This is a genomic window from Butyricimonas sp. Marseille-P3923, assembly GCF_900184685.1.
Taxonomy (GTDB): Bacteria; Bacteroidota; Bacteroidia; order Bacteroidales; family Marinifilaceae; genus Butyricimonas; species Butyricimonas muris.
In genome coordinates, this window is the sequence record NZ_FXXL01000004.1 from 57,672 (window position 1) to 115,342 (window position 57,671).

49 protein-coding genes (2 of these 49 cut by a window edge) are annotated in these 57,671 nt (G+C 43.3%); 36 read left to right on the forward strand and 13 right to left on the reverse strand.

Features of this window, described 5'->3' with window-relative positions:
• From CS948_RS01995 to CS948_RS02050, 13 genes are all read left to right on the forward strand, one after another.
• On the forward strand, positions 1-677 hold the 3' portion of the coding sequence (locus CS948_RS01995) for a GH92 family glycosyl hydrolase (RefSeq protein WP_099290084.1). 2,209 nt of this gene lie to the left of the window's left edge; 677 of the gene's 2,886 nt are visible here — the last part of the coding sequence; its start codon lies beyond the left edge, outside the window; its stop codon occupies positions 675-677.
• A gap of 45 nt (positions 678-722) precedes the next feature.
• A complete protein-coding gene (locus CS948_RS02000; protein ID WP_099290085.1) occupies positions 723-2,132 on the forward strand; it encodes a TlpA disulfide reductase family protein in 1,410 nt (469 codons plus the stop codon).
• 148 nt (positions 2,133-2,280) lie between these two features.
• Positions 2,281-3,186 (forward strand): serine protease, encoded by a 906-nt coding sequence (locus CS948_RS02005; RefSeq protein ID WP_099290086.1) that lies wholly within the window; start codon positions 2,281-2,283, stop codon positions 3,184-3,186.
• Between the two features lie 85 nt (positions 3,187-3,271).
• Complete coding sequence (locus tag CS948_RS02010; protein WP_099290087.1) at positions 3,272-3,811, forward strand: RNA polymerase sigma factor; 540 nt, start codon at positions 3,272-3,274, stop codon at positions 3,809-3,811.
• Positions 3,812-3,904: 93 nt separating this feature from the next.
• A complete protein-coding gene (locus tag CS948_RS02015) occupies positions 3,905-5,074 on the forward strand; it encodes a FecR domain-containing protein (RefSeq protein WP_099290088.1) in 1,170 nt (389 codons plus the stop codon).
• 145 nt (positions 5,075-5,219) lie between these two features.
• The gene (locus CS948_RS02020; protein WP_099290089.1) at positions 5,220-8,744 is read left to right on the forward strand and encodes a SusC/RagA family TonB-linked outer membrane protein; all 3,525 of its coding nucleotides are present in this window, start codon (positions 5,220-5,222) and stop codon (positions 8,742-8,744) included.
• Positions 8,745-8,765: 21 nt separating this feature from the next.
• Positions 8,766-10,244, forward strand: a complete 1,479-nt coding sequence (locus CS948_RS02025; RefSeq protein WP_176554868.1) for a RagB/SusD family nutrient uptake outer membrane protein — start codon at positions 8,766-8,768, stop codon at positions 10,242-10,244.
• Positions 10,245-10,255: 11 nt separating this feature from the next.
• Complete coding sequence (locus tag CS948_RS02030) at positions 10,256-11,179, forward strand: hypothetical protein (protein ID WP_099290091.1); 924 nt, start codon at positions 10,256-10,258, stop codon at positions 11,177-11,179.
• A 25-nt stretch (positions 11,180-11,204) separates the two neighbouring features.
• A complete protein-coding gene (locus CS948_RS02035) occupies positions 11,205-13,211 on the forward strand; it encodes a TlpA disulfide reductase family protein (protein WP_099290092.1) in 2,007 nt (668 codons plus the stop codon).
• The gene (locus tag CS948_RS02040) at positions 13,211-14,386 is read left to right on the forward strand and encodes a TlpA disulfide reductase family protein (RefSeq protein ID WP_099290093.1); all 1,176 of its coding nucleotides are present in this window, start codon (positions 13,211-13,213) and stop codon (positions 14,384-14,386) included. Before CS948_RS02035 ends, CS948_RS02040 begins: the two co-directional genes overlap by 1 nt.
• 306 nt (positions 14,387-14,692) lie before the next feature.
• Positions 14,693-14,860, forward strand: a complete 168-nt coding sequence (locus tag CS948_RS21535; protein ID WP_176554869.1) for a hypothetical protein — start codon at positions 14,693-14,695, stop codon at positions 14,858-14,860.
• Positions 14,861-14,981: 121 nt separating this feature from the next.
• Positions 14,982-15,362 (forward strand): hypothetical protein, encoded by a 381-nt coding sequence (locus tag CS948_RS02045; protein ID WP_099290094.1) that lies wholly within the window; start codon positions 14,982-14,984, stop codon positions 15,360-15,362.
• A 105-nt stretch (positions 15,363-15,467) separates the two neighbouring features.
• Entirely contained in the window at positions 15,468-15,998 is a 531-nt protein-coding gene (locus CS948_RS02050) for a hypothetical protein (RefSeq protein ID WP_099290095.1), read from the forward strand.
• Positions 15,999-16,102: 104 nt separating this feature from the next.
• Here CS948_RS02050 and CS948_RS02055 read toward each other — a convergent pair whose 3' ends face one another.
• On the reverse strand, positions 16,103-17,503 hold the full coding sequence (locus CS948_RS02055) for a CCA tRNA nucleotidyltransferase (RefSeq protein WP_099290096.1): 1,401 nt from the start codon (positions 17,501-17,503) through the stop codon (positions 16,103-16,105).
• Between the two features lie 135 nt (positions 17,504-17,638).
• Between CS948_RS02055 and CS948_RS02060 the strand changes: the two genes are divergently transcribed.
• Together CS948_RS02060 and CS948_RS02065 are read left to right on the forward strand one after the other, a co-directional pair.
• Positions 17,639-18,310, forward strand: coding sequence for an HAD family phosphatase (locus tag CS948_RS02060; protein ID WP_255301829.1), 672 nt, complete (start codon positions 17,639-17,641; stop codon positions 18,308-18,310).
• A gap of 108 nt (positions 18,311-18,418) precedes the next feature.
• On the forward strand, positions 18,419-19,309 hold the full coding sequence (locus tag CS948_RS02065) for a hypothetical protein (RefSeq protein ID WP_141560860.1): 891 nt from the start codon (positions 18,419-18,421) through the stop codon (positions 19,307-19,309).
• A 72-nt stretch (positions 19,310-19,381) separates the two neighbouring features.
• On the opposite strand, the gene rsxA is transcribed toward CS948_RS02065, so the two are convergent.
• From rsxA to CS948_RS02115, 10 genes are all read right to left on the reverse strand, one after another.
• Complete coding sequence (gene rsxA / locus CS948_RS02070; RefSeq protein ID WP_099290099.1) at positions 19,382-19,957, reverse strand: electron transport complex subunit RsxA; 576 nt, start codon at positions 19,955-19,957, stop codon at positions 19,382-19,384.
• A gap of 75 nt (positions 19,958-20,032) precedes the next feature.
• Positions 20,033-20,620, reverse strand: coding sequence for an RnfABCDGE type electron transport complex subunit E (locus CS948_RS02075; RefSeq protein WP_099290100.1), 588 nt, complete (start codon positions 20,618-20,620; stop codon positions 20,033-20,035).
• 21 nt (positions 20,621-20,641) lie between these two features.
• On the reverse strand, positions 20,642-21,235 hold the full coding sequence (locus CS948_RS02080; protein WP_176554870.1) for an RnfABCDGE type electron transport complex subunit G: 594 nt from the start codon (positions 21,233-21,235) through the stop codon (positions 20,642-20,644).
• A 73-nt stretch (positions 21,236-21,308) separates the two neighbouring features.
• On the reverse strand, positions 21,309-22,286 hold the full coding sequence (locus CS948_RS02085) for an RnfABCDGE type electron transport complex subunit D (RefSeq protein ID WP_099290101.1): 978 nt from the start codon (positions 22,284-22,286) through the stop codon (positions 21,309-21,311).
• 77 nt (positions 22,287-22,363) lie between these two features.
• The gene (rsxC, locus tag CS948_RS02090) at positions 22,364-23,695 is read right to left on the reverse strand and encodes an electron transport complex subunit RsxC (RefSeq protein ID WP_099290102.1); all 1,332 of its coding nucleotides are present in this window, start codon (positions 23,693-23,695) and stop codon (positions 22,364-22,366) included.
• A 50-nt stretch (positions 23,696-23,745) separates the two neighbouring features.
• Entirely contained in the window at positions 23,746-24,621 is an 876-nt protein-coding gene (locus CS948_RS02095; RefSeq protein WP_099290103.1) for a Fe-S cluster domain-containing protein, read from the reverse strand.
• A 66-nt stretch (positions 24,622-24,687) separates the two neighbouring features.
• Positions 24,688-25,107: a SoxR reducing system RseC family protein gene (locus CS948_RS02100; RefSeq protein ID WP_099290104.1), complete on the reverse strand. Its 420-nt coding sequence runs from the start codon at positions 25,105-25,107 to the stop codon at positions 24,688-24,690.
• Between the two features lie 137 nt (positions 25,108-25,244).
• Positions 25,245-26,552, reverse strand: coding sequence for a ribosome biogenesis GTPase Der (gene der / locus CS948_RS02105; RefSeq protein WP_099290105.1), 1,308 nt, complete (start codon positions 26,550-26,552; stop codon positions 25,245-25,247).
• Positions 26,553-26,622: 70 nt separating this feature from the next.
• A complete protein-coding gene (gene era, locus CS948_RS02110; protein WP_099290106.1) occupies positions 26,623-27,507 on the reverse strand; it encodes a GTPase Era in 885 nt (294 codons plus the stop codon).
• 271 nt (positions 27,508-27,778) lie between these two features.
• Complete coding sequence (locus tag CS948_RS02115) at positions 27,779-29,518, reverse strand: hypothetical protein (protein ID WP_099290107.1); 1,740 nt, start codon at positions 29,516-29,518, stop codon at positions 27,779-27,781.
• Positions 29,519-29,808: 290 nt separating this feature from the next.
• On the opposite strand from CS948_RS02115, the gene CS948_RS02120 reads away from it, so the two are divergent.
• From CS948_RS02120 to CS948_RS02160, 9 genes are all read left to right on the forward strand, one after another.
• Positions 29,809-30,258, forward strand: a complete 450-nt coding sequence (locus CS948_RS02120) for a YhcH/YjgK/YiaL family protein (RefSeq protein ID WP_099290108.1) — start codon at positions 29,809-29,811, stop codon at positions 30,256-30,258.
• A gap of 65 nt (positions 30,259-30,323) precedes the next feature.
• Positions 30,324-31,472 carry a serine hydrolase gene (locus CS948_RS02125; protein WP_099290393.1) on the forward strand — a complete coding sequence of 383 codons (1,149 nt, stop codon included), beginning with the start codon at positions 30,324-30,326 and terminating at the stop codon, positions 31,470-31,472.
• Positions 31,473-31,560: 88 nt separating this feature from the next.
• Positions 31,561-32,148 (forward strand): sigma-70 family RNA polymerase sigma factor, encoded by a 588-nt coding sequence (locus tag CS948_RS02130; RefSeq protein WP_099290109.1) that lies wholly within the window; start codon positions 31,561-31,563, stop codon positions 32,146-32,148.
• Positions 32,149-32,190: 42 nt separating this feature from the next.
• Positions 32,191-33,321: a FecR family protein gene (locus CS948_RS02135; protein WP_099290110.1), complete on the forward strand. Its 1,131-nt coding sequence runs from the start codon at positions 32,191-32,193 to the stop codon at positions 33,319-33,321.
• A 249-nt stretch (positions 33,322-33,570) separates the two neighbouring features.
• Positions 33,571-37,059, forward strand: a complete 3,489-nt coding sequence (locus CS948_RS02140) for a SusC/RagA family TonB-linked outer membrane protein (protein ID WP_176554871.1) — start codon at positions 33,571-33,573, stop codon at positions 37,057-37,059.
• Between the two features lie 21 nt (positions 37,060-37,080).
• A complete protein-coding gene (locus CS948_RS02145) occupies positions 37,081-38,532 on the forward strand; it encodes a RagB/SusD family nutrient uptake outer membrane protein (protein ID WP_099290112.1) in 1,452 nt (483 codons plus the stop codon).
• A 19-nt stretch (positions 38,533-38,551) separates the two neighbouring features.
• Positions 38,552-39,469: a hypothetical protein gene (locus CS948_RS02150; protein WP_099290113.1), complete on the forward strand. Its 918-nt coding sequence runs from the start codon at positions 38,552-38,554 to the stop codon at positions 39,467-39,469.
• 62 nt (positions 39,470-39,531) lie between these two features.
• Positions 39,532-41,553 (forward strand): TlpA disulfide reductase family protein, encoded by a 2,022-nt coding sequence (locus CS948_RS02155; protein ID WP_099290114.1) that lies wholly within the window; start codon positions 39,532-39,534, stop codon positions 41,551-41,553.
• The gene (locus CS948_RS02160) at positions 41,550-42,734 is read left to right on the forward strand and encodes a TlpA disulfide reductase family protein (RefSeq protein ID WP_099290115.1); all 1,185 of its coding nucleotides are present in this window, start codon (positions 41,550-41,552) and stop codon (positions 42,732-42,734) included. Before CS948_RS02155 ends, CS948_RS02160 begins: the two co-directional genes overlap by 4 nt.
• Positions 42,735-42,812: 78 nt before the next feature.
• Here the strand turns inward: CS948_RS02160 and CS948_RS02165 are convergent, their stop codons facing one another.
• The gene (locus tag CS948_RS02165) at positions 42,813-43,307 is read right to left on the reverse strand and encodes a hypothetical protein (RefSeq protein ID WP_141560862.1); all 495 of its coding nucleotides are present in this window, start codon (positions 43,305-43,307) and stop codon (positions 42,813-42,815) included.
• A gap of 169 nt (positions 43,308-43,476) precedes the next feature.
• On the opposite strand from CS948_RS02165, the gene CS948_RS02170 reads away from it, so the two are divergent.
• From CS948_RS02170 to CS948_RS02225, 12 genes are all read left to right on the forward strand, one after another.
• Positions 43,477-44,070, forward strand: coding sequence for a type 1 glutamine amidotransferase family protein (locus CS948_RS02170; RefSeq protein ID WP_099290117.1), 594 nt, complete (start codon positions 43,477-43,479; stop codon positions 44,068-44,070).
• A gap of 296 nt (positions 44,071-44,366) precedes the next feature.
• Positions 44,367-44,726 (forward strand): MmcQ/YjbR family DNA-binding protein, encoded by a 360-nt coding sequence (locus tag CS948_RS02175; protein ID WP_099290118.1) that lies wholly within the window; start codon positions 44,367-44,369, stop codon positions 44,724-44,726.
• Positions 44,710-45,477: an alpha/beta fold hydrolase gene (locus tag CS948_RS02180; RefSeq protein WP_099290119.1), complete on the forward strand. Its 768-nt coding sequence runs from the start codon at positions 44,710-44,712 to the stop codon at positions 45,475-45,477. Before CS948_RS02175 ends, CS948_RS02180 begins: the two co-directional genes overlap by 17 nt.
• A gap of 63 nt (positions 45,478-45,540) precedes the next feature.
• Positions 45,541-46,098, forward strand: a complete 558-nt coding sequence (locus CS948_RS02185; RefSeq protein ID WP_099290120.1) for an RNA polymerase sigma-70 factor — start codon at positions 45,541-45,543, stop codon at positions 46,096-46,098.
• A 286-nt stretch (positions 46,099-46,384) separates the two neighbouring features.
• On the forward strand, positions 46,385-47,626 hold the full coding sequence (locus CS948_RS02190) for a FecR family protein (RefSeq protein ID WP_099290121.1): 1,242 nt from the start codon (positions 46,385-46,387) through the stop codon (positions 47,624-47,626).
• A gap of 98 nt (positions 47,627-47,724) precedes the next feature.
• Complete coding sequence (locus CS948_RS02195; RefSeq protein ID WP_099290122.1) at positions 47,725-51,432, forward strand: SusC/RagA family TonB-linked outer membrane protein; 3,708 nt, start codon at positions 47,725-47,727, stop codon at positions 51,430-51,432.
• A 33-nt stretch (positions 51,433-51,465) separates the two neighbouring features.
• Positions 51,466-53,070: a RagB/SusD family nutrient uptake outer membrane protein gene (locus tag CS948_RS02200; protein WP_099290123.1), complete on the forward strand. Its 1,605-nt coding sequence runs from the start codon at positions 51,466-51,468 to the stop codon at positions 53,068-53,070.
• A gap of 20 nt (positions 53,071-53,090) precedes the next feature.
• Complete coding sequence (locus CS948_RS02205; RefSeq protein WP_099290124.1) at positions 53,091-54,278, forward strand: TlpA disulfide reductase family protein; 1,188 nt, start codon at positions 53,091-53,093, stop codon at positions 54,276-54,278.
• A gap of 21 nt (positions 54,279-54,299) precedes the next feature.
• The gene (locus CS948_RS02210) at positions 54,300-55,457 is read left to right on the forward strand and encodes a TlpA disulfide reductase family protein (protein WP_099290125.1); all 1,158 of its coding nucleotides are present in this window, start codon (positions 54,300-54,302) and stop codon (positions 55,455-55,457) included.
• Positions 55,458-55,655: 198 nt separating this feature from the next.
• Positions 55,656-55,874 (forward strand): DUF3791 domain-containing protein, encoded by a 219-nt coding sequence (locus CS948_RS02215; protein WP_099290126.1) that lies wholly within the window; start codon positions 55,656-55,658, stop codon positions 55,872-55,874.
• Positions 55,871-56,344 carry a DUF3990 domain-containing protein gene (locus tag CS948_RS02220; RefSeq protein WP_099290127.1) on the forward strand — a complete coding sequence of 158 codons (474 nt, stop codon included), beginning with the start codon at positions 55,871-55,873 and terminating at the stop codon, positions 56,342-56,344. Before CS948_RS02215 ends, CS948_RS02220 begins: the two co-directional genes overlap by 4 nt.
• Positions 56,344-56,568 (forward strand): hypothetical protein, encoded by a 225-nt coding sequence (locus CS948_RS02225; RefSeq protein WP_099290128.1) that lies wholly within the window; start codon positions 56,344-56,346, stop codon positions 56,566-56,568. The genes CS948_RS02220 and CS948_RS02225 overlap by 1 nt, the downstream gene beginning before the upstream one ends.
• Before the next feature lie 17 nt (positions 56,569-56,585).
• Here CS948_RS02225 and CS948_RS02230 read toward each other — a convergent pair whose 3' ends face one another.
• Positions 56,586-57,671, reverse strand: the 3' portion of a protein-coding gene (locus CS948_RS02230; protein WP_099290394.1) for a glycoside hydrolase family 10 protein. It continues 396 nt past the right edge of the window; only the last 1,086 of its 1,482 coding nucleotides appear in the window; the start codon falls outside the window, past its right edge; it ends in the stop codon at positions 56,586-56,588.

The window sequence follows — 57,671 nt, forward strand, 5'->3', positions numbered from 1 at the left end:
ATTCTATGACTCGTGATAAGCAGGTTGCCATTCCCTATGTTGCGCGAGACCTTTATCTTTTCGAGGATGGCGTTGTTTTTGAAATAGGATGTACGACTTCCGGTGCCGAATTGCATTACACGCTGGACGGTAGTGAGCCTACCCCCTTTTCTCCCTTGTATCACGAGGCGATTCGTTTGGATTCTTCCGCGATTCTTCGTGTGCGGGGTTTCAAGGAGGGGTATCTCCCCAGTCGATTGCTGGAATTGCCCGCGGTAAAAGCCGTCTATCGTCCTGCTGAAAGACCGCACGCCCTGAATAAAGGTTTTCGCTATCGCTATTACGAGGGTAAATTTACCGGCGTGGAGGATATGGAAAAGATTCAGCCCGCGGATTCCGGTTATATGCCCGTGATTCGCATCGACCAAGCTCCTCGTGAGGACCACTATGGTTACATTTGGGAAGGCTGGATTCGGGTGCCGTCACGGGGTGTTTACGAGTTCGAGTTGAAGTCTGACGATGGTAGCGTACTTTACGTCGGTGACCGGAAAGTGGTTGATAATGACGGTTCTCATGCAGCCGTGTCGGCGTTCGGGCGCATTGCCCTGCAACAGGGTTATCATCCCTTTCGACTTCTCTATTTCGAGGATTACGAGGGGCAGTTTTTGGAATGGAAATGGAAAAAAGTGACTCGCTAGAGTGAGTGTAAGGATAAATAAATTATTAACAGTATATTTTAGAATATGAAAAAAGTAGTACTATTGTTGGTTTGCGTGATGTTTGCTTCTCTATCGGTTGAGGCGCAAGGTGTGAAGTTCGAGTCGGGTACTTGGGATAAAGTCTTGGCTCAAGCAAAGAAGAAAAATAAAGTAGTCTTCGTGGATGTCTATACCACTTGGTGTGGTCCCTGTAAGCAAGTGGCAACTAAAGTTTTCCCCCAAGAAAAGGTGGGTGCGTTTTATAACTCGAATTTTATCAATTATAAAATAGATGCCGAGAGTCCGGAAGGTAAGAAATTCACGGAGAAATATCCGGCGGATGCTTACCCGACATTCTATTTTATCAATGGTAAAGGGGATGTGGTGCATAAAATGACGGGAGCCGGAAACGCGGAGCATTTTATTTCCGAAGGGAGAATGATTGCCCTGTACGAGCGTCACGGGGGAAAAGATAATTTTGTGGCAGCCGTGAAAAACGGAACAGCCGATAGGGATATGCTGTATGAATATTATCAATCTGCCAATGAGCGTAATAAGCCGGCAGCCGTGAATCTTTGTTTGAAAGCTATGCCGACCGAGGAATTGATTAGCAAAAATAATAAGTTACTCGAAGAGATGTCTGTGTATGACAAGGAACTGATGACTCGTTTGGTGGATGAAACGATGAAGGTTAGCAATGACGGGCGGATTTTGGATGAGAAGTTTTACGGGGATTTTATTTATTACACGGTGTTTCCCGTGCAGTATCATATTTCCAGATTTTTGAAACAGAGTATTCAAACGGCAAACTGGGAATGGTTGAACGAATTGTTGGTTTTGAAAGCGAAGTTCGCCGATTATGGAGGGAAGATATACCCGAACGGTAACGTGTTGGATGGAGATTTGGATATCTCTCGAGGGCGTGACTTGTTTTTTGCTACGCCTCAGTATATTAAGCTTTGCTATTGGGCGGAAAATCGTGTTGGGGAAGAGGAGTTCAAGGTGGAATTTCCCCGTTTTATGGAACGGCTGATGCAAGAATATCCCCTCGATACTTTGATGAAGGCGGAGAAGGATCGTGTGATAGATGAGATTCGTAAGGAAGGGCAGACGGAGTTTTTGAAATCGTTTGCCAGTGGTATTTTGAAGCGCGGGGAACTCACGACACCCCGTATCGTGGAGTGGACGGATTATTTCTGGAAACTTTCACCTTCGGATGAAAAGACTAAGGAGTCGTGTAGAGAGTGGGTTCTTTATGCTTTTAATGCGAATCGCTTGTATGGTGAAACGGCTTTTTATGTAGCTGATTTTTTGGCTCGAATCGGGTATTTCGAGGATGCCAAGACAGTGCTGGAACAAGCGATTTATTTACAGAAAGATATTAGGAGTGACAATAAAGCACTTATGAAAGAGTTGGAATGGAAATTGAGGGATGTGAATAACCGGAAGTTGTAAGTAGAAGATAATGCATTTTTGTGGTTACCGCCACTTCTGTTTCATTGATACATGAAAACGGGAGTGGCGGAATTTTTTTTCGCGGCGGATACCTCTTTTGCCTTTCTGAATTGTTATATGGGTGTATATTAAATTAAAAAAAATGATTATGGAATTTTGTAGTAAGTTATCGTGTATTTTGTTGTGTTGTTTTTTAGTAGGGAACGGGAGAGGCATGGCGCAAGAGGTGGTTTACCGGGATTATACCCGGCAGGAAGCCGCTTTGCTTGATTCGTTGAAGAAGGAAGGGGTGTTGCCTTTATTCAAGGGAATGCGGGCGTTGCGGCAGCAAGCGCGAGGGGTGAAGGAGAGTACCCCGGTGAATATTGTGCCTCGGCGTGCGGGGAAACGGGAGATGACACCGGAGAATATAATCAAGGAAAGGCGGGCGAGCGTGTTGACGGTAAATAAATACCAAGGAGTGACGACACGTCCGGATATGGTTTACGGGTGGGCAACAGCCGTCGTGTTGACAGCGGACGGTGTTTGCGTGACCAACTTTCACGTGTTTTGGGAATTACTTGATCCGGCAGCGAAGTTGAACCCGGCGGATAGCGTGATATTCGTGGCGACAGAGGACGGTCGGGCTTACCCTATCACGGAAATTCTCAGTTTTAACAAAGCGGCGGATATGGCTTTCTTCAAAATTGATACCCGGGGGGATGTGCTTACCCCGATGCCCTTGGGCGATGATCTTTCGGCGGGGGCGAACGTGCATTTGTTGAGTAACCCGGAAGGCTACCCGTACGCGTACACGCACGGCAGGGTGTCACGGACGATTGCCTTGAACCCGGGTGATCCTTTTTCCCGCAGGATGGAGATGACCGCTGATTTCGCGAAAGGTTCAAGTGGCGGTCCGATCATGGATGACCGGGGAAATATGGTGTCGATGGTATCGAGTATCCGTGCGATATACTTTTCCAATCAACCGCCTTATCATTTGCAAATGAACGTGAAGTTGACCATTCCGGTGAGTTCGTTGCGGCGGGTGATAAAATCACCAAAACAAAAGTGAAAAAATTTTGGATGAGATATTAATGTATTTCCAAATGGAATTTCAGTATTGGATTAATTGAATAAATCATTACTTTTGCAACATCATGGGTGTTGTTATTAAGTCAGATAAAGAGTTTGAGAAATTCTTTCGGGAGAATTTTCCAGCCGTGCAGGCGTTTATGCGACGTTACACGGGTGACGATGAATTGGCGGCAGATTTGGCGCAGGAGGCATTCATGCGAGTGTTTGAGCGGCGGGAGGAGATTATTTCCGTGGAGTACGGGAAGGCCTTTTTATACACGGTGGCGAGGCATTTGTACTGGAATCATTGTAAACATCAACGTGCGGCGGAGCATTATTTCGCACAGTTGGATGAAGATGATGCGGATGATTATAATTTTCTGGAAGAGGCGACACGTCAGGAAACCATACGGATTTTGTACGCGGCAATAGAGCAATTGCCACCCCGGACTCGTGAGATTATTCGATTGAATTTGGAAGGTATGAACAACACGGAGGTTGCCGAAGAGTTACAGATTTCCGTGAACACGGTGAAAGATTTGAAGAAATCGGCTTACGTGACATTAAGAGGTTTATTATCAAAAAATTATTTCCTTATTTTGACGTTCCTTTTGAGCGATTAAATGTTAAAATCGTCTTTCTTTGAATTTTTTTTGCTGTTTTACCCACCCACTTGGGTTTTGAAGTAATCTCTAGGGTAAAACAATAATAATTATATGGATTTATTAGAACGACGGATGATGATTGCCCGGCTGATAGCGAAAGAACTGACGGGAACAATGGACGAGAGGGAACGGGAGGAATTATCCCGTTGGCTCGCGGAAGACGGGCGACATCAAGAGGAGTACGAGCGGTTGAAAATATCGTTGGAAACAAACGATAAAGTGTGGGAAGAACAAGCCGCGGGACGACGGATGACAGATGCCCGTTGGGAACTCACGAAACAACGGATAAGGAAACAACGGCGTATCGTGTGGAGCAGATACGCGGCGGCGATTGTACTGCCGCTGGCAATAGCGGCTTTCTGGCTTATGAGCCGGGATACATCACGGGAGCAAATACCCGTGCAGACTGTTGCCATTACTCATGGTGTGGTGAAGGCCCAATTACAATTGGCTGACGGGCGCAAGGTCGAGTTGAACGATACGACACGATTACGCATAAATGAGGTGGGAGGAACAGAAATCCAAACATCGGACAAAATGGTAAAGTACACGGGGAGTGATTCCGTGGAGATACCGTTAGCGGGCGAGAGGTATAACACGTTGAGAGTACCCCGCGACGGAGAGTTTGCCTTGGAGTTGGCAGACGGAACACGTGTTTGGTTAAATTCCGAGTCAACCTTAAAATATCCCGTTCATTTTACCGGAGACCTGCGGAAAGTGGAGATGACGGGAGAGGGATATTTCGAGGTGGCGAAGAATGCCGGGAAACCCTTTGTCGTGGCGGTAAATGGTGTGAATGTTAGGGTGCTGGGTACAAGTTTCAATGTTTCGGCGTACAGCGAAAGGGTGGTCACGACGTTGGTCGAGGGGAAAGTACAATTGCAAAGAGGAGCAGATAGCGTGACCTTGATACCTAATCAGCAAGGTATATGGCGGAACGGGAAACTCGGGTTCGAGGTGAAACAGGTTGAGGCTAGGAATTATTCGTTGTGGCGTGAGGGAATTTTTTATTTCGAGGATACGGATTTGGAAACGATTTTGGATGTCATGGCTCGCTGGTATAACGTGAATATTTTTTACGTGAACCCGGGGGTGAAGTCCATGAAGTTTTCCGTGGAAGTTAAACGCTACGAAAATATAGAGCAAATATTAAGAAGAATAGAACAGACAAAACGAGTGAAATTTGATATAAAAGATAGAACTATAAATGTGTGTGAATGAAAAAAAGACAGGTAACGCCCCCACGCTACCTGTCAGAATACATTCAATAAATTAATTCAATGTAAAATTCAGAAACAAAGTTATGAAAAAAAAGTGTAACTCGAGTGGTCTTATGAAAATAAGACTACATAAAAAGTTGTTGACTATGAAATTTTTTGTGCTTTTTTTCTTGTTATCCGTGTCTGTGTCGGCAACGACTTATTCGCAGGAGGCAAGATTGACACTTTCGCTGGAAGATGTTTCTTTAACGGAAGTATTCTCGGCGATTAGAAAAAACACTGCGTTCACGTTTATTTATAACGTGGATGACGTGAGAAGTTTGCGGGTGAAATCCTTGAATGTGAAGGATGCCACGGTGCAACAGATTTTAGATGAGGTTCTTCATGGAACGGGATTTGTTTATCGGATTGCAGATGAGGTGATAGTGATTCAGCCGCAGGATACGAAAGAGGAAAAGAAATCTATTCGTTTGAAAGGATTCGTGTACGACACGAAAAAGCAACCTTTGCCGGGAGCGACAGTGAAATTAGTGGGAACGTTGATGGGAACAGTAACGGATGTTAATGGTCGATTTTTATTAGAATTACCTGTGTTAAAAGGTCAATTGGAATTTTCTTTTATTGGCTTTCTCAATCAAGTTGTAAGTTTTTCAAAAGAAACAGCAATAGATACTTTGCGTGTGATCATGCAGGAAGATGTGAAAATCCTTGATGATGTTGTGGTGACTGGGTACGCAACGATTAATCGTGGCAGTTACGTGGGGGCGGTAACACAATTACGAGCAGAAGATATACAAATTGCAGGAGAGGCTACGATTGATCAGATGTTGCAAGGATGGGTACCTGGAATGTCAGTTATTAACAAAACGGGTAAAGTCGGAGGAACGCCGAAAATTCGTGTTCGAGGTACTTCAACGTTATTAGGTAATCAAGAACCGCTTTGGGTCGTAGATGGAGTAATTCAATCAGATCCATTTCCTATTCCTGATGATGCAAGTCCCTTATCATCCGAAATGGATGAACTGCGGGAAACAGCCGGGAATGCTATTTCTTGGTTGAATCCTAATGATATAGAAACGATTACGGTGTTGAAAGATGCATCTGCTACTGCTATTTATGGTACTCAAGCAACGAATGGAGTAATCGTGATAACGACTAAAAAGGCAAAAGGAGAAGGCTTGAATATTTCATACAACGGGAGTTTGAGTGTCGGACAGAAACCTTCGTATCGTTTGTACGACATGATGAATTCACAGGAGTATATGCGATTTTCTCAAGAATTGTGGGAGGATCGGAACAGTTACAATCAGAGGGTGTTGAATGTTGGTTATGCTGGATTATTGAAAAGATATCAAGCTAAAGAGATTACGAGAGAACAGTTTGAAGCGGAATTTCACAAGATGGAACATACGAATACGGATTGGTTTGATTTGTTGTTTAGAAACAGTGTAAGCCATAACCATAATTTGAGTATTTCTGGAAACGGAGATAAACTTTCCTCTCGTTTTTCCGTGGGGGCAAACCGAACGTTGGGAGAGGCTGATGGTAACGATCTGTTTTCATTGACTGCAAATTCAAATAACACATTTCGATTGAATGAACGCTTAATATTGACTTTGCAATTAAATGGAAGTTATCGTCAGACAAATAATTTTGCATATGGTGTGAGTCCTTATAGTTATGCTATGAATACGACACGCGCTATTCCTCTACGAGAAAATAATGAATATTTTTACTATGAGAAGTCAGGATCCATGAGTTATTCAATTGCTGATAAATATTCTTATAAATATAACATTAAGAACGAGATTGATAATACAGGAACTAAAACGGATGCAAGCGTGCTCCAGGCAGCTTTGAATATTAATTATAAATTCTTAAAGAAGTTTGAATTTCAAGGAGGAGTCTCTTACTCGTTGGCTTCGAATAAAATAAAATCATGGGCTACGGAGTATTCTAATTATATCGCTAATATTCGAGGGTATGATATGGGTGAGGTGATAGCTAATTCTGCTGAAGAATTAGCGAGTGTTCTGCCTTTTGGTGGTCTTTTGCAGCAAGAGAATGCTTATAATCGAAATTGGTCTATTAGAACTACTTTAGTGTATACGAATGTTTTTAACGAGAAACATAGAATGACGGCAAATTTAGGCTTTGAAGCATTGTCCAAGCTACAAGAAGGTAATGTCGATTTGCGTTATGGCTATTTGTATTATAGAGGTGAGAAATTTGCCACGGTACCTAAAGAGATTACTCAAGTGAACGGATTGTATAAAAATAGTGCAGATTTACATGAACGGATGCGTGCAGCAGCTTCGGTGACGAACACGAAATCAAACACGTTAAGTGAATATTTTACGCTAGTTTACAGCTATGATGACCGGTATGTAATCAATTTGAATACTCGTTTAGATGCCTCCAATCGATTTGGACAAGACAAGAATAAACGATTTAATCCTAGCTTTTCATTAGGGGGTAAATGGAGAATTGGTAATGAACCTTTTATGAGTTGGGCTTCAAATTGGTATGATATGTTTGATATTTCAGTCTCTTATGGTTGGCGAGGAAATGCGGTAACGGCGGTATCTCCTTATATGATCGCTACAGACGGAGGTTTGAGTAGCTATTCCAAACAATACACGTTAAAATTGAAATCATTGCCTTATCCTGATTTAGGATGGGAGAAAACAAACGATTGGAATGTTGCTGTTGATTTTTCTTTTTTTAAAGGAAGATTGGCAGCGGGTTTTAGCTTTTATAATAAAATAAGCCATGTACTTTCTTCTCGAGAGGTTCCTGTCGAGAATGGAGTTGCAACAGCTTATATTGATGGTACTGAAATGGGTAATAGAGGATATGAATTATATGCTTCAGCAACTCCGGTTCGTATGAAAGATTTTACTTGGTCTATTTCTTTTAACACGAGTAAAGTAAGGAATAAATTGAAAAATAGTGAAAGGGAGAACACGAGAGATGATTATATTAATGGAGAGGCGTTAGTTGAAGGTGAACCCTATAGAACTTTTTATGCATATAAATTTAGTGGTTTAGATCCTGAGAACGGATATCCAACGTTCGAGTATATGGATATAGAGCCGACATCTAATGATTTGGATTATTTAGTGAAAGTTGGATGTAAGGAACCGGATATTTCTGGTGGTATTAATACTGCATTTCGTTATAAACGTTTGCATTTGAGAATGAATTTTGCCTTTTCAATAGGAGCTCAAGAGTTTTTGCAAGCGTTCTTTGCATCTGCAGGTGCTCCTTCTCCAGATCAAAATGCCCCGCGGTATTTATTTAAACGTTGGAGAAAGTCTGGTGATGAGAAAATTACAAATATCCCTTCTATACCATCAGGAAATCCAACTCAGATGAATGTACAATTACCAACGGAATCTAATGTCCTGTTGAATTCCTATACCATGTATAATTCATCGGATATACGGGTTGCGGATACAGATTTTATACGTTGTCGTTCTATTTCGTTGCAATATTATTTACCAGAGCATTGGTTGACCAAAATAGGGATCAGGCAAATGTCGTTTTCTGCCAGTTTGTCCAATCCATTTTTTATTGCTTTCGATAAAAAGTGGGAAGGACGAGATCCAGAAACGTCTGATTGGCCTGCTCGAAAGACTGTGTCTTGTGCGTTGAGTATTAATTTTTAATGTGTTAAAATGATGAACATCATGAGAAATGTAATAATGATATGTTGTTTTTTAGCTGGAGTCTTTATTTTAAACTCTTGTAACGATTTTTTAAAAGAAGAATCTCAAAGTGAAGTAATACCTAAAACAGCATCAGATTTTTCTGAATTATTAATGGGTACAGGATACCCTTCAGTGGGGTATGAGGGGGGACCTAGTTTTTCGATTGTGGCTTTGTTGGATGATGATTGTGAATTGTGGTTGACGTATGAGGGATCTAAGCCTTATGCGAAGGTTGGAACGACGTCTGCTGTTACGTCCTTCCCGATTTATACTTGGCAGCCTTATTTGGCAGATTATGATGGTTATAATGAGGCGATAAATGAATCTCCGAGTTCAACAACTTATGCTTCTTTTTATAAAAAAATTATGGGGTGTAATGCAGTATTGGATTATATTGATGAAGCTCATGGAGATCAGGCTGACAAAGATCGGGTGAAAGCAGAGGCTCTGGCAATACGTTCATTGCTTTATTTTCAATTGGTAAATCTTTACGGTGAACCTTATAATTATAATAAGGAGGCTTTGGGGGTTCCTGCAAAGTTGAATGCCGATTTGACAGAAGAACCAATAAAACGTGCAACCGTAGCTTATGTGTATGAAGAAATTGTATTGAAAGGACTTCAAGAGGCGGCCCGGTTGATGGATCCTCTTGAAATTGTTCGGAAAAATTACAGGGTAAATCAACCTGCTATTCATATTCTTCTTTCTCGGGTATATCTTTATATGGAGCGTTATGAAGAATGCATTGCAGAAGTGAATAAAGCGATTGAACAGGGTGCGGTTCTTTTAGATATGGTGAATTCTTTAGATGTGATACCATTAAGTGGTAAGCGTTATAAATTAATTACATATGATAATCCCGAAGTTGAATGGCTTTTTGGTGGGAATGTAGGTGGCGTAACAGATGCTTATACTTCTGGAACAGCTCCACATTTTAGGGCTTTGTGGGATGAAGAAAATGATCGGCGTTGGCTTGCGTTCAATTTTCAGTATCAGGGCAATGCCGTTTATGTAATGAAACCATCAGGACAGGGTGAGTATGGGCAATCAGTTCGAACTGCAGAGGCTTATTTGAACAGGATGGAGGCTTACGCTTTATCAGGACAGGAAGAAACTGCATTGAAAGAATTGAATGATTTTAGAAAATTACGTATTATCGATTATATAGCTGAGAATTATAATGGGGAGGACCTCCTTGAACAAATTCGATTGGAACGTCGAAAAGAACTTTGTTTTGAAGGGCACCGATGGTTTGATTTACGTCGTTACGGAATGCCTGAGATAAAACATGTTTATATGTATGAACCTGGAGGACCTACTTACGAATTCGTGTTGGAAAAGGAAGATCCTATGTATACATTACCTTTTCCCAATAGTTTGCTTTTGAAGAATTCGGCTTTTGTTCAAAATGAATCTCGTGAAATGCCCGAAAGGCAAGGTAATATGGTGAATGAATAAAATAATATAATATGAAGAGATTTCTATTTATTGCAATTTGTTTTCTAGGAACGTTTGTGTCTTGTAAAGAAGAGAGAAATGTTTCGGGAACTTTAGATATTGTGGAAGACTATGTATTGCCACAGGAAGGAGCTTCAACTGCGGCAAATGAATTCATTTTAAATATTTATAAAACATATGGTTCGTATTTTTTGTATGATTACACTTCAGAAGATGCATTGTGGAATATAACTTCAACTTCAGGAAATACAACTAGCGTGATTGTAAAGGGAGATCCTTTATACGTGGAGACTATGTTAAATTTATTGAATGATGTTTGGTTACGGTATTTTCCAGAGGAATTTTTGAAAAAAGGAGGAATTCCTTATAGGGTTTATTTGGCAGATTCTTTATATGATGTTATGACGAATGGTAGAAAAACTCTTTATACGTATAAAGCAAGTGGAAGTTCGTTGATTGTGACTGGTTTAAACGAAAAATTATTGACGATTAATGATGATGCTGAGAAGAAAAAAGCTTGGAAAGATACATTTATTGATGCCATGTGGAGGTATTATGTTAGTGTCGGAGTATTGGAAATTCCAGATGATTTCTACGCAGGAACGGACTATACGACGGAGCCCGAAGTACCTCTTTCTGAGCCGGAAAATTTGTTAAAATACCGTCAAAGAGGATTTTTACCTAGTAAATATAATGCTTCTTCGGGTGATCCGAATGAATGGTACAGTAGATGGACTTGGTCTAGCGCAAAATCAAATGATTTAAATTCGTACATGTATCATTTGTTTTCACGGACAGATGAGGAAATGGAAGAATATTTAAGTAATCCTGATTATGTGCTAATACAAAAGAAATGGTATATTTTGTTGGATTATTTTAAAGATTGTTGTAATGTAGATCCAAGGAAAATAGCGAATGCAAAATTCGAACAGTGAAAGTTGCAATTTAAAATAAAAGCATATGAATAGAATATTGTTGTGTGTATTATGGTTTTTTACGACCATTTTTAATCACGTTTTGGGCCAAGATTACGATTCTCGACTGACTCTTGCTCCTTGTGAAGTTGTTGCAGGTCAAAATTTGAATTTGACATACAATCCCGTTGGAGGTTCTTTAGAAGAAGTTAAAACGGTGATAGGGATTGTTTATACATATGATTTTTATCAATGGAAAATCTCGGATGTACAACTTGAACTAAAAAAGGATGGATGTTGGAAAGGTTCATTTAACGTGCCGGATAATTGTGGTTGTATTGCTTTTAAATTTCAAGATTCTTACGAATTGTCACCTCGAGTGATCGATAATAACGATAATAAAGGTTTCGTGTACATGGTCAAAGATCATGATGGTAAGGTGATGCCAGGAGCGTATTTAGGATGGGGTATTTTTCATAAACCGTCTTTGGAAGATGGATTTGGGAATTATTTTGCAGAAGGATACGAGGAAATATCGTGGGAAATAATGACTACTTGGTTGAATCGAGAAATGGATGTTTATAGTTGTAATGGGCGTTATTATTTCAGTGTAATGAAAGACATGTTGAAAAAACAGTATGGAGAGAATAGTGGTGTTGGTATAAATTCTTTATTAAATACACTCGAGCAACAACCCAATTTAACAGAGAAAGAGTATATTGCTATATATGATACATATAGGTCCGATTTGAAAAATCGGACGAAAGCCGATGGTATGGAAAGAGTACTTTTGCAAAAATTTCCTCATGGAGCTTTGGCTCGTTTGCGCGCGGCAAATACGTTGAATACGTTGTCTGGAGATCAATTTATGGTGGCACAGCGACAATTTAGGAAGGACTTTCCGATGAGTGAATGGCAGAAGCATTCAGATCCGTATGGATTTGTGTATAGAGGGGTGTATAAAGGCTTGATCTCTGCTTTTTGGGAGGCAGGAGACTATAAAAGTATTAAAGACATATTGCCGGAAATGAATATGGCAATGCTTTCTGACGCATACAGAAAAACGGTAGAATTTACTTTACGAAAGACAGATGTTCCGGCGACGGTGTATGTTGACCTTTCGAGAGCCATGATTGACCAAATGGTTGCTAAAGTAAATGACGGTTCTTATATGGAGCGAATCAAGTATTCTCCTAAGCAAGCGGAAAAGTATGCTCGCTTGTTTTTGAACTATTATATAGGTATTCATGCACATGTGGCAGTTAAATGTGGGCGTTATGAAGAAGCAGTAGCCGTTAAAAATTTGTTACCTGTTGAAAGTCGTTATGATTTTTATCCTTCTGGAAATGAAGCGTATGTGGTAAGTTTAGAAAAACTAAATCGGAAACAAGAGGCTATTGATGCTATGAAAAATTCCGCTAGAGCGGGAATGATGACTCCGGAATTGTTTCATAAATTGAGAACTTATTACGATAGTTTAAGCAAGAGAAAAAAGAAGGAGAATTTTAATATATGGCTGGAGGAATTGAAAGCTCCAGAAAAAGTTATAGAGATAAAGAATAAGCTTCGGGAAAAAATGGTGAATGAACCTTATGAACCTTTTATTTTGGAGTCTCATAATGGAGGAGTTGTAAATTCTAAAGATTTTGGAAACGCTATCGTTGTGCTTGATTTTTGGGCTTTATGGTGTGGTCCTTGTATAGAAGCTTTATCGGGCATGCAAATGGCCGTTGATCGTTTTCAAGGAGATGAAGGCGTGAAATTTTATTTTGTTCTGACGCAAGACGAGGCTCGTGCACAAGCAATAGATAAATTGTGGGAAAAAAAGAATCTTCGGGATATGGAAGTACTTTATGATGCTTACAGACCGGGACGTTCTAAAGAACGTGATGCTGTATTTCGTGCTTTAAAATCCGGACCGGTAGGTATACCGTTTAAAGTGATATTAAAGAATGGAAAAATTCGTTACCGTTCACAAGGATATGGTGGAAGCCCTAGCGGATTGATGGATGAGATCTCTTATGTAATTGAAATGTTAAACGAAGAAAAATAATGAAATTGAGAAATGTATTGATAATCCTGCTGCTCGTTGTGGTAGCAGGATTCGCATCTTCTTGCCAAAAGAAGAAGATTTATTTACTTACAGGAAAATTGCCTATTTCTTTCGATGGATGTAAAGTATTTATTTCTCCCGCCACTTTTTATTTTCTTCCGGAAAAATCGATGCCAATAGATAGTACTGTTGTGCGTGATGGAAGATTTCGTTTTACAGGAACGATTGACGAGAATCCTACAGTGTTTGTTGTCACGATAAATGATTTAAAGGAGCGAGGTTTGGATAGAGGAAATTCTTATCCAGTGATTGTTGAAGAAGGCGATATTACAATGGTTTATGACTCGTTAGGTGTTGTTATTACAGGCACATCTTTGAATGAACGTTATTCAGAACTTATTGGAAAAGGACAGCGTGATTTACGGCGTAAACAATTACAACTTTTACGACAAAGGGATAGTTTGAATGCAGAAAAAACGCTTTCTTCTAATGAGTTAAATAAGTGGTATAGTGAGTCATATCGAGATGCGTTCCAAAAGTATGAGATTAAGTCCGCAGAAAAATTTATAGAAGAAAATGCGGGTACTATTGTTGGAGATTATTTTTTCTTTCAATATGCATTTAATCAATACGATAAAACATTCCTTGATACAATCTATTCTAAAATTAATCCGAATTTACTGAAGTGCTATGAGTTGGTGATGAAGGAACGCAAAGAAAAAGAGGATTATCTTTATTCAGCTCAAAAAGAGACGAGTGTGGGGAATCCATTTCGGGAAATAATCAGTTATACACTTGATGGAAAGGAGGTGCGGTTGTCTGAATTGGTGAAAAAGCATAAACTTGTTTGTGTAGAATTCTGGGGATCGTGGTGTGTGCCTTGTATTCAAAAGATTCCTTCATTAAAGAAATTATACAAAACATATGAGCAGAAGGGATTGGAAATATTGGGGGTATCGCTAGATTGTAATCGGGAGAAATGGAAAAGCTCCTTGGAAAAGCATCAGCCTGCAGGAATACAGGTTTGTGATTTCAAGGGATGGGATAGTCCGGCACGTCAAGATTATGGATTTTCAGCTATTCCTCGTATTGTGTTGATAGATAGTATGGGTAAAATTATATCATGGAATTCACATGATCTAGAGAAAGTGGTAGAAAAATATTTTGAAAAATAAGAATTTGTTTTAAAATGAATAAAATTCGTATATTTGATTGTTATACAATAGGTTGAATGGGATGGTTTTCAAAATTTTAAGGTCGTAATCATATTTTTATGAGAGAAATCGTTTGGCAATTGTTTTTAGCGAATGACAAGGTGATGTTGAGACTGGTAGTTTGAATTATTATTCGGGAGGAGAACGTAAGATTATAGAATTAGATAGTGTTTTTGTTACTAATATGTGGGGGGTATAATTAAAACCATAAATGGAGAGGTGTGGCAAAACACACCTCCCTTTGTTTTTTTGGGGAAAAGGAAGGGTTTGTCATTAAGAATAGGAAGAAGAAAAGGAGAGGAGAAGGTGAGAACGGGCTACAACTCCAGTACAACACTTGACGACCACCAGTTTAACTCCGGAGATGTCGAATGTTGGTTGATTATGGTTGAGAACGTGAATGAATTGCCATGCTTTATTTTTCCCTGTTTTTAACCCATGCGTAACGGGAAATTTTCCTAAAGTTTATATAACAACTTTTGAAAAATCATGTGATATGGTGTATTTCCTCGAATGATTTTGTATCTTTGTTCTGAATTTATCGTAGAAAAGTGGTATGAAAGCTTTCATGAAATATTGTGTGCTGCTTATTTTGGCGGTAGTCTATCTGGGACAACGGGTAGATGCCACTCGCTACATGGAAAAGGTAGTGAGCCAAGAGAGGCTTGTTTCCAATGAAAAGGAGGCTTTCGAACGCTTGGCAATGTTGACGGCGATGAACGGGAATGCGCTACCGGTGAACGTGGTGCATGAAGTGTCTAACATACAGCCTCCCTGCCGTCATTTACAAAGAAATAGTTTCTCGATTCAGTTCGAGGAGTATAAAAGGGTATTTACACCTTACTTCAGGTATGTCGAAAATGATTATCTCGACTTTTTCGCGTTAAGACAGGACGGGGGATACTACGTCTTTGCTTTGCGTGAAATCATTGTATGATTTAGGTTTATTTCGTGGGAAAACTTTGCTCGTTCGTGAACGGGTGAAGTGTGTTTTGGTGTGCTGAAATTTAAACATTATAAATTATACATAGAAATCATAATCATGGAAACAAAATTTGACTATATAGATGACGTAATCTTGAAAGTAGATGAAGGTAAAGTAGAGAAAAAGAAAAAATCACCCGTGAAACCCTTGGGCTTGTTGATCGTGGGAGCCGCAATTCTTTGGGTGGGGGCAAATCATATCAACACGGCACAAAGCGATACGCTTTCTTCTATCATTATTATGCTCGGGTTGGCTGTTGTGGGTTGGGGAATTATGGCATTTATCATTAAAAAAGAAAAGTACGTGTACAAACCGACGGGAAAAGCCATGAAAAAGCACAAAGTGTACGTGGCTGCCAATCAATCTTCACAGTTGTATGATATCATTGAACAGAATAAATTTGATAATCTTCAGTCATTGAGTCGTTCTGATCAATCCAATTTGAGTTTGGAAGTATTTTGTAGTGAAGATGAACAATACGCTTTATTGCAGGTGATGGAATTTGTTCCTTACAACGATGTGCCGAGAACTGAGGTAAAAGTTTACGAGGGAACTCCTGCCAAACAAATAGCTTACTTCTTAAAATAGAAAGGGTTTTCCTTTCTATTTTGGTTTATAAAGTTTGTAAAGTTTATAAGGTTCATAAAGTATTTAGAATTAGTTACTTTATAAACTTTATGAACTTTCTAACTTTATGAACTCTTCTGTATTCCCAATTCGGCAGCGACCTTGAACATGTATTCTCGGGCTTCTGCGGGATCGTTACTTATGATGCCGTCGAGGATAGCTTCCTTGATGGCATTTTTAATATCTCCGATAGCTTTGCACGGGGGTAAATTGAAGATTTCCATGATTTCCTCGCCGCTTACCGGGGATTGGAAGTTCCGGATGGCGTCTTTTTCCTCGACTTCTTTTAATTTTTGACGAACGATCCGGAAATTGTGCATGAAGCGACGCACTTTCTCTTCGTTCTTGGAAGTTATATCCGCTTCGGCAAGGGTCATTAAATCGTCGATGTCGTCCCCGGCGTCAAATAAAAGACGGCGGACAGCCGAGTCGGTTACGATTTCTTCCGAAAGGACAATTGGACGCATGTGCAGGAATACGAGTTTTTGCACGTATTTCATTTTTTCGTTCTGGGGCAGTTTGAGGCGGTTGAATAATTTGCCGACCATGCGTTCGCCGACGTGGTTATGCCCGTGAAATGTCCAGCCTTGTCCCTGCACGAATTTTTTGGTAACGGGTTTGCCTATGTCGTGAAGCAAGGCTGCCCAGCGAAGCCATAGATTGTCTGATACCCGGCTAACGGAATCCAGCACGGTCAACGTGTGATAGAAGTTGTCTTTATGCCCGATACCGTCCACGGACTCTACTCCCTTGAGTGCGGTGAGTTCCGGGAAGAATACCTCCAGTAGCCCGGATTGTTCCAGTAATTTCAGCCCCACGGAAGGACGGGGGGATAGCATGATTTTATTGAATTCATCAATGATACGTTCTTTCGACACGATTTTCAGACGCTCTTTGTTGGCGATAATGCCCTCGAAAGTGATCGCTTCAATCGTGAAATTCAATTGAGAGGCAAAACGAACGGCTCGCATCATGCGTAACGGATCGTCCGAAAAGGTAATCACGGGGTCGAGCGGGGTTCGTAATATCCCGTCTTCCAAGTTTTGTATTCCTCCAAACGGATCGACCAGTTGCCCGTAGGTATCTTGATTTAAAGAGATCGCCAAAGCGTTTATCGTGAAGTCTCTGCGTTTTTGATCATCGTCAATGGTTCCTTCTTCCACGATCGGTTTACGGGAGTTCCTTTGATAGGATTCCTTACGTGCCCCGACAAATTCGATTTCCATTCCTTTGTATCGAAACATGGCTGTCCCGAAGTTTTTGAACACGGAAACAGTCAGATTGCCCAATTGTTTTGCCGCGGTTTTTGCCAATTCTATCCCGCTACCTAAAACTACAATGTCAATGTCTTTGGAAGGGCGTTTTAAAATCAAGTCGCGGACATATCCCCCGATCACGTATATCTCTAAACCTTTTTCTGCTGCTATTCCGGATAAGATTTTAAAAATGGGATGAGTTAATTGCATATTTTGAGGCATAAACTTTAGTAAACTGATTCGCGTACAAAATTATCAAGTTATCCCTTACAGACCAAATAATTTGATTCTGATTTGCGGAGGGAGATTCTTTTTCGATATATTTGCGAACAGTTTTTTAAGGATATGATGAATAGAGAAAGAAGGTTGGCTGCATTGTTTGATATGGATGGGGTGGTTCTCGACACGGAAGGACAATGCGATCTTTTCTGGATAGAACAGGGAAAGCGTTTTCATCCCGGAATGCCTGATTTTTACAAGAAGATTAAAGGGATGACGACGGAGAAGATTCTGGAGGATTATTTCGGGGGTAATATGGATTTACAGCAGCAGATTTCCCATGAGTTGGAAGAGTTCGAGAAAAAAATGAGTTATCCTTACGTGCCGGGTGTCGAGAATTTTATTCGAGTATTGTTAGGGCATGGCGTGAGGATTGCTTTGGTGACGAGTTCCAATAACGTGAAAATGTCGTATGTCTTGAAGGTTCACCCGGAATTTACCGAATATTTCGAGCGAATAATTACTGCTGATAAGATCACGAAATCCAAGCCTGCTCCGGAATGTTATCTACTGGCGGCCAAAGAGCTGCAGATGGAAACAGATGTTTGTTGCGTTTTCGAGGATTCTTTTGCCGGTATCGAGGCTGGACGTAATGCCCGCATGAAGGTAGTCGGGGTGGCTACAACAAACGCGAAAGAGAAGATCGTGGGAATGGTGGATCGGGTAATCGCGGATTTCACGGGATACTCGTATGACGGGTTCGTGGATTTGATGGATGGGGGAACAATGATGTTTTAATCTTTTTTTGCAAGTCATTTAATTCTTTTTCCGAGAGATAGTGTATTAATAATGAAGACATCGAGGATTGGTGTTATTGTTATTAATAATAAACTAAATCGAAAGCTTATGATTTTTTGTGTACTAAAAAAGCGGACAATGTTTTTTCTTACATTATTTTTATGTGTTTCATTCGTAAATGTGCAGGCTGGCACGGGGATTCCAAAAGAAAAGAATGATAAAAAAACGATGTTCAGGAGCAAAGCGGCTATTTCTACTTTTCCTGTCTGGCTATCCAATCAATTACTTCACAGGCATATTCCTTTTAGCGTTAATCTTGTAGAATCCGATTACTTGTTTAATAATATTGCTTATGTGGATACGTTGTCACAAGAAATGGATTTAATCACTCGTTTTACCGTGACGAAAGGCGGTAAGATTAAAAATTGTGTGGTGGAAAATCTTCCGGATTCTGCATTTGCAGATGAGGTGGAACGTCTTATTTTGATTTCTCGGAAATGGAGAGCCCCTGAAGAGAATGGTCGAAAGACCTCGGCAGAAGAACAATTCTCCATTCCACTCGAACTAAAAGGAAGTGTCGTGATTCTTGATAAAGGACCGGAATGGGGTGAAGCTGATCAAAAAATTTATGACAAAAGGTATAATCTTACTAGGTATATACATCAGGTGGCGATGCATGTAGGAGCAAAACGTGCAGATAGTGTAAGTATGATTGAATATCCGAATCAAATGTCGTTTTTGGTAGATGGAATTTTAAAACTCAGTTTTGTTATAGATAAAGAAGGATATTTTTCGCATCTGAGATATGGGCATGATTTACCGGTTGCGGTACAATTAGACTATGTCATAACCCGGCAAATGTATCCCGGTCGTTTTTTTAGTGACGAGGTGAAATGGAAACCGGCAATGCTTGACGGAAAACCCGTGCGGGTGCGAGTGGAAACTTGCATTGATTATAAAAAGAAAGAATTTTCATGGGATTGTTATTTGATGGATTAAATTTGAGATATACCCAAAAGAAACGGCAGCTCTTCACAGGGGCTGCCGTTTTATTTTATAGAGCAAATATTCTTATTTGACGATTCCGGAGAAGCCCATGAATGCCAAGGCTAACAATCCCGCGGTTACTAGAGCGATTGGAGTTCCTTTCATGCCTTTGGGGATAGAGGAAAGTTCCAATTGTTCGCGGATTCCGGCAAAAATGGTTAAGGCGAGCCCGAAACCGATAGCGGTAGAGGCAGCGAAAACCACGGACTCGAGTAAGTTGTAGTTTTTTTGGATAACCATGATGGCAACTCCCAGTACGGCACAGTTTGTAGTGATCAAGGGAAGAAATACTCCTAATGCCTGATAAAGCGAGGGGCTTACTTTTTTCAGAATGATCTCCACCATTTGCACGAGTGCAGCAATAATCAGGATAAACACGATAGTTTGCATGAACCCTATGTGGAACGGATCAAGTACCGTTTTTTGCACGATGAAAGTAACCAACGTGGCCAAAATCATCACGAATGTCACGGCTCCGGTCATACCTAAAGCCGTGGGAACACTCTTGGAAACCCCAAGGAACGGGCAGATACCCAAGAATTGCGCCAATACGATATTATTGACAAATACTGCGGCTATGAATATAAATATGTATTCCATTTTTCTGATTTTAAATTTTAGATTTTAGATTTTAGATTGGATTTTGATTTGCAATTTAAAATCTAAAATTTACAATTAGTTGGTTTTTCTTATTCTATTAATAAACGCGATCAAGTAACCTAGTGCGATGAAAGCTCCGGGGGCTAACACGAAGATGATCATTCCGTAGTTTTCACTGTACAGGGTGATGTTGAAGATTTTTCCGCTACCCAATACTTCACGGATGCATCCCAACAAGGTCAGTGCCATCGTGAATCCCAAACCGATTCCTAATCCGTCGAGCATGGAAGGAATGGCTTTGTTCTTGGAAGCAAAAGATTCGGCACGTCCCAGCACGATACAGTTTACCACGATCAACGGGATGAATAACCCGAGTGATTCGTGCAAGCTAGGTAGATAGGCTGCCATACACATATCAACGACGGTAACGAATGCCGCGATGATAACGATAAATCCGGGAATACGGATTTTATCGGGAATCAAGTTTGCCACGAGCGAGATAGCAAGGTTGGATAACACAAGCACGAAGGCGGTAGCCAATCCCATTCCCAAGCCGTTGATTGCCGACGTGGTGACTCCCAGCGTGGGGCACATCCCGAGCAATAGTACAAAGGTGGGATTTTCTTTAAAGAACCCTTTGGTAAAGTTTTGCCAGTTGTTCATATCTTTATTTTTTCGATTGTTCTACTTTTGTTTGGTATCTTTTTCCAGCGCTTTGGCTGCCCGGTTTACTGCGTCCAAAAAGGCACGGGATGAAATAGTGGCAGCCGTGATAGCGTCCACGTCCCCTCCGTCTTTTGAAACCTGCAGTCCTTTCGTTCCCGGAGTTTTACCGGTAATGTCACCTTTGGCACCTTTCACGAACCATGTATCCATTTTGGAACCTAACCCCGGGGTTTCTTTGTGGCTCAACACGGAATAATTGTAAATTGTTCCGTCGGGAGTAAAACCTACCATTAATTCTATTTTTCCCCCGAATCCGTCGTTCGTGTAAGTTTTAATGGCTGTTCCTACTAATTCCCCGTTCTGTTTGGCAGGATAAAACTCAACTTCTTCTTCATTTTCCGAAGGTTTTACCGTGTATTTTTCTGTCATGGGGTCATTATCGAAAGTCGGGACCACGGCACGTATTGCTTGTGTCTGTTTTTCGATTTGTACCTTCTCGATTAATCCCGACGTGAATGAGTTGACAACTCCCACGGCGGCTGAGGATATGAGTGTTACCAAGAATAACACCAATACCATATTTTTAAAACTCGATTCTAATTTCTTTCCCATCTCTGTAATTTTTGATTTATGATTTTTGATTTATGATCAGGTGAATCTGAAATCATAAATCGTGAATCGTCAATTATGCAAATCTTGCGGGTTTACAATATCTGTTGATCAACGGGGTGAAGCCGTTCATGATCAATATGGCAAATGACATTCCTTCCGGATAAGCACCGAAGGTACGGATTATCACGGTCAGTAGTCCGATACCGATACCGAAAATGATCATACCTTTATGCGTCATGGGGGATGTTACGTAATCCGTCGCCATAAAGATCGCTCCCAACATCATACCTCCCGTGAAAAGATGGAACAGGGGATCAGCAAAATGCGCGGGATTTGCCAAGTGTAATATTCCGGCAAACAGGATTACCGTGGCGAAAATTGTCACGGGGATATGCCATGTAATAATTTTGCGAATCAACATATAGGCGAAACCGAGCAGAAGACCGATAGCGGCAACTTCTCCCAAGCTACCTCCCATGTTACCGATAATCATGTTGCTTGTCGAGATTCCGCTGGATGCGAGTGCATCAGCCACGGATTGCCCGTTCTTTACTGCTTCTTTCACGATAGCTAAAGGTGTAGCCCCCGTTACGGCATCTACTGTCGAAAATCCGTGAGGTACAGGCCAAGAAGTCATTTGTACCGGGAACGAAATCAATAAGAATACGCGTCCCACGAGTGCCGGGTTGAAAATATTGTTTCCCAATCCCCCGAAACTCATTTTGCCGATACCGATTGCCACGATAGCACCGATTATCACAATCCATAAAGGAAGGGATGAGGGAAGGTTGAACGCTAATAATACACCCGTGATGATAGCCGAACCGTCCCATATCGTGGGGCGTTGTTTCATCAGGTATTTCTGGATAATAAATTCAACGATCAGACAGGCTGCCACGGAAGTAAGGGTTACCAGAATGGCTCCTATCCCGAAAAACACGATAGAAAAGATAAATGCGGGGATTAAAGCAATCAGTACCCCGTACATGTTTTTTTCTATCGAATCCCCGCCATGAATGTGAGGGGAGGGTGATATGGTGAAATTACTCATATATAATGATTTTAGATTTCTTGATTTTAGATTTATGATTGAGAATCATCAATCGTAAATCATCAATCATCAATTATTTAGTTTTTACGTGAACGTATCATTTGTCCTGTTCTGGCTTTACCCAAGCGAATCACGTCGAGCAGCGGACGGTTTGCCGGGCAGGTATAGCTACAAGAACCACATTCGATGCAATCCATTATTTTTTCGGCTTCCAATGCATCCAGCTTGTTGTGTTCGCTAAGTTGCATCAGGTAATACGGTTCCAATCCCATCGGGCATACGGTAACGCATTTCGAACAACGGATACAGTTGCGATACTCTTTCCGGACGGATTCTTCCTGCCGCATGAGTAATACTCCACTTGTTCCTTTCGTGATAGCAATGTTGGTTGTCGTCAAGGCTTTTCCCATCATCGGACCGCCACCGATCACTTTTCCCGTGTCCTCGGGAAGTCCTCCGGCTGCCTCGATGAGTTGAGAGAGTGGTGTCCCGATACGGCATAGATAGTTACCCGGTTCTTTCAGCGATTTCCCGGTAACGGTAACCACCCGTTCGAATAACGGTTTGTGTTTCATGACAGCCTCGTAAACGGCATATACTGTCCCGACGTTTTGAACGACGGCTCCCACGGCGATAGGTAGTCCGCCGGACGGAACGAATTTACCCGTGGTGGCTTGTATCAATTGTTTCTCACCTCCTTGCGGGTATTGTATTTTTAACGGGCATATCTCGATGCCGTCGCTCAATCTGGCGTGTTTGCCAAGTTCTTCGATAGCGTCTTTTTTGTTGTTCTCGATGCCCACGATAGCACGTTTCACGTTAAGAGCTTTCATTAGCAGTTCAATCCCGGCGATAAGCTCTTTCCCGTGTTCCAGCATCAGACGGTGGTCTGCCGTTAAATACGGTTCACATTCGACACCGTTGATGATTAATACTTCAGCCGTGTTTCCGGGAGGCGGGGATAATTTCACTTGCGTGGGAAACGTTGCTCCCCCCATACCCACGATACCGGCGGCACTGATAGCCGCGATGATTTCTTCTTTCGTGAAAGTATTAGGATGCTTCGCGAGCGGTTCCTTCAATATATTCTCGTCCCATTCGTCACCCTCGACTTTTATCGAGATCGCTGGTCTGGGATAACCACTGGCATCCACCACGGGATCGATACTCGTGACTGTCCCCGATACGGAACTGTGGATGTTGGCGGAAATGAATCCGGCGGCTTGACCGATAAGTTGTCCTACTTTAACTGTATCACCTTTTTTCACCGTGGGAACGGCAGGTGCCCCGATATGTTGAGATAGTGGTATGATCACTTGTTCGGGAAGGGGTAGCGTGATGATTTCCCCTTGTGCTGATAATTTATTTTCAGGTGGGTGTACACCCCCAATTTTAAATGTCTTAAGCACGGTGTATTAATTTTAGATTTACGATTTTAAATTTTAGTTTGAATCGGCAATCACTGAATCGATTCGTTGTTTTTCACTTCCGTGGTCGCTGGTTCGGTAATCTTTCTCGGGGGGAAGTTTACCTCGTGGATCGCGTGTGTCGGGCATACGCTCACGCACTTCCGGCAAAGTTTACACTTGCGGAAGTCGATGTAAGCCAAGTTGTTTTCCAAGGTAATTGCCTCGAAAGGACATTCTTTGACGCATTTCCCACAACCGATGCAGGCAACCGTACAAGCTTTGCGGGCGATGTTTCCCTTGTCTTTGTTCACGCAACACACGAAAACCCGGCGATCTTTGGGACCCTTGTTTCGCAATTCGATAATGTTTCTCGGGCAAGCTTTGACGCAAGCACCGCAGGCAACACAATTTTCTTCGGAAACAACGGGCAGACCGTTGGCGTCCATGTGAATGGCATCGAAAGCGCAGACGTTGACGCAGTCGCCACAACCAAGGCAACCGTACGTACAATCGGTTTCTCCCCGGTAGAGAGAATGTTCGATAGCACACGATTTGTACCCGTCGTACGTGCTCGTGCGTGGACGATTGTCACACGTGCCGTTGCATTTCACGACAGCAATCTGTGGTGTCTGAGCTGTTACTTCCATGCCTAAAGCGGAAGCGACTTTCGCCATCGTATCCGCTCCTCCCACCGGACAAAACAGTCCATCTAATGAAGTGGCTTTCACCGTGGCTTCCGCGAAACCCCTACACCCGGGTTTGCCGCATCCCCCGCAATTCGCGCCGGGAAGGATACTTTCCACGATATCGATTCTAGGATCTTCTTCGACCTTAAACTTTTGTGCCACGAAATACAGGATTACGGCAGCCGCAATACCAATGGCACACAAAGAAATAATAGTGTAGATAATGGTAGTAGTCATCATAAAGGTGTTTATTTTGTCTCCTCTAGTTTGTTATAGCGCCCGTAAAGTTATTATTTTTTTTCTAGGTTATGCTATTTTAACCTTGAATTTTATTTTCCGGGTGAAGCTATTCCTACATAAATATAGGATAACAAAGTAAACAGCAACGGCTAGAAGTACAATTGCGGCGGCTATAACTTCGCTTGTCCCCGCCGTGATCAAGAGGGCAAGAAGTACTATTATTAACGCGGACGGAATGATATAAGCAAATGCGACCGAGAGCATGGCGTTGCGGGTACTGGCGGTAACAATAACTTTGTCGCCGACAGCCACGGGAATATTCGGTTTTTCCGCCGTGATATTCTTTTGTGCTACTTCCGACAGACCACACGCTCCCTTAGAATGACAAGAAGCACATGCCGATTGATTTTGTATCTGCACGATAATGGCGTTATCTTCTACTTTTATAACAATTCCGTCGTGTTCTATTGTGTCCTTTGCTGCCATGATGAGTTTTTAAGGTTTATAAAGTTCATAAAGTTACCCCTTCGGGGTTTAAAGTTTACACGATACACGTATTATAAAGTATTCACGAGTTTTTCACCTTATAAACTTTACAAACCTTATGAACTTTATGAACTCATTTATTTCTTTCGCATAAATATTTGAATCGGTACCCCGGTGAAATTCCAGTGTTCACGGATTTTGTTTTCCAAGAAACGTTTGTACGGTTCTTTCACGTATTGCGGTAAGTTGCAATAAAACGCGAAAGTCGGCGTTTTCGTGGGTAATTGAGTCACGTATTTTATGCGGATGTATTTTCCTTTTAAACTTGGTGGGGGGTAGTTCTCGATTTCCTCCAACATGATGCGGTTCAATTCCGAGGTTTTCAGTTTTTGAGCCCGGTTGCGATAGGTTTCAATGGCGGCTTCCAGTGCTTTTAGTAAACGTTGTTTCGTGAGCGCGGAAGTGAAAATGATCTCTACATCATTGAATGGCGCCATTTTAGCACGCAGGTCTTTCTCGAAGTTAATCGTTGTTTTATTATCTTTTTCGATTAAGTCCCACTTGTTTACCAGTACCACGACACCTTTTTGGTTGCGCTCTATCAAGTGGAATATATTCAAATCCTGAGCTTCCATACCCCGGGTGGCATCAATCAGTAGCATACAGACGTCACTGTCCTCTATGGCACGCACGGAACGCATCACGGAATAGAATTCCACGTCCTCGTTTACTTTGGCTTTTTTACGTAGTCCGGCAGTATCCACTAGCAAGAAATCATGCCCGAAGCGGTTGTACCGGGTGGTCAGCGTGTCACGGGTCGTCCCCGCGATGTCCGTAACAATATTCCGTTCCTTGTCTATCAGGGCGTTAATGGTGGAAGATTTTCCCACGTTAGGGCGTCCCACGATAGCGATTTTGGGAAGTTCATTCTCGTCTTCCAACGGGTCGCTCGTGAAATGAGATACCAGTTTATCAAGTAATTCACCGGTTCCGGAACCGTTTATAGATGAGATCGGGAATATTTCTTCCCCGACACCCAGTTTATAGAATTCGTGAACATCATAAAGACGTTCGCCATTATCCACCTTGTTGGCGATGAGGTAAACAGGTTTTGTGACTTTTCGCAACATACGGGCGAAACTGTAATCCAAATCAGTTATTCCTAATTCCACGTCACACACGAACAGAATCACGTCTGCCTCGTCCATCGCCAGCAGTACCTGTTTGTTGATCTCTTCCTCGAAAATATCTGAGCTGTTAGAAACGTACCCACCCGTGTCAATGACGGAAAAATCTTTACCGTTCCACACTGATTTCCCGTAATTCCGGTCACGGGTCACACCGCTTTCCTCGTTCACGATGGCTACTCGTCCACCGACCAAGCGATTGAAAAGTGTTGATTTTCCCACGTTGGGGCGTCCTACTATGGCAACAATATTACTCATTTTATAAATTGAAAATTGAAAATTGAAAATTGAAAATGATGATTTGCAATCTCAATTTTAGTTATTAATGTTATAGTTGTTTGTAACCGAAGCGTTTCAAATCGTTTTCTTTGTTCCGCCAGTCTTTCAGTACTTTGACGTAAAGGTTAAGGAACACTTTCTTGGCGAAGAAAGCTTCGATGTCTACTCGGGCTTCCGTGCCTACTTTTTTCAAGGCGGCACCTTGGTGTCCGATGATAATGCCTTTCTGTGAATCACGTTCGACGTTGATTACCGCCATGATATTGATTCTTTTGGCTTCTTCTTTGAATTCTTCTACGACCACCTCGACGGAGTAGGGGATTTCCTTGTCGTAGTGCAACAGGATTTTTTCTCGTATGATTTCTGTCACGAAGAAACGAGCGGGCATATCGGTTATTTCTTCTTTATCGAAATAAGGTTCTCCGACGGGAAGCAATTCCAGAATCCGCTTGTACAGGTTGTCGACGTTGAAGTTCTCGGTTGCCGAGATGGGGAATATCTCCGCTTGCGGGATGATTTCCTTCCATTTCGCGAACAGGGCATCCAGCTTATCCGGCGTGGTCAGATCAATTTTGTTCAATACCAACAAGATGGGTACTTCGCTTTGCTTCACTTTATCGATGAAGTCGGCGTTCTTCTCGAAATTTTCCACCACGTCGGTCACGTAGAGAATAATATCCGCGTCAATAATGGCGGTTTTCGAGAAGTCCAGCATGTATTCCTGCATCTTGTAGCTTGGTTTCACGACTCCCGGGGTGTCGGAAAACACGATTTGAAAATCCTCCCCGTTCACGATACCTTTAATGCGGTGGCGCGTCGTTTGGGATTTAGATGTGATAATCGATAATTTTTCCCCGACTAATCGATTCATCAAGGTGGATTTCCCCACGTTGGGGTTTCCTAAAATATTGACAAAACCTGCTTTATGCTCCATGTACTCAAAAATTTATTGGGCACAAAAGTACAATTAAAAATTGGAATTGAGAAATTTGTACTTCTAAGTTGGATGGTCTGAAGTAAAATGTAAGGTCTGATTAACCTTAAATCTCGGGTATTTCTACCGTAATACTATATCTACTCGCTTACGGGCTCGCTATAAATCACTTCTTCCACCGTTAGGTAAGGGCGAAAGAAGTGAGGTGTATCGACCCGGTAAGCGTGTAGAAGTAGGATTACCCTAGGATTACTCGAGTAATACCGTGTGTTTATTTATAGGTATATTCTATCTTTTCCGTGTTGGCGGGATTTTGAGGATCGGTTTTAGCGATCCATGCCCCGGTGTTGTCGTACTCGTATTTGTATCGCGGATCGACTTGATTACCGAATTCATCGTAATGGATGGTAATGTTACCCGTGATTTTTTCGTTTTGCAAATTTTCCTTCTCGTATGATATAACGGTCAAGTAACCATATGGGTTGTAACCGTAATGTGATGTTTGTTTCGTGATCGGGTTGTGGATGTCCGGTTTGAGGTTTATTTTGATTTCTTGTGTTAAACGTCCCTTGTTGTCATATGTCAAGTCGGTCTGGGCGTATATTTGCCCGTTGTCGTATTCTTGTATTTGAACGAGTTGTCCTTGATTGTTATAGGTTTCCGTGTGACTCTTGTCGTTATTCCATTTGATGTTTTTCATGCTGATATGCCCTTGTATGTTGTATTGACAACTTACTTGACACAGAATATTTCCGGATAGGGAATCCACGGATTCTTCCTCGAAGCATTTGCCGAGGTTGTTGTATTTAAAGGTGGTCGTGATGTTTGATAAACAAGAATCTTTTGCACGTGTTTTTTTCACGGATTGCAGCAGGTAGCCGTGGTCATTGTAATTATAATAAATATTCGTGGTGGTGTCCCCCGAAACAAGGATTTCTCGGATGATCTTGTCGCCCGTGTAGTATTTGGTGTACGACGGAGTGGTCCAAATCATGGAATCCACGAATTGTTCTCTTAATTGGATGGCTTTATCTCTGAACTGTTTATACTTGTGTTCTTGTAAATATTGTTTTACAAGCGGGAGTTGCGTGGATGAATCAACTTGGGCTATGAGGATTACCAGATCAACGCTGTCATTCGTGTATTCGACTTCCGGGAGAAAGTTTCTTGAATAGCCGGAAAGATACGGGCAGTTGATGTACGCGTTGATGGCAGTTTTCATCTCTTCCGGTTTTTTGGCGTTTTTGACCATGTCGTATAAATGGATGTCATACATCTTTTCCACGTCGGTTTTATAAGGACGGGGTTCTTTCGCTCCCGCGTAGAATGTTTTCAGTATAGGGTTGTTGAAATATAACAATATGGTTGAGTCGGTCGTGCAAGTGCAAACATTGTCGTACAATAGTTTATTATAGATGGTAGCGACGGCGGGATAGTTATACAAGGTGTCGAAATCGGTGAAATAGGTTTCACATTTACCCAAGGTCGGTTGTGCTTTCAAATCGGCGAACTGTACTTTTTCTTTTAGCGCGATGATCGAGTCGAATATTTTCGGGGTTATCATGTACTTGTATTTTGTCAATAATCCGAGTACGGCGCGTGAATCTTGTAATTGTGTGTCGGAGTAGGTCAATAGAGCGTAGATCGTGGAATCGGCTTTCCAGACGAAAGTTTCGAAGTTTAAGCCGGCATCCCGGCAGATGGAACGAACACGAGCCCCGTCATCTTGCCGGTTTTCTTCCATACTGGTTTTCAGATAAGGTTCTACAGCCCCGAGATTCGGGTCGAAAAGAAGTGTTTCCAAAGCATCAGCAAGAGCGATTTCATGTTTATACGTTTCGGCACTTTTGGGGTCGATCCTCTCTTTTACCCTCGCGTATTTGTCCCGTTCGGCTCTCGCGATATGCTCGTAAAGTTTTTCAATCCTGTTTTGCTTTTGCGCGAAGAGATTCGTGTTGAATATCCCCGTGAAAAGGGTACAGATGATAATCGTTGGTAGTAATTTTTTCATATCGTTCTCAAATTTAGCGTAGTATCTACGTAAAATTAGGGATAAAGTTTGATATGAACAATATTTTTATTGGTGTTTTTTATGAATAAAGTTTACTTATATTGTTGATTTCGATGGGTATAGGCTTCTATAGGTAGAACTGGGTACTTGGTATCTTTTTGGTATTGGAAAGCGTAATAAGAGGAGAAGATTGAGGGGGAGATCATATGATGTCGATATATTTTATCATGAGGAATGGATGGATTTTGAGGTGTATATGTTATCTTTGTTAGGCATTATAAATAAATGTTATGGTTATAAATATAATAGGTAATAGCGAGAGAATAGAGAGTCTGAATCCTTATTTCAAGGCTGTGTTCGATTATATAAAGACGCACGATCTGGCAGGTATGCCCGTGGGCAGAGTAGATATTGCCGGCGAGGATGCTTTTATTAAAATCGAGGATGCACGGGGACGAAGCGTGGAAGAGGCCGTTTATGAGCGACATGATAAATATATAGATATTCAGATGCCGCTGCTCGTGTCGGAGTCTTACGGGTGGAAAGCCAAAAGTCGGTTGGGGGAGGCTTCTGCTTCTTATAACGAGGAAGGGGATTATACTTTTTATAAAGATAAGGTGGAAGGTGTGTTCACGCTTTCTCCCGGTGAGTTCGTGATTTTTTTTCCGGAGGATGCTCATGCGCCTTGTATCGGTGAAGGGGTAATCCGGAAGATGGTGGCGAAAGTTAAACAATTGTAGATTTAGTGATTGACGATTTACGATTGTTGCGTGTGAACTTTTTGGTAAATTACAAATTCAGTTGTATGAAGAAATGGCATAAGATAGTTTTAGCGGTGCTGGTTGTTTTGACAATCGTTTATTTCTGTCTGCCTTATTACGCCCGGCAGGCTTTGATATACTGGTATCCTTCGATTGATGATTTGTCGATGTTCGAGAAACACACGGTGCAGAAGGCCGATTCGTCATGGACGTGGGCACACGCGAAAGATTATAACACTTACGAGATGAGTCCGGAGGATGATGCTTACCTGAATGATTTCCGTACGGTATCTTTTCTGGTGATTCAGAATGACAGTATCGTTTACGAGGAATATCGTTCCGGTTGGAATGACACGAAGACATCGAACATTTTTTCATCGACGAAGAGTATCGTGGGGTTATTGATCGGGGCGGCTTATGACGAGGGGAAGATCGAGAGTCTGGATGATCCCGTGTGGAAATATATTCCGGAATTCAAGGTCGGGGAAAAGAAAAATATCACGCTCCGCCATTTGTTGACGATGAGTGGCGGGTTGAACTGGGACGAGGCTTACGCTTCTTTGTTTTCCGTGACGACGCACGGGTATTACGGGAATGATTTATACGAGTTGGTGACCGGGTTGGACGTGATTGAAGAACCGGGGAAGCAATTTTCTTACCGGAGCGGCGATACGCAGATATTGGCGTTTATCGTGGAAAAGGCAACCGGGAAAACAATCAGCGATTACGCGGAGGAGAAGTTGTGGCGACCGATGCAGGCGGCACAGGATGCCTATTGGTTGTTGGATAAAAAGGACGGGGATGAGAAGTCATTCTGTTGTTTCCATACCACGGCGAGGGAAGTGGCACGTTTTGCCCGTCTGATGCTTCATCACGGCAACTGGAACGGGAAGCAATTGATCTCGGAAGAATATATCAATGAAGCCATGAGCCCGGCAAGTTACTTGAAAGACGAGTGGGGTAAGGATTCGTTGGATTATTACGGTTTCCAGATATGGATTATGAATTATCACGGTCAGCGGAACCCTTATTTCCGGGGAATGCTGGGGCAGTATATTATCGCTATACCGGAACGGAATGCCATTATTGTCCGTTTGGGACACAAGAAAGATGAAAAACGTATCCGGGAAACTACCCGTGACGTGTATCGCTACATGGATATCGGGACGAAGATATTGGATGGCAGAAAATAGGGCGACTTTGTCATATATCCTATTTGTAAATTCAATGGATAATGCTTATTTTTGTTTTACAAATGGGTTATAATAAAGAGTTTTACAGATGCAAGAGAGTGATGACAAGATATGTTTACTATTGCAAAACGGTAAGGAAGAAGGGATCGACTTGCTTTTTGTGAAATATTACAAAAGTTTAGTGCTTTGGGCTGATACCTTTTTGAATGATATCGTGAAGTCGGAAGATATCGTGCAGGAATTTTTTGTCAAATTATGGGAAAGGCATTTGATAGCTGATTTGCGTCCGGATACTTTAAAATATTATCTTTTTACTTCTGTAAAAAATTTAGCTTTGAATGCACTCGAGAAAGTGGATCCTTTAAAAAAAGCATATGATGTAAATTTGATTGATACTCCCCAGATTGAATACGATGATTTGACCGAGGAATTGTTATGTCGGGTGGAGAGTGAGATCGAGAAATTGCCTCCTCGGAGTAGAGATATCGTGAAAGCGATTTATATGGAAGGGTTGCGATACAAGGAGGTAGCGGATAAATTTAATATTTCTGTCGCCACGGTTAAAACTTTATTAGTGAATGCATTGAAGAAACTGAGGGCGAATTCGACGGGAGTAGATTCTATTCTTTTACACTTTTTCTTGAAAAAATCAGCGATAAGATTCAACCGTTTTTAAATTCTTTCTGTATTATAGTTAGAAAAGTAAGATGACTATAATATGGAAGATATAGAATCAAGGTTAATGGATTTTTTTCTTGGCGAACTTGATAAAGAAGAAGAGAAAGAAATTTTGCATCAAGTAGAAATTGATGAGGAATTTCGGAAAATATTTATTCAAGTTCGTTCAAAACATTTGGGTATGCGATGGGGTGCCCGGGGGAAATTAGTGAAAGGCGACGTTCATCGAGTGAAACGGTTGATTAAACGTCGGCGATTGATAAAGGTGGGTATGCGTGTGGCTGCTGTCTTTGTATTGCTATTAGGTGTGGGTATTCTTTGGATGCTATCCGATTCTAGGGTTGAAGAATTTGCTCAAGAGCATCAGATAACTCCGGGAAAAAATCAAGCGTACCTTTATCTTTCCAACGGGAAAAGTGTTTTACTTTCTCGGGAAAATCGAGAATTACGTGAAGATAACGGGGTTTCCATTTCGGTGAGTGCTGAGGGGAAAGTGCACTATAATGTTGAAGAGAAAGACGGGGCGGCTCGTTCTTTGTTCAATCGTTTGGTTGTGCCTAGGGGAGGGGAATTTATGATCACGTTGGAAGATGGAACGAAAGTTTGGTTGGATGCGGAAACCGAGTTGCGCTACCCGACTAATTTTGATGCTCAAAACAGGGTAGTCTATTTAAAAGGAGAGGCTTATTTTGAGGTGGCGAAAATGGAGGGTAAACCTTTTGTCGTGAAAATAGATCAGATGTCGGTCAATGTATTGGGGACTAAATTCAATGTGAATAATCGAGAGGCAGGCGTCGTGCAAACCGTGTTGGTTGAAGGAAGTGTTAAACTAAAATCCCCAAGGGGAGAAGTTTTAATGGTACCTAATCAAAAAGCTGAATACCATGGTGGTGATGAGTGGGTTGTTGAAGAGGTGGATGTTTCTCCTTATGTAGCGTGGAAAGATGGTAATTTTGTTTTCAATAATGAATCGTTAGAGCGTATTATGAATAAATTATCCTCGTGGTATGATGTCGATGTTTTTTACGCGAATGAAGAAGTCAAAAATGTGAAATTGACAGGTGATATGATGCGATATAAAGATATCCAAGAACTATTGTATTTTTTTGAGAAGATATCGGATGTTAAATTTTTAATTAAAAATAGGACTGTAACAGTAAGTTATAAATAAAATGATGAAGATGTGCAACCATCTCCATCATCTGACTAAAATCATGAACAAGTACATTGGGAAGCGTCCTTGTTCAATCGTTTAATTATTAATTACAAATCTATGAAATGTAAATTGATTTTTGCCTTATTGAGGCGAAAAAAAACAAGAATGTTCAGAATTATGAAATTATTTTCGGTTTTTATGTTTGTATTTGTCTTTGGGACAGCTGCTAGCAGTTTTTCTCAACAACAAATTGTAACGTTGAATATGCATCAATGTGATGTAGGTACATTGTTGAAGGAAATTCGTAAACAAACGGGTTTGCGATTCGTGTTTAACGAGGAACATATTATGAAAGTGGACCGTTTTGATGTAGTTGTAAAAAATAAAACGGTAAAAGAAGTTTTGGATAATGTATTTGCAAAAAGTGATTTGAAATGGTATTTTGAAAATGATGTCATTTTTATTGTTCATCAAACTTCCCCGAAAGTGGCACAAGATTCTATTTTATCGGTAAAAGGTATAGTGAAAGATGAAAAAGGGGAGGTTCTGCCGGGGGTTACTATTTTGGTTAAAGGTACGACGCTGGGTGTAGCGACAGACGTGAACGGAAAGTTTACCCTGCATATGCCACAAAGAGATTCGGTTGTTTTACTGGTATCATTTATCGGGTATCAAACGGAAACAGTTTATGTGGGAAAAAACAATAAGGAATTGGATATTCAATTAAAACTTGATGTGACCGAGATTGCGGAAGTAGTGATCACGGGTTACGGGAAAGTAGATAAGCGATTGTCCGCCAGTGCGACCACGTCGATAAAGATGGATGATATCCGCATCCCGAACGTGGCTTCGGTGGATGCCATGTTGCAGGGACGGGTACCGGGATTGATGGTGATGACAAGTTCCGGTAGTCCGAACGCAACCCCTCGAATGAGAATCCGCGGTTCTTCCACGATTCATGGTAACGCGGCTCCGGTATGGGTTGTGGACGGGATAATTCAGGAAGACCCGGTGGACTTATCAAATGACGAGATTAATAACGTGATTGCCGGTACGGATGCCACGTTGCGGGGACAATTGAATGATAACGCCAGTTTCAGTTTGTTGGGTAACGCTATTTCCGGGTTAAATCCGAGTGATATTGAAACCATTACCTTTCTGAAAGATGCGTCAGCCACGGCAATCTACGGAACCCGTGCGGCTAATGGTGTGATAGTGGTTACGACTAAGAAAGGTCAAGTCGGTAAACCTTCTGTCAATTTTTCTTCTTCTTTCGGGTTCACGGCTCGTCCGAGATACGAGGATTATCATTTGATGAATTCAAAAGAACGTGTTGGGGTGTCGAGAGAGGTGGCAGAGAGCGGTTATCTGTATTCGATAATGCCATTTTCTACCGGTTACGAGGGAGCTTTGTTTGATTACTATGACGGAAAGATAAATAAAAATGAATTTGATGCACGTGTGGCCTCTTTGGAAACGATGAACACGGATTGGTTTAAAATCCTGTTCCGGAACGCTTTCAATCAGGACTACGCTTTGAGCGTATCCGGCGGAACGGAAAACACCCGCTATTATCTTTCCGTGGGATTTAATGACAGCAAGGGAAGTACCAAGGGCGATAATTTACGGCGGTATAACGTGAACATGAACGTGAACACGAAAATCGGTCGTTTCGTGGATGTCGAGGGTAAGTTAAGTTTTTCAGACCGGAAATCCGACGGTTTCTACATGGTAAATCCTTTGGATTACGCGTTGAAAGCGTCACGGGCTATCGGGAAGGATGAATTTTACACGACTCGGTTGACGACGGTTGCGGGTTTATCATCTAATTATCCGTTGACATATAATATCTTGAACGAGCTTAAGCATACAGGCAATGAGGCAAAGGTTCGCCAGACAAACGCCAGCGTGGGTGTTAATGCCAAGATTTTACCCGAGTTGACACTGAATACGCTTTTCGGGGTGACTTATGCCAACACGTTGAACCAGAAGTGGGCGGGCGAGCGTTCATTTTATATTGCCGAAATCCGGGGATATGATTACGGGAGTGTGGCACCGAATAGCGCGGAGGAGAAAGCTTCCCGTTTGCCTAAAGGGGGAATTTTGATTTACGAGAATAAGAATAACACGACATTCACGGCTCGTGCGTCCATGAATTATAATAAGGTATTTGCAGAGAATCACGTGGTGAATGCCATGCTGGGGTACGAGATTCGTTCCATCAAGTACGACGGTTTCAACACGACGGAATGGGGGTATTTCCCGGATAGGGGACTGGGTATCAGCTACGAGTACGACACGGGAACTTCCGGAAGCACATCCCTGAATGGTAATTCCTCGTTGGATAAACATACCGCGAAACTAACCAATACGATATCCAACACGGTTTCGGGATACGCTACCTTGGTATATGCTTTTAAAAACCGTTACGTGTTGAATGCTAATATTCGTATGGATGCTTCCAATCGTTTCGGGCAATACACGAACAACAAGGCTCTGCCCGTGTGGAGTGTGGCAGGACGTTGGAGTGTGTCGGAGGAACCTTGGTTCCGCCGTTTGGGTGAACAGGCTGAATTGAGTTTGCGTGCTTCTTACGGTCGGCAGGGAAACGTTCCTACATCCGTGGGACCGAACTTGGTGGTGAAATACCCGCAAACGGTAATTAATCGCTGGTCGGGAGAGTACGTGTTGAATATTAGTCGTTTGCCTTACCCGAATTTGCGTTGGGAAAAGACGACCACGATTAATCTCGGGTTGGATTTTTCATTCTTGAAAGGACGTATCAGCGGTACGATGGATTACTACTACAAGAAAGGAAACGATATTATCTTTAGTCTGGATGTACCTGCCGAGTTCGGTGTTGCCAAAACTTACAAAAACGGGGCGGACATAAAGAATACCGGTTTCGAGTTGGCTTTGACCTTCGTGCCCGTGCGGACAAAGGATTTCACGTGGACGATATCTCCGATTTATTCGAAGAATAGCAACAACGTGGAGAATACCGGGAAGAGCGAGTACACGTACACGGATTACTTGGTAGGAAACGCTTTCGAGAGCGGTAAACCGGTGAATGCTATTTATTCATGGAAATTCACGGGATTGGACCCGCAATACGGTTACGCGACCTTCGCGCATACTTCACGAGTACAAGGTGACGTGGAAAAAATGGATGACCCGAAACAATACTTGGTTTATTCCGGTCAGAAAGACCCGAAAATCAGTGGAGGTTTCACCACCAGTCTGCGTTACAAGAATTTGACCTTGAATGCTAATTTCGCTTATAGTTTCGGGAACGTGAAGCGTTTGAACTTCTTGTACGAGGGCAAGTTTATGATGCCGTCGCCGCAAGATAATTTGCATTCCGATTTGTTGAAGCGCTGGAAGAAACCGGGTGACGAGGCAAAGACCAATATCCCGGGATTCGTGCTTGACGGAACGAGCGAGTATAATTTGTATGTACCTATCCCGTCAACCGTGACGTTGAACTCTTATGATATGTACAATTACTCGGATATTCGGGTGGTAAAAGGAGATTTCCTGAGATGCCGTAATTTGTCGGTATCTTACGTGGTGCCACCGAAATTTGTACAGAACTTGGGATTATCCACGGCGTCCTGCACGTTTAACGTGACAAACCCGTTGACGATTTGCAGTAGCAAATTCCGTGGGCAGGATCCGGAACAGGAAGGAACGGGAGGCACGGCTTTGCCGATAATCAAGACCTACACGTTTTCTTTAAACATCAGTTTTTAATCTTTCAAAACGAGTGTAACTATGATTTCTAAATTGAATATAATCTTATTGACCGTGCTCGTTTTAGCGAGTGTATCTTGCGGAGATTTTTTGAAAGAAGTTTCGCAGGATGAGTTTGAACCCTCGACAACAACTGCTTACACGGAGTTGTTAAACGGGGAAGGATACAGTTATAGTACGCTGGATGCCTTGACTTGGTACATGGATGACGATGTAGACGGGTGTACATCTTATACTCCGACTAAAGAACAGATGGCCTATAAAGATGTTTTCACGTGGCAATATGATATGGACCAGTCTTTAAAAGAGGCACATTCTCAAGATCAAAGTACGTATGAAAATTTTTATGCCAAAATTATGGCTTGCAACGTGGTGATTGATAATGTAGAAAACTCTTTAGGGACAGAATCCGAAATCGCGAATGTTTTGGGTGAAGCTTTGACTTTGCGGGCGTATTATTATTTCCATCTGGTAAATATTTTCGCTACCCCGTACAATGATGCACGCTCAACTCCCGACCGGAGATTAGGAGTTCCGTTGGTTATAAAATCCGAGATATTGGATGAAGGCTACGCCCGTAACACGGTGGCGGAAGTGTACAAACAGATCACGGGAGATATCGAGCGGGCGATTGTTTTGTTGGAAAAAGACAAAGTGAATAACGGACGTTTCCGGGTGAACTATGTGGCAGCTCACTTGATTGCTTCTCGGATTTATCTTTACATGGAAGAATGGGATCAAGTGATTGACCATGCCACGAAGGCTATGGCGGGAGCACCGAAATTGGTGTATTTACCGGATTACGTGTATAATGTTCCTGCCCGTCCGGAAAATTCAAAGAATCCGGTCGTTTCATCCGATTTCCCGGAAACGATATTCGTTTACGGGGCTATGCCCGGAAGTATGAGGTTTGCCGGAACTCCCGTTTGTCTGTCGGATGATGTTGTCAATAGTTACACGGATAATGGAGATAGCCGGAATGGAAAATATTTCAAGAAAACGGAAAGTTATCTTATTTATCCTTACATGGAGTTGAAACACGGAATTGCGGAGCGGGGTTATGTATGGCGTACAGCCGAGTTGTACTTGAACCGGGCAGAAGCGTATATGCAGAAATACAAGGCAGGAGAATCGTCCGCGGGACAGTTGGCTGTGGACGATTTGAATGAATTGCGGAGTAATCGGATTACGAATTACTCGGATTATCAATTGAGTACGGCAGAGGATTTGGAGAAACTTTGCAAATTGGAACGTCGTCGGGAATTGATATTCGAGGGACACCGTTGGTTTGATTTACGTCGTTACGGGATGCCGCAGATTCAGCACAAATGGATTGCCGACGAGGGGAAAACGACCACGTACACGTTGAGCGAGAAAGATCCGAGTTACACGGTGCCTATACCTCAAGCCGTGTTGGATAGGAACAAGAATTTGGTTCAGAATGAATTGGCTCCGGATAGACAAGGTTATTAATTGATAAAACATAAAAGAGATGAAAAATATATTGTTTCTGTTATTGTTGATGGCGGGCGTTATTGTGGCTTGTGATGAGGATAAGCTGACTCCGTCCGCTCCTCAGGAATTTTACGAGTTTCCACAAGGAGATTCCGATTATGATAGGGAATTTGTGGCTTTCTACGAGAAATACAACACCCAATTCTTGTATAAATACAAGGAAAGTGACTTCCGTTGGAACGTGACGAGTTACATTCCTTTTTATTCAGTTCCCGCGGATGAGGCATACGTGGAGAAAGCTTACCGTTTTATCAAAGATCGGTGCCTGAATCCGTGGGGTGAGAATTTTTACAAAAATATTTTACCGATGCGAATATTATTGGCATCGCGGATTTATAGCGTGGAGCAAAAATATGGTTCTGTTTGGGATGAAGGAACGCAACAGTGGGAGTATAAAAGCTATAATGATACGACTAATCATGCTTCCGCTTACGGTCTGAATCATATTGCGTTTGGTTACACGAGCGAGAAGTTGGATGAGTTGACTCCCGAGGAACAATTGAACACGGTGGGAGAGTTGAACAAGTCTTTGATCGGTTATGCTGCTTCCCGGAATAAAATTGAAATACCGGCAGAGTTTGTAGAATGGTACGATAAATACAGAAACAATGTTTGGGATGGAGGTGAGTACGGTTGTGGTTTCCTTGAATACTACAAGGATATGGATGCCGCCTATGACTTCGGACTTTACGTGAAATACTTGACCACGATGAGCGAGGAGGCTTTTAAGGCATGGGCGTTATCGGATGAGGTAGACTCGAGTCAAGATTGGGATCAGGCGTCCGGCACGTACAAGCGTACCCATGCGATTAAAAACAAGTATGAGATTGTGTTGCAATATTTTAAAACTCAGTTTAATATAAATCTTCACGCGATAGGAAATCAAGCTAATTAAATAATTCTGTGATTGATTATCGATTAATCAATCACAGAATAGATAAAATATAGATAATCACTATGAAAAGTAAGTTCGTAATTATTGTAATGCTGTTATGTAGCCTTGCTGGCAGAGTATTCGGGCAAGAGGAAAACGTCGCTCAAGACCCGCAAGAGAACTCTCGATTAACATTAAATCCGGAGGTTCCGATTACCGGTCAGCCTTTAGAATTGGTTTATGACCCGGCAGGCGGTCCGCTAGAGGGGAAGACAGACTTGGTCGGGATAGTGTATATGTATAATTTCTATCGTTGGGAGATCAGCGACGTGCAGTTGAAACAAGACGGAGAATTGTGGAAAGGTACATTCGACGTACCGGATAATTGTGCTTTCATTGCCTTTAAATTTCAATCCACCTTTACTTTGCAACCGGATACGACGGACAATAATGAAGATAAGGGATTTATGTTCATCCCGAAAGACGTTGTCGGGGATTACCTGCCGGGAAGGTATCTTGCTTGGGGAATGTTCCGTATGCCTTCATTTGGTGAAGGTTCTGGAAATTATTTCTCGGGGAACTACAAGGAAATTACCGATGAAGCCTTGATGTTTTGGGTAGATCAGGAAACGAAACATTATCCCCAGTACGGACGTCATTTTTTCGGTATAATGAAGTCCGTTTTGAGAAAGATGTACGGGGAAAATGCCAGTCGGGGAATAGCACATTTGCTTAAAACAATGGAGAGCCAAGCTGATTTGACAGAGAATGAATACATGGAAATAAGCCATACCTATCGTTATGATTTAAAGAATAAAGAAAAAGCGGATAGTGTAGATCAGGTTATTCTCGAAATGTTTCCCCGTGGCGGTTTAGCCCGGTTTAACCATTCTTTTACATTAAACACCGTTACTCCCGATGAATATTTTGTCGTTGCCGAGCAATTCAGGAAAGATTTCCCGATAGCGGAGTGGCGAAAGAATCCCGATTCGAAAGGATTCGTGTACTCTAATTTTTACCGGGAACTGGCTGTAAAATATTATAAGGAAAGCGACTACAAGAAATTGGAGGAAATATTGCCGGAAATGGATATGGTTATGCTTAATGCTGTTTACAAGAAAACCGTGGAATACGCGATTCGGAAAACTCCCATCCCGGCAGAAACTTTTGTTGACGTATCCAAGAGATTTATTGACGAGATGATACGGAAAGTGAATGACGGTTCTTATATGCAAGGATTGCAATATTCACCTCGGCAAGCGGAAGAATTAGCTCGTCAGTGGTTGTATTATTATATTAGTGTTCACGCGCAGGTGGCAGAGAAAAGTGGGCGTTACGAGGAAGCCGTCAACACGATGAACGCGATAGAAGAAGAGCAACGATATCTCTTTTATCCGGCAGGGAACGAGGCGTATGTGGCAAGTTTGGAGAAATTAGGACGTCAGGCTGAGGCTTTCGAGGCGATGAAGGGGGCAGCAGGTGCAGGACAGATGACTCCGGTTATTTATGACAAATTGAGAGTGTACTACAATGGCTTAAAAAAGAAACCGGCGACTTTTGAAGCTTGGGTATCATCATTGAAGCCCAAAAGTGAAGTGGAAAAAATAAAGAATAAACTTCGGGCAAAGATGATAGACATACCTTTTGAGCCGTTTGCTTTGGAATCGCATCTCGGCGGTAAGGTAAAATCTGCAAGTTTCAAAAAGAATGATATCGTGATTCTCGATTTTTGGGCATTGTGGTGCGCCCCGTGTATTGCGGCGTTAGACGGGATGCAAATGGCTGTAGACCTTTATGCCGGTGATTCAAGCGTGAAATTCTATTTCATCATCACGCAGGACGAACCCAATAAAGAAAAAATAGATGCCCTGTGGAAAAAGAATAACTTCCACGGTATGGAAGTACTTTACGATGCTAACCGAGAGGGAAAGAAATCTCGTGATATGGTGTATAAATCCATGTTTCCCGGGACTTCGGGCATTCCCCAGAAAGCCATCCTTAAAAACGGTCGTATCCGTTATCTGGCAGAAGGATACGGTGGAAGCCCCAGCGGTTTGATGGATGAAATTTCTTACGTGGTTGAAATGCTAAAAGAGGAAAAATGATGGTATTCAAAAATAGTTTTATAGTCCTGCTGCTTGCGGTAGCGGGACTCTTTTGCTCCTGCGGGGACGGGAATAATTACACGCTTACCGGTAGTCTGCCGACACGTTACGACGGATGTCGGGTATTGTTATCTCCCGCGACATATTTTTTCTTGCCAGATAAATCCATTCCGGTAGATAGCGGTATAATCAAAAACGGAGAGTTCCGGTTTCGGGGAACGGTACAGGAACCCGCGGTGTTTGTATTGACCATCGAGGACGTTCGTGACAACAGGATTCCGGGAATGTCTTCCGTACCGGTGATTATCGAGCGTGGCAATATTAAAGTTCTTTATGACACGACAGGGATAACCTTGTCCGGAACCCTTGCTAATGACCGTTACATGGCGACAATCGGGAAAGGAAAACAGGAAATTCAACGCAGAAGCCAAATATTATTCCGCGAGCGGGATAGCGTGCAGCAATTAGCGGGCAATGTCAGTAACGAGATAAATAATTACTACAACGAGCAAAGTCGAATTATCTTTAGAGAAATCATGGTACCTGCTGCCGAGGAATTTATCAGCGAGTATGCCGGAACAAGCACGGGTGACTATTTTTTCTTCACTTGTTGCTCGAAAGATATTTATAGTGATGCATTTGTCGAGAGAATCTACCCGACAATCAATCCGGAACTTCGGGAACAGTACGAAACGTTCATAAGGACACGTCAGGAAAAGCAGAATTATTTTTCTAGTTCGCAAAAAGCAACGGAAGTGGGGAGGCCTTTCCGTGAGATTGTTGCGCGAACTATCGAGGGGAAAGAAGTCCGTTTGTCGGAACAAGTGAAAAAAGGAGGACTCGTGTTGTTGGATTTTTGGGGTTCGTGGTGCGTGCCCTGTATTCAAGAAATGCCTTTGTTGAAAGAATTGTATGGAAAATACGGGAAAAAAGGCTTGGTAATCATCGGTATCTCGCTTGACAAAGAACGGGAAAAATGGCAAAGTTCTCTTGAAAAACACAAACCGATAGGAATTCAAATTTCCGAGTTGAAAGGTTGGGAAAGCGCTTCCCGTAATGATTACGGGGTTCAAGCCATACCGTTCACGCTGCTGATAGATGGTTCCGGGAAGATTATTGCCCGCAATCCGCACGGTCCGAAATTGGTCGAAGCCGTAGAGGAATACTTTAATCGTAAGTAAGTTAGTGCTTTTCAGTTAAACAGGAGGGAGTTAAAAGTCATTTTAAACTCCCTCCTGTTTTATATTCTTAAGGTAGGCTCAATTATTCTCTCCGCAACCGCCGCATCCTTTGCAGTCATGCTTCTTTCCGTTCACAGCCGGGTTGTCTTGTCCGCCCCGTTGTCCGCGGTGATTCATACCTTCTTTGCGACGTTTTGCCATTTCTTGTTTTCTCTTTTCCAAGTTGGTTTGGTAAATTTTATATTGCTCTTCCGTCAAAATCTTTTTTAAGGATAAGTTTTGTTGGTCTTCTATTTTTTGGTTGTAGAACGTCATGGAATCACGTTGTCCTTGGTATTTTTTCATGACTTCGCCTATTTTTATGAAATTTTCCGTGAACAATTCTTTTACTTGTTTTTCTTGTTTCTCATTGAGTTTCAGTTCTGTTTTCGTGCGCTCGACCAGTTTATTGACCATTTCTTCGGGGTTCATGTGACCTCTCGGGCCTCGATGTTGTGGACCTCGTTCTTGTGCGTTCAAACTTACTGTCATTAAAAGGAATAATGACGAAATGATTAGGGTTAAAGTTTTCATGTTTTATTCTTTAATTGTTTATAATCGCGTGGAATCCATATATATAATTCCATGCTCGTTCTTTTAATCTATCTGATTCTAAGACAAAAAACGAAGAGAAAGGTTTATTGTTTCCATCCCTTGTTTGAAAAAATAGTTACTTTTGTTATTGGATAAAATGATAATTAATATGAAGCAAGAAGTTTTATTTATTATTCTGGATGGATATGCCGATTGGGAAGGGGCATTCCTCGCAACCGCGTTGAGTACCGGAGTTATGCCGGGCAGTGAAGTGAAATACACGGTAAGGACCGTCGCCCCGACTTTGGAACTCGTGCCCTCGATAGGGGGATTCCGCACGCTGCCCGATTATAGTTTCGAGACCATGCCCGATGATTACGCAGCTTTGGTTCTGGTCGGCGGAACGAGTTGGTTTTCGCCCGAGGCGGAACAAGTAGTATCTATCGTCCGGAGAGCCTTGGAACGAGGGAAAATCGTGGGTGCGATTTGCAACGCTTCCGTCTTCATGGGTATCCACGGTTTCTTGAATGACGTGAAGCACACGAGCAACACGCTTCCCTACCTGAAACAATATGCCGGAGAACGGTACACGAATGAAGCGGGTTACGTCGAGGCACAAGCCGTCGGCGACCGGAATATCGTGACCGCTAATGGCTGCGGGTACATCGAATTTACCCGTGAATTGCTGTTGCTGCTGAAAGCCGACGAACCCGCTAGAATAGAGGAAGCCTGTGATTTTTACAAGAATGGATACGTGAGGTAGGGAAACGTTTGCTTTGGATTCTTTACATGAAAACCTATTTTTTGCTTTGGAATCATTACAAATATTGATTCCATTTGCTTTGGTTTTGTTACAAACGTGCTCATCTTCGCTCGCTTCATATTTTTATGTCTGATGCTCCGCACGACTTGGCAATCAGGGTTTGGAGCAATCGAATGAGCGTAGACGAAGTGAAAGAGTCTAGTACGGGAAAAATATTCAAGTTACTTAATATCCCTTATTACTACGTGGGCGTTTTGGATAAAATTTTGGATAACGTGTTATTATAAACTTTACCGATGAATATTGAAGAATACAGAGATTATTGCCTGTCTGTAAAAGGGGCGACGGAATGTATGCCGTTTGACGAGTACACCTTGGTCTATAAAATCATGGATAAGATGTTTACTTTTGCCCCGTTGCGCACTAAGGACGGACGATTCTGGGCGAACTTGAAATGTGATCCGGCTAAATCGGTGGAGTTGATGGAGCGTTACGATGGAATTTTCTTTGGTTTCTATTCGGATAAAAAATATTGGATAACGGTATATCTGGAAAGTGATGTGCCCGATAAACTAATCAAAGAATTGATAAATCACTCGGTGGAAGAAGTGGTCAAAAAGCTGCCTAGAAAGAAAAGGGATGAATATAACGCGTAGATACGGGAGTGCCCCGTACTCCGTTGTTTTGGTTCATGGCGGACCGGGTGCTAAAGGTTCTTTAAAGCCTATGGCTGAAGAACTATCTTTACAAAACGGAGTGTTGGAACCATTCCAGACCCGCTATTCGATCGAGGAATTGATACAGGAACTTCACGAGCAGGTTTGCCGTGAAACCGATGGGGCGGTGACTTTTGTCGGTCATTCATGGGGGGCATGGCTGATTATCTTGTTTGCCGTGCGATACCCGGAACGGGTAAAACAACTTGTGCTGGTCGGGTGTCCCCCTTTCGAGGAAAAGTATGTACTTCAAATCATGGATAATCGTTTGAAAAGACTTTCGCCGGGGGAGCGGGAACGTTTTGAAAGATGCCTGCGGGAATTATCGGGAAACGCCACGGATAAAGATATGGAAGAATTGGGTAAGATCGTTGCCCAATGTGATAACTATCATGTATCGGATTTCACGAATGAATACGAACCGGATGGACAGATGTATGCATGGGTTTGGACGGAGGCGGCAACACTCCGGCGGGAGGGATATTTCATGAAGATTCTTCCGCGGCTACGATCCGAAGTACATGTTATTCATGGCAGCTTGGACCCGCACCCCTTAAATGGAATAATCGAACCTTTGCGCGAGGCTAAAGTCAATTATGATCTACACGTGTTGGAACGTTGTGGGCATTCCCCGTTCTTGGAGATTGAAGCGAAAGAGGAATTTTATAAAAGTATCGGACGTGTTCTGTAAATCATGGGGTAAATAAGTTATTCCATTTTTTATTGTATTTTTGTAGGAGAAAATGGCGTTAATTTGGACACGAGAGAAGTAGATATAATTCAAGAATTTGCTCGCGGAGGGGAGAAAGCGTTCCGTGTGCTGTACGACAGGTACGTGGTTGCCTTGCGTTATTTCGCGGCGAAGTACGTGACTGACGAGGATGTGATCGAGGATGTCGTGCAGGATGCTTTTGTGGCGTTGTGGGAGAAAAGGATGGAATTTCGGGTGGAAAATGCCGTGAAGGCTTATCTCTATAAAGCCGTGCGGCACGATTGCTTGAATTTGCTCCGGCATCGGCAGGTGGAAAATAAGTATGCCGAAAGGATGATTCGGGAAGGGGATGATTCGGAGTCTTTTCTCGATCAGATTCTGGAATCCGAGATATTTCAGGCTTTACTTTCCGTGTTCGACGAACTGTCCCCCGCCTGCAAAGAGGTGTATCAAATGAGTCTGGACGGGTGTAGCCACGAGGAGATTGCCCGGAAATTGAATATTTCGGTTAATACCGTGAAAAAGCACAAGAATAACGCCAATCATTACATGAAAGAGCGTTTGAAAAATGTGTTGTCTATCCTGTTGTGGATTTCCTAAGAACGAGTCGCGTTAATCCTTAATTTTATAAAATAAGTAATATTTTATATTATATTGATTTGTACTTGCTTTATAGCATCTCCCATTCAACTCCTATTCAACTCCCATTTATCTCCTATTATAATAGGAAATGAATAGGAATTATTTAGTAATTGAATACAAATTTATTCAATTGAAATACTTTGTATGTAGTAGAAAGATAAATATCTTTTGGAGGATTACCCCTAAATTTTTTCAGAAATTGTAGCTATATAATAGCTTGATTTTTAGCGTAAAATAAAAAAGTATGAAAAAAAGTGTGTTTTGGTATTACACCAAACGCTACTTCGCGTGCTTTAGTATAAAACCAAAGAACAAAAGTATGCAAATACGGGATGACGATAGGATAAAACGATTGATTTTGAACCACGTGAAGGGTGAGTTGGATGACGCGGGTGAACGGGAGTTGAGGGCTTGGCGGGAAGCAAACGAAGAGCACGAGGAGATGTTTCAACGATTGGTGTCCATGCGGAATCTGGAAGAAGGATTCCGTCGGTTCGTGAAATCGCCGGAGGCGGAAAATTGGGCGTGGGAGAGGATTTTGAACCGGACGACATGTGGGGAACGGCGTGCGCGGAGATTGTCGTGGATTCGGTATGCGGCGATGTTTGCTTTACCGTTGGTTATCGGGGGAATTGTTTATTTTTCCCTGAATCGTGAGGGCGAGAAGGCACAGGTGGCTGTTGTGGCGGAAATAACTCCGGGGAAGGCAAAGGCTGAACTTATTTTGCCGGGTGGTGACAAGGTTTTGTTGACAGACGGGGCAAACCGGACGGTGGGGAACGGGGTAAGTAATGCAGGCGATACATTGCGATATGAAGATGCGGAAGAGGGACAACCGGGCGGAGCGGAGGAATATCATTTGTTGCGGATACCGCGGGGCGGGGAATACACGCTCGTGCTGGCGGACGGGACAACGGTGTACCTGAATGCCGAGTCAGAGTTGAGGTATCCCGTGAAGTTCTCGGGCGAGAGGCGGAAAGTGTATTTGCGGGGGGAGGCTTACTTCGACGTGGTGCGTGATGAACAGAAGCCTTTCACGGTGGAGGCGAGAGGCGTGGAGGTATTGGTGTTGGGTACATCCTTCGGGGTGCGGGCATACGAGGGAGAGGAAAACGTGTTGACCACGTTGGTGCAGGGACGGGTGGACGTGTCGGCAGAAGGACAGCGTGTGAAGTTGATACCCGGACAACAGGCTGATTTCAATCGGGAGAGCGATCGGTTGACGGTGGCGGAAGTGGATGTAGAGTTGTATGTCGGTTGGAAGGACGGGCGATTGGTGTTTGATAATCAGCCGTTATCTGCCATCTTGGATGAATTGGGACGCTGGTACTCGTTCGACGTGACTTACGCTAACGAGGAGTTGAAGCGGATTCCTTATTCGGTGAATATCAAGAAGCACGAGGATATCGCTCACGTGTTGAAGTTTATCGAACGGACGGGAAAGGTAAAATTTGAGATTAATAAGAATAAAATTGTAGTGAAATAAAAACAAAGGAGCGGTGCTGCAAACACTGCCCCTTGTCAAACTTTTCAATCCTGCTGCAAACAGGTGTTGAAATATTGTCGAATCTTAAACACAAAGTTATGGAAAAAAAATGTTATGCCTACATGGATAGGCATAGAAAATTAATGAAGTTGATTTTAATGATGAAAGCGACGTTTATTTTATCGGTTTTGTTCGCGCTGCAAGTGCATGCCGGAGCCTATTCTCAGGAGGTGCGAATGAGTATGGAATTGGAGAGTGCCTCGATGAAACAGATCATCAACGAGATTAAATCGCGGACGGAGTTCAGTTTCGTGTACAGTGATGCCGATTTGAGGGGTATTGAAAATCGGAATGTCGTGTTTAAAGATGCCACGGTGGAGGAGATTTTGGCAACTTGCTTGAAAGGCACGGGGTTGAAGTTCTCGATCGAGGAGAAGACAATCGTGATTTGGAAGGAGGCTGTTCAGCAGCAGAAAGAAGTGGAGGAGAGGATTGTCAGGGGAGTGGTGGTCGACAAGCAGGGAATCCCGCTGCCGGGAACGACTATCGTGTTGAAGGGAACGGCTTCGGGAGTCGTGGCGGATTCGACGGGTGGTTTCCAGATTCGTTTGCCGGAGAAAGGGCCGCATGTGCTTGTTTTCTCGTTCGTGGGCATGAAGAAGCAGGAGATCGCGGTGGAGAAAAAGGAATTTATCCGGGTGACAATGGAGGAGGATAGCGAGAACTTGGACGACGTGGTGGTTACCGGTTACCAGACGATTTCCAAGGAGCGTGCCACGGGTGCTTACTCGATCGTGGATGCGGAGACATTGGGGCGGAAACCGACGTCCAATCTCGCGCAAGCGTTGGTCGGGTTGGTACCGGGATTGACGGTGGTGAGCGCACCGGTGGACGGACAGGTACGATTCGCTATCCGGGGACAAGGTACTATATCGCAAGTCAGTATGGGTGATGCAAATTTTAAGGCGGATAACGATCCGCTGATCGTGGTGGACGGGTTTCCCATCAGTGGTTATATGCTTGAAAGTGATCCGTTTGCGTCGATTAACCCGAACGACGTGGAGTCTGTGACGGTGTTGAAGGATGCGGCAGCGACTTCCATTTACGGGGCGCGTGCGGCGAACGGGGTAATCGTGATTACCACGAAGAAAGGCAAGGCAAAGAGCAAGTTGGAAATTTCGGCGGATGCATATTGGTCGGTGAGTTCCCGGGCGGATTTGGATTATTTGTTTAACATGGCGTCGGCGGAGAATCAGTTTCGTTTCGAGGAATTGATGCACAAGTACAAACCGATTAATTTTGCAGGTAACGACCCTTACACGCGAGCTTCCGCACGGAGGCGGTATATGTCGGCTCCATACAGTATGCTGTACGAGCGGGATAATAGGAAGAATCTTACCGCGGGGGAGTACGATGCTAAAAAACAGGAGCTTATCGAGCGAGGAAACAGCGGGACGTGGAAAGATGATTTGAACGAGTATATTTTCCGGCGTATGGTGCGTCAGCAGTATAACGTGTCGCTGCGGGGTGCCGCCGATAAGTTGGATTACGCTTTTTCGGCTTCTTATGATGACGAGGATAGTTACCTGCAAGAGAATGGCAAACGGCGCCTGTTGCTGAATCTGGCGAGTAACGCCCGCTTGACGAGGAACCTGACGTTCGAGTTTGCGGTGAACACGATGTTCAGTAGGGAGGAAAACAACGGTACGAGTGTTGAAAGCGTGCGGGAATGGCTTAGCCCGTGGACTCGTTTGAAGGATGACGAAGGGAATTTCACGTATATATCGACCTCGCGGACTGTGTACGAGCCTCTGTTGATGTCGGAGGAATATTATGCCGGCAAGACTCCGGTGGACTGGACGTATAATCCTGTTGCCGATAGGGAATACACGGATAACTATTCGAAGACGATGAATTACAGGGTACAAGGTGGTTTCGAGTACCGGACGGACTGGGGACTGAACGTGAGTGCCAAGGGACAGTACGAGCACCGCAAGTACGACAAGCACGTGTCTTACGAGCCGGAATCGTTTTTCGTGAGGGATTTGTATAATACTTATTCCGCGTTGGGCGAAACGGGGCGGTATGTTTCTTATTTCCCGACCGGGGGCGTGTTCTCGAACGAGGGGCACACGTACGAGGCTTATAATTTGCGCGGGCAGGCTGATTACAGTCTGACGAAAGATAAACACGCGTTTAACGTGCTGGCGGGTACGGAGGTTATTTCCGCCACGACGGAGGCAGACCCGAAAGTGACGCGTTACGGGTATAATAAATATACCAATTCCGTGTTGACGGAGCTGGATTACGTGACGAAGAAAAACAATATTTTCGGGGTATCTTCGTATATGCCCTTCGAGAAGTTGGGGAGCCTATCGACATTGGAAGACCGTTTTTTCTCGGTGTACGCGAACGCGGCTTATACTTATGACAACCGTTATTCGGTGACTGCCAGTTTCCGCACGGATGCTTCCAATTTTCAAGCGGAAGACGTGCGTGATAAGTTTTCCCCGTTCTGGTCGTTCGGTGCTAGTTGGTTGATTTCAAACGAGCGGTTCATGGAACGGGCTTCTTGGATAGACCAGTTGAAGTTGCGTGCATCGTACGGTATCGCGGGTGTGGCGGCAGGCAAGTCGGGGACGTCCAGCGTGACGACGGTGGCAGTGCACCCGGGTAGCCTTATTTATTCCGGGGGAGAATCTTTTAACACGATAGCGGAACGCGGCAACAATACACTGACGTGGGAGAAGTCGCGGACGCTGAATATCGGTGTGGATATGGCGTTTTTCGGGCATAAACTGAGCGGTAGCGCGGAGTTTTATAACAAATATTCTTATGACGTGTTGGCGAACACGACGGTACCGGTGATTTCGCAGGGTGTGGAGTCTATGTTGTTGAATAACGCGGAAATTGTGAACCGGGGCGTGGAGTTTTCAATCGGTTCGGACTTGCCTATCACGGGAGATTTGAGCTGGAGCGGGATACTGAATTATTCGTACAACCACAACGAATTGAAAAAATTCGGTTTCACGGGTCCTTATCTGGCGGTTGGTAACTCTTATGTCGTGGGGCGTCCGATCGGTTCTTTCACCGTTCTGAAACCGGTGGGGTATTTGCCGGAAGGCTACGTGTTGCTGGGCGGGAAAGACGGTTCACGGGAACCCATTTTGGATGAAGAATCTTCTCGCATGATGGATTTTGTGACTCCCCGGGAAGGGCAAACGCTTGGTGATAATAACTGGGCTTACTATTTGGGAACGATGGAACCGAAAAGCACGCTGAGTTTCAGCAATATGTTCACATGGAAAGGGGTGACATTCTCTTTCATGCTCACGGGGCAGTTCGGTTATTATGTTATGACGAGTTATAATGACAGTTTTTCGCCCGATAGCAGAAATCTTGCTGCTTATTCTAAACGTCTGGACAAGGCTTTTGAGGTATATGACAAGGGATATGCCAATCAGGTGTCTTATTCTGAATTGCCGCTCTATAACGATGATAATAGACCTAATTTCTTGAGTGGTAATGGATATTCGTCCATGATACAGGTTAGCACGTATTTCAGAAACAATTTTATAAAAGGAGATTATATCCGTTTGAACGAGGTGTTTCTGGGGTATGACTTGCCGCAAAGCCTGTTGTCGAAACAGGGGGTGTTCAGCCGTATCCATGTTTACGCGCAGGCGAGCAACTTGGGATTGATTTGGAGCGCGAACGGGAAAATGGCTCCTGATTACCCGCTTGGGAGTCTAAAGCCAATGCCTGTTTTCACGTTTGGGGTGAAACTCGGTTTCAAGAGTTGGTAAAATGAGTATGAATGGATAAAAACAGTAAGGAATATGAGAAAAATATATATAATCATTGCTTTGTTGGGAGCCTTGGTAATGGCTTCGTGCAGTGATTTTCTGGATGAGACCACGGACAAGTCGGGCAGCGCTTACATATACCACATGGACCAGCTCTATGGGCTGACCGGAAGTATCGATCTTTATTTGTTTGAACGGGTTGATGCTGAAACGGGGGAAGGTAGTTCCTCGGGTGCTTACTTGACGGAAGCTCTTCCGTTGACGGACGCGGTGGAGTTGACACCGGAGTTTTACGTGCACGGGTTGCGGGCAAGTGAACCGACCACGTACGAGTCATATTGCTGGCAGGGAGAGACGTTGATGACATCAATGTGGATGATGTGGACTTGGACTCCGGTTTGGGAACGAATTTATCGTTTTAACACGGTGCTGGAGTATCTGGATAAGGTGATTCAGACGACGGAAGCTATCCATGATCAAGTGGAAGGCGAAGCTCGTTTCGGGAGGGCGTATTACCACTTTATGCTGTTGACGCAGTATTGTTTGTGGGGAGACGATAAACCGGGTATCGGTTATCGGGATAATACCACGGCGGGAGAAGTTCCCGGACGGGAAACGGTAGGCTACACGCTGGAACGTATCTACGAGGATTTGAGGCTGGCGGAAGAGGCGTTGACTAAAGCGGGGCGCACGACGTTTGACAAGGCGCATAATTTCCGCCCGACGGTGCCGACCGTGCAGGCATTCCGGGCGCGGGTAGCCCTGTACAGGGGAGATTACGAGCTGGCATTGTCGAACGCGACGGAGGCGTTGAAAGCTCATAATACTCTGGTGGATTTTAAGAATGAACCTGAATACGAGTTGGAAGAGTGGAATTGGATTAGTGTGTTGGATGAAGAGGGTGAGCCGATGGATGAAATAGTCGTGAGTTCGATGTTTGAACTGGATGACATGGATACGGAGGCGGTGGCGAAGTACGAGGAGTTGTATTTGCCCAACGTGTCTTGGGAAGGATTGGGGGGTACTTGCCCGATTTCCGAGTCTTTTTATGAGCTTTGGGACCGGGAGAATGATGCCCGCTGGATTCATTTCTATAGCTCTTGTACGCCTCTTTTGATGACCGGTGAGAATTTGGTTGAAATGGATACGAATACTTTCGAGCAATATATCAGTTATGAAAACTGGCAATATTTGAAACCTTGGAATCTATACAGTTATTCGCGTTTCGCGGGTAATTCGCTTATCGGCATGACGACGGCGGAGATGTACTTGATTAAGGCGGAGTGTGAGGCCCGGGGCGGACACGAGGGAACCGCGGCAGAGACGTTGAAGACGTTGCGTCGCACCCGCTTTATGGACGATGTGTCTGCTGAGGCAGGGGTTACCGGTAGCGTGCAGGAGGTGCTGGACGAGCGTTTGCGCGAGATGGGAGCTTTCTGGCGGTTCTATGATGTTAAACGTCTGAACGGGGCGGAAAATGCCGGTATCTATGTTCGCCGCGAGATTTTGACAGACCCGACTGATTTGAGTACTCGCGTGCAATTGGAAATAGCCCCGGATGACCCGCGTTGGGCATTGCCTTTCTACACGTTTGAAGCGGCGACCATGGGTTGGGAACAGAATAGAGGTTGGAAATAATAATGAATTGATTTTATCGGATGAAAACAAGTATGTTTGTTGTGCTTGCAAGCCTGTTTATGGCTTGCGGCACACCCAAGGACGGGTATGTGCTAAAGGGAAATTTGAAAAACGCTGGGAACGGGTACGCGGTGATCTCCGTGACCGACCACGCGGGTGCATCAGTGATAGCGGACACAGCCGAGATGAACGGGGGAAAGTTCCGTTTCGAGGGTAAGACGCCTTTCGTGGCAGCATGTTCTTTGCGGGTGGCACCCGAAGGAAAAGAGGTGTTGGATATGCTTATCGTGTTGGAAAATAGCCCGATCGAGTTGCAAGGCGATTGGGCAAATTTGGAACGGAATGTCGGGGGGAGTTTCTTTATCCGGGATATGAAGGTCACGGGCGGTAAGAACACGGAGGTGTGCAATCTTCTGGATGAAGTGTATTTCTCGTTACGGAAATTGCCGGAGTTCAAGGATTATGAACGGTTGGAAAAGTGGTTCGCTTCGTTGGATGACAATGCGGAGTTGACGGACGAGGTGATGCGGAAGGCGGATACGTTGCAGGTGCTGGAGGATAGTTTTCGAGAGTTGATGTTTACGAGGCAACTGGAAATCATGGCGGCACATCCGTCGTCGGAAGCGGCAGCGTTGTATTTGACACCCATGATAGGCGGCATGGAACTGGAAGAGTTTGAACGGGTTTTCGGGCAGTTTGACGAGGCGGTGCGAAACAGCGAGATGTTGACCGAAATACGTGAGGAATTGGAAACCCGCCAGCGTTTGGCTCCGGGACGGATGGCTCCCATGTTCTCGTTGGCACAACGTGACGGGCAGGTGCTGTCGCTTGCCGATTTACGCGGTAAGGTGGTGTTGGTAGACTTTTGGGCGAGCTGGTGCGGTCCGTGTCGTGCGCTCTTTCCTTGGTTGAAGGAGTTTTACAAGAAGTATCACGACAAAGGGGTGGAAATTCTCGGTGTCAGCGTGGATAAGGACGTGAAGGCGTGGGAAAAAGCACTGGACGCGGAAAAATTACCGTGGTTACACGTGCGGGATAAGAAGCTCTCGGGTGGAAAGCATACGGCAAGTGACTTGTATGACGTGACAGGTATTCCGCATCTCGTGTTGATCGACTGCGAGGGGAAAATAGTCAAATGCGGTAATCTGGAGTATGAATTGGAGGAGTTGGTAAATGGATTATTAATGGATAAGGAAATCGGGAAGTAATTAATTTAAAAAAGAATAGAGATGAAAAAATGTTTGATGTTATTGGTAATGAGTGTGCTATTCGCTTGTAACAGCCAAGCGGGGTACGTGTTGAAAGGTGTGTTTAAAGGTGCGGGAAACGGTAACGCGATTTTGACGATGCATGCTAAAGGAGGGTTGGTGATTTGTGACACGGTGAAGATGAAGGGGGGAAAGTTCGTGTTTGAGGGAGAAGTGCCGTGCGTGGGATTTGCCTTGGTGACGGTGGCTCCGGAGGGGAAGGAGGCGGTTCAGATGAGAGTGGCTTTGGAGAACAGTAAGATAGAGATGCGGGGGGATTGGAGAAACGTGGGAATAAACGAGGAAGAGGAATTGGTTATCAAGGGAATGACGGTTACCGGTTCTAAAAATAATGATGTAAATGAGGAGATTAATAAACAACGGTACGTGGTGGAGGCAATGCCGGAGTTCAAGAAATACGCGGAGTTGGCAAAAATGGTATTCGATGCTCCAGAAACGTTAGAGGATACAACGTTTTATTGGGTGTATAGAAAGGAGTTTGACGCGTATATGGCACGGGTAAAGGAAGAGCAGTTGAAGATTATGGCGGCTAACCCGTCCGTGGAAACGGCTGCTTATAACTTGAATTTCATGATGAACGAAATGTCATTGGAGCAGTTGGAACAAGTTTTCGGCTTGTTTGACGAGAAGGTGCGGGAGAGTGAGCTGGTGAAAGAAGTGCGAGATTGTATCGAGTTGAGGCAACGGATTGAACCGGGACGTCCGGCACCCGAGTTCACGTTAGCACGGCGGGACGGTTCTTTGTTGAGTTTGTCTGATTTCCGGGGTAAAGTGGTGGTGCTTGATTTTTGGGCAAGCTGGTGTAAGCCGTGCCGCGCTTCTTTTCCTTGGGTGCGGGAGTTTTACAAGGAGTACAAGGACAAGGGCGTGGAGATTGTCGGGGTGAGCATCGATGAGAAGAAAGCTTCATGGGAGAAAGCGTTGGATGAGGAGCAATTACCGTGGCCGCAAGTGCTTGACGAAAAGGCGAAGGGCGGATATCGAGTGGATAAATTGTACCACGTGCAGGCTGTCCCGATGTTCGTGATTGTGGACAAAGAAGGGAAAATCGTGATGCGGGCACACATGGAGAGTAAAGAAGAGTTGTCAGCAGTGGTGGAAAAGGCGTTGAAGAAATAGAAATATTGATATCGCAAGCATGTGAACAATTTAAATATTAGCAGCTTCTCGGAATTGTGCATGCTTGCGAATTTTTCAATATGCTCTGTTTGGGGAGTATATTTGTTGCTGAATTAGAAAAAAGTACGGTTCAAATGTCCGGTTGAACTGTACTTTTTGTATTTTTGTGTGTATCAAATTATTTAATATCTATCCACGATGAATGATAAATATAAAATACCTTATATGAATGCTTGCATTCGTGCTTTTGCCAAACGCTTTCAGCTTTCGGTTAAAAGTGCGTTTTTGTATTTGTATCATTTCAAAGGAATTCATTTTTTGGATGAGTTCTACGAAACGGAGCATCTTCAGTCTATAGATGATGCGGTGGATGATCTGATTGTTTTATGTCGCAAAAATGGAGGGCAATTGCAATGATACTTTATCATGGGACCAATGTAGATTTTGATAAGATTGATATAGAGAAATCTAATCCGTACAAGGACTTTGGCAAGGGGTTTTATTTGACAAATCTTCAGACACAGGCAGAAGAATTAGCAAAAAAGAAAGCCCGAATTTTTGGCGGAAATCCCATCGTACAGGTCTATGATTTTGACGAAGCTGTTCTTACCAATCATTTGTTGAATGTGTTGGTTTTTGAAAAGCCGATTAAAGAATGGGCAGAATTTATATATCGAAACCGCAATAGAAATACTCTTTCATTCAAGCATGAATATGATATTGTTATTGGTCCAATAGCAGATGATGGAGTAGCTTATTTGCTAAATCGTTACGAAGAAGGTTCATTTACTTTGGAAGAATTGGCAAAAGAGTTGGAATACAGGAAATTGAATAATCAATTCTTTTTTGGAACGAAACGTGCTATTGAATTTTTAAAACGGATATGATGATACAACAACAGACGGATTATTTGATTGCACATATTGTTGATAAAATGACACAATATTTGATGGCGGATTTTAATTTGGATGCTATTTCTGCTTTAGATGTGATATATAATTCTAAAGTCTATGATTTAGTACAAGATAAGGAGAATGAGTTATATATCCAAAGTCCATCATATACCTATGAATTGCTAAAGAAGGAATATCTTACAGCTACTTATCTATAATGTTTTTCATGTGAAAATTATTTAAGTTTTATCTTTTTCCCTTTTGACTCGTTGTGGAAGCGGTCGACGGCGGTGATCACGTAACGGTATTTTGTTCGGGGAAGCGGTAGGTAGCATTCCGTGTAGTGCGTGATGGCGGCTATTTTGGAGGGATCGTTGAGGTTGATGCTTTCTTTCGGGGCGAAGCGGTAGATCACGAAATACTGGGGATTGCGGGGATCTTCACGGTCGCCGACGGAGAACCATTTCACGGTGTAGCCTTTGTCCGTGCGTTTGGCACGGGGTTTGGCGATTTTCTTTGGTCGTCCGTTGTACATGTGCGTGTAGGCGGGAATCAATGCCGGGTAGCGGTGGTAATGTTCACGGAGGCTATCGGCGATACCCTCGTTATTCCATAATATTTCGTTGGCAGGCCAGAAGCAATTGCCTTTCACGTGGCGTAGGGAACGGGCGGTTTCCATTTTGGTGGTCAGGTCGCCGGCTTTCATGGTGCGTGCCACGTCTTGTCCCAAGTAAAGGTGGATATCGTGGGCGTTTTTGTCCCACCATTTGGCAAGGGTGATGTAGTCTGCTGCCGGGTGTCCGATTTCCCAGTACACTTGGGGGATATTGTAGTCAATCCATTTTTTCTTGACCCATAGCGTCACGTCCGCATACAGGTTGTCATAATTCTGCAACCCGTTGGTATTGCTTCCGCTACCGTCCGGCGTGTTTTGTTTGTTGCGATATATCCCGAAAGGACTGATGCCGAAGCGTACCCACGACTTTGTCTTCACGATCGTGCGTTTCAACTCCCGGATTAATTGATTCACGTTTTCCCGTCGCCAGTCGTCCCGTTCGTCCTCGGAGTATCCTTTCTTCAACCCGTAAGCGCGAAAGCTGTTATCGTCGGGAAAAGGCATTCCGTTCACGGGATAGGGGTAGAAATAGTCGTCCATGTGAATGGCGTCCACGTCATAGCGGCTCACGATATCTTCCACCACCCGGCAGATGTATTTCCGACAGGCGGGGATACCGGGATCGAAAAGTAATTGCTTGTTGTAAGTGACGAACCATTCGGGATGCTCGTGATAAACGTGCGTTTCCGCTAACGTGGCAGTCCC

Coding starts and splice junctions, on each gene's coding strand:
- CS948_RS02000 (WP_099290085.1), top strand. CDS start 723: ATGAAAAAAGTAGTACTATTGTTGGTTTGCGTGATGTTTGCTTCTCTA.
- CS948_RS02005 (WP_099290086.1), top strand. CDS start 2,281: ATGGAATTTTGTAGTAAGTTATCGTGTATTTTGTTGTGTTGTTTTTTA.
- CS948_RS02010 (WP_099290087.1), top strand. CDS start 3,272: ATGGGTGTTGTTATTAAGTCAGATAAAGAGTTTGAGAAATTCTTTCGG.
- CS948_RS02015 (WP_099290088.1), top strand. CDS start 3,905: ATGGATTTATTAGAACGACGGATGATGATTGCCCGGCTGATAGCGAAA.
- CS948_RS02020 (WP_099290089.1), top strand. CDS start 5,220: ATGAAATTTTTTGTGCTTTTTTTCTTGTTATCCGTGTCTGTGTCGGCA.
- CS948_RS02025 (WP_176554868.1), top strand. CDS start 8,766: ATGAGAAATGTAATAATGATATGTTGTTTTTTAGCTGGAGTCTTTATT.
- CS948_RS02030 (WP_099290091.1), top strand. CDS start 10,256: ATGAAGAGATTTCTATTTATTGCAATTTGTTTTCTAGGAACGTTTGTG.
- CS948_RS02035 (WP_099290092.1), top strand. CDS start 11,205: ATGAATAGAATATTGTTGTGTGTATTATGGTTTTTTACGACCATTTTT.
- CS948_RS02040 (WP_099290093.1), top strand. CDS start 13,211: ATGAAATTGAGAAATGTATTGATAATCCTGCTGCTCGTTGTGGTAGCA.
- CS948_RS02045 (WP_099290094.1), top strand. CDS start 14,982: ATGAAAGCTTTCATGAAATATTGTGTGCTGCTTATTTTGGCGGTAGTC.
- CS948_RS02050 (WP_099290095.1), top strand. CDS start 15,468: ATGGAAACAAAATTTGACTATATAGATGACGTAATCTTGAAAGTAGAT.
- CS948_RS02055 (WP_099290096.1), bottom strand. CDS start 17,503: ATGCAATTAACTCATCCCATTTTTAAAATCTTATCCGGAATAGCAGCA.
- CS948_RS02060 (WP_255301829.1), top strand. CDS start 17,639: ATGATGAATAGAGAAAGAAGGTTGGCTGCATTGTTTGATATGGATGGG.
- CS948_RS02065 (WP_141560860.1), top strand. CDS start 18,419: ATGATTTTTTGTGTACTAAAAAAGCGGACAATGTTTTTTCTTACATTA.
- rsxA (WP_099290099.1), bottom strand. CDS start 19,957: ATGGAATACATATTTATATTCATAGCCGCAGTATTTGTCAATAATATC.
- CS948_RS02075 (WP_099290100.1), bottom strand. CDS start 20,620: ATGAACAACTGGCAAAACTTTACCAAAGGGTTCTTTAAAGAAAATCCC.
- CS948_RS02080 (WP_176554870.1), bottom strand. CDS start 21,235: ATGGGAAAGAAATTAGAATCGAGTTTTAAAAATATGGTATTGGTGTTA.
- CS948_RS02085 (WP_099290101.1), bottom strand. CDS start 22,286: ATGAGTAATTTCACCATATCACCCTCCCCTCACATTCATGGCGGGGAT.
- CS948_RS02095 (WP_099290103.1), bottom strand. CDS start 24,621: ATGATGACTACTACCATTATCTACACTATTATTTCTTTGTGTGCCATT.
- CS948_RS02100 (WP_099290104.1), bottom strand. CDS start 25,107: ATGGCAGCAAAGGACACAATAGAACACGACGGAATTGTTATAAAAGTA.
- der (WP_099290105.1), bottom strand. CDS start 26,552: ATGAGTAATATTGTTGCCATAGTAGGACGCCCCAACGTGGGAAAATCA.
- era (WP_099290106.1), bottom strand. CDS start 27,507: ATGGAGCATAAAGCAGGTTTTGTCAATATTTTAGGAAACCCCAACGTG.
- CS948_RS02115 (WP_099290107.1), bottom strand. CDS start 29,518: ATGAAAAAATTACTACCAACGATTATCATCTGTACCCTTTTCACGGGG.
- CS948_RS02120 (WP_099290108.1), top strand. CDS start 29,809: ATGGTTATAAATATAATAGGTAATAGCGAGAGAATAGAGAGTCTGAAT.
- CS948_RS02125 (WP_099290393.1), top strand. CDS start 30,324: ATGAAGAAATGGCATAAGATAGTTTTAGCGGTGCTGGTTGTTTTGACA.
- CS948_RS02130 (WP_099290109.1), top strand. CDS start 31,561: ATGCAAGAGAGTGATGACAAGATATGTTTACTATTGCAAAACGGTAAG.
- CS948_RS02135 (WP_099290110.1), top strand. CDS start 32,191: ATGGAAGATATAGAATCAAGGTTAATGGATTTTTTTCTTGGCGAACTT.
- CS948_RS02140 (WP_176554871.1), top strand. CDS start 33,571: ATGCATCAATGTGATGTAGGTACATTGTTGAAGGAAATTCGTAAACAA.
- CS948_RS02145 (WP_099290112.1), top strand. CDS start 37,081: ATGATTTCTAAATTGAATATAATCTTATTGACCGTGCTCGTTTTAGCG.
- CS948_RS02150 (WP_099290113.1), top strand. CDS start 38,552: ATGAAAAATATATTGTTTCTGTTATTGTTGATGGCGGGCGTTATTGTG.
- CS948_RS02155 (WP_099290114.1), top strand. CDS start 39,532: ATGAAAAGTAAGTTCGTAATTATTGTAATGCTGTTATGTAGCCTTGCT.
- CS948_RS02160 (WP_099290115.1), top strand. CDS start 41,550: ATGATGGTATTCAAAAATAGTTTTATAGTCCTGCTGCTTGCGGTAGCG.
- CS948_RS02165 (WP_141560862.1), bottom strand. CDS start 43,307: ATGAAAACTTTAACCCTAATCATTTCGTCATTATTCCTTTTAATGACA.
- CS948_RS02170 (WP_099290117.1), top strand. CDS start 43,477: ATGAAGCAAGAAGTTTTATTTATTATTCTGGATGGATATGCCGATTGG.
- CS948_RS02175 (WP_099290118.1), top strand. CDS start 44,367: ATGAATATTGAAGAATACAGAGATTATTGCCTGTCTGTAAAAGGGGCG.
- CS948_RS02180 (WP_099290119.1), top strand. CDS start 44,710: ATGAATATAACGCGTAGATACGGGAGTGCCCCGTACTCCGTTGTTTTG.
- CS948_RS02190 (WP_099290121.1), top strand. CDS start 46,385: ATGAAAAAAAGTGTGTTTTGGTATTACACCAAACGCTACTTCGCGTGC.
- CS948_RS02195 (WP_099290122.1), top strand. CDS start 47,725: ATGGAAAAAAAATGTTATGCCTACATGGATAGGCATAGAAAATTAATG.
- CS948_RS02200 (WP_099290123.1), top strand. CDS start 51,466: ATGAGAAAAATATATATAATCATTGCTTTGTTGGGAGCCTTGGTAATG.
- CS948_RS02205 (WP_099290124.1), top strand. CDS start 53,091: ATGAAAACAAGTATGTTTGTTGTGCTTGCAAGCCTGTTTATGGCTTGC.
- CS948_RS02210 (WP_099290125.1), top strand. CDS start 54,300: ATGAAAAAATGTTTGATGTTATTGGTAATGAGTGTGCTATTCGCTTGT.
- CS948_RS02215 (WP_099290126.1), top strand. CDS start 55,656: ATGAATGATAAATATAAAATACCTTATATGAATGCTTGCATTCGTGCT.
- CS948_RS02220 (WP_099290127.1), top strand. CDS start 55,871: ATGATACTTTATCATGGGACCAATGTAGATTTTGATAAGATTGATATA.
- CS948_RS02225 (WP_099290128.1), top strand. CDS start 56,344: ATGATACAACAACAGACGGATTATTTGATTGCACATATTGTTGATAAA.